Raw genomic sequence first — 57,105 nt, forward strand, 5'->3', positions numbered from 1 at the left:
GTTGAAGCTGTCCAGCAGCCTGCATAGCGACGCCCAAAGAATATTCATCAGTGACCCTAATATTCTTGTGATAAGGCGTATGGCAATCTTGCTTGGCGAGCAATTGGTTGATCTGCGGTCTTGCCCCGTGAACGAGAACAATCTTTACTCCAAGGCTGTGGAGTAGGGCTATATCACTAATAATGTTGCCGAAATTTTTGTCGGCAACGGCTTCGCCTCCCAGCATAATGACCATGGTTTTGCCACGGTGAGCATTTACGTAAGGGGTTGATTGTCTGAAACCTTTTACTAGCGCTGTACTTCTTAATTTCACAGAACAAGTCCATTTTGTTTATTTATTCGATAATTTAGCATTTAAATTCAAATGTAAACAACACCTTTTTGGAATAAAGCGCAAACTATTCTTATCTAGGCTTCAATATATAAACTGTCTCAGTGTAGAATGCGCATAGCATCCTTATGAGTAGTCACCGAATGCAACAAGCTCCAGCAACAAAGAACAAAATCGATGAGATAACCAAAGGTCTCTACAGCGAAGCTGATCAGCGCAATCAATCTAAGTTGAAGCGTAAGATCATTGAACGCTGTTTAATGGTTCTAGCCTTAGTGGGTTCGTTTGCGGTGGTTTCTTTGTTCGGCGATGTGCTTTCCCGAGTGCAAAATGCGGCGACGCCCGACAATCTGATATACGGCACTTGGATAGAGCAAGATGTTGCACATTATGCGACCGATGAGTTTGTTCTGAATGCTAATGGTGTGTCAGTTCGTGGGTCTGTTGTTTCGACGAGCTTTGACTTTGATGGAAACTACTTTGAATACAAGGCGGGTGATAAAACCTATCGCTTCCGCATGACCAATTCTGACAATACAGAAATGGTGCTCGATTCTGACAGTCACTACAATCCCATCTTCCGCCTTAAGGGCCATATCGATAACTCCGTCCGATAGGTTATCTTCTTGTAAACTCTTACAATCTAAGATTGTGTTATCTGACTGTTTTTGTCATCCTCGATGCATAGAATTTTTAGGATGACTCTTGTGATTAAAAAATGGCTTCCCCTTGTCGCTGCCTCTTTGTTATTTGGCTGTGCTCAACCCACTGATCTTGCTCAGCAACACCTTGATGACGAATTTCCTCGCACCTTGAATAAGGTCGATCAGGTTGAATCCAATAAACCAAGAGACTACACCGCATTTGCAGAACAAGCTGAGATGGTGGTTTCTAAATCCCCTTCGATGGCTAAAATCTATGAGCCGCTTTATCAACAACTCAATGAGTGGGCGATGCTGAGTGGAGATCCAAGCGAGCTAGCGAATTTTGGCGTTCAAACCGCTCAACTAGGTGGTGGTGATAAACAAGGCAATGTTTTGTTCACGGGCTACTTTTCTCCTGTGATGGAGCTGCGCCACGAAGCGAATGAAGAATACCGTTACCCTGTTTACGGGCTTCCTGAGTGTGGCAAAGAGTGTCCAACACGCGAAGAGATTTACAACGGCGCATTAGAAGGTCAAGGCCTTGAGTTAGGTTATTCAGCAAACCGCATCGACCCATTTATGATGGAAGTGCAGGGCAGTGGATTTGTGCACTTCGGTGATGATGACACGCTGCAGTATTTCGCCTACGCGGGTAAGAATAATAAAGCTTATGTGAGCATTGGCCGTGTTCTGATTGAACGAGGCTTAGTTCCACGCGAAAAAATGTCGCTAAAAGCAATCAAAGAGTGGGTATTGGCAAACGATCCTGAAGTAGTGAAAGAGCTGCTTGAGCAAAACCCTTCTTTCGTTTTCTTTGAAGCGAGAGACGACCTATCGGTAATGGGCAGCGCGGGCATTCCTCTATTACCGATGGCGGCGGTAGCGGGCGATCGCTCTATCTTACCTATGGGAACACCGATTCTTGCTGAGGTTCCACTACTGAATGCTGATGGTACTTGGAGCGGCGCTCATCAACTAAGACTGCTATTGGTTTTGGATACGGGCGGCGCGGTTAAGCAAAACCATTTGGACCTTTACCACGGCATGGGCCCTCGAGCGGGTACAGAAGCGGGCCATTACAAGCATTTTGGTCGTGTGTGGAAGCTCGGTTTAGATGGCAGCGCAACTGAAGCGCCTTGGGCTTTGCCTCCTGAAAAGGTTGAGTAAGCTACAATAAAATAGGGCATTGAAAGCGAATCGCTAATCCCCTAGACTTTTTATTCAAGAGTGCGTATAAAACGCACTCTTTTCTTTTTCTCAGAAATAAATTGGCGGCAACAATGCGTGAATTGACCACTCCAGCTTCAGAAAACTATGACCAACGATTTGGTGGCACCCGTCGCCTATATGGCAATAGTGAAGTCGACATACTTAGAGCAGCACACGTGTGTGTGATCGGTATTGGTGGTGTCGGTTCATGGGCGGTTGAAGCGCTTGCTCGTACTGGTTTAGGTGAGCTGACTTTGATCGATATGGATGATGTGTGTGTGACCAACATCAACCGTCAGATCCACGCAATGTCGGGTACCGTTGGTAAAAGCAAAATCGAAGTGATGGCAGAGCGCGTTAAGCTGATTAACCCTGAGTGTAAAGTTAACCTGATTGACGACTTCATCGGCCCAGACAATCAGGCTGAATACCTGTCGAAAGAGTTCGACTTTGTATTAGATGCGATTGACAGTATGAAAGCTAAGGCTTCACTGTTGGCATATTGTCGTAGCAACAAAATTAAGGTGATCACCACTGGTGGTGCGGGTGGTCAAATCGATCCGACTCAAATCAAAGTGGCTGATCTGACGAAGACGATTCAAGATCCGCTCGCGAAGAAGCTAAAAGATACCCTTCGTCGTCATCATAATTTCCCTAAGAATTCAGCACGTAAGTTTGGTATCGATTGTGTGTTCTCAACTGAACAGCTGAAATACCCTCAAGCTGACGGCAGTGTATGTGCTGCGAAAGCAACAGCGGAAGGTCCAAAACGCATGGACTGTGCGACGGGTTTTGGCGCTGCTACAGTGGTCACCGCGACTTTTGGTTTTGTGGCTGTTTCACGTATTGTTGAAAAGCTGATTCAAAAGCACTCTAAGTAGTTCTCTATTATTTGCTTGAGAACACTAAACCATTGTTACCTGTACATTTAGTCATAATCTATTGGATATTAAAATGATGTCATTCCCAAGCTCTCCATTCGGCACTGAAATTACCAGTGATGATATTGTCGCGAAGATGCAGACATTCAGCGGCTGGGAAGATCGTTATCGCCAAGTGATTCAATGGGGTAAGAAATTACCTAGCATGCCTGATGAGCTGAAGAGTGAGCAGGTTGTAGTTTCTGGTTGTGAAAGCCAAGTCTGGCTAGTTTCTCAGAACATCGACGGTGTTTGGTATTTTTGTGCTGATTCTGATGCTCGTATCGTGCGCGGTCTGATTGCATTAGTGATGGCTGCGTATGATGGAAAAACATCAGAGCAGGTTCAAGCGTTCGATATTGATGGTTACTTTGAACAAATCGGTTTAATTACCCACCTTAGCCCATCTCGCGGGAACGGATTAAAAGCGATCGTTGCTCAAATCCAAGAGCTAAGTGCTTAATATCTCTTAGATACACAGAAACGAAAAGGGTTGACGCTAAACGCCAACCCTAAATAATCTCGCTACAGCATATCAACAGCTTTTTCTATCGCAACGATAAGCTTATCAACGTCATCCATGTTGTTGTAAATACCAAATGAAATTCGAACCGTTCCTTTTACATTAAGCGCATCCATCAATGGGTGAGCACAATGATGCCCTGCACGTACCGCGATCCCTTGCTGATCCAACAGTGTCGCAATGTCTTGATGGTGAACACCATCCATCACAAAAGTAATCACACTTGCGTTGGGTTGATACCCTAAAACTTGAATGTCATCCAGTTTACTGAGCGCAAGGTAGGTCTCGTGTTGTAGCTGGTGGATATGATTTTCGACATCTTGCTGTGCAAAACCACGTAACCATTCTATTGCAGTGCTTAATGCTATCGCCCCTGCCACATTTGGCGTGCCCGCTTCGAATTTGCCAGGCAGTTCTGAAAAAGTAGTGCCAGAGAAAGAGACGCGCTCGACCATTTTGCCACCACCATGCCAAGGTGGCATCGCTTCTAACAATTCAAGCTTGCCGTAAAGCACACCGATGCCCGCAGGGGCATAGAGCTTGTGACCTGAGAAAACGTAGAAATCTGCACCTAAAGCAGCAACATCAACTGATTCATGAACGATGCCTTGCGCACCATCGACCACAACAATCGCATTCATCTTGTGTGCTTTTTCTATGACGGCTTCAATCGGCTGACGAGAACCCGTCACGTTGGTTATCTGAGCTAATGCAACAATCTTGGTTCGTTCATTTAAAAGCGTATCAAACGCGACTAGGTCAAATTCACAATCCGATGTCATCGGTACTTTAACGACTTTAGCCCCGGTTTGTTCTGCCACAATTTGCCAAGGGACAATGTTAGCGTGATGCTCCATTTCACTCACTAAAATCTCATCGCCAGGCTGAAGAGTACTTCTTGCGTAAGTTTGAGCAATTAAATTGAGCGCCTCGGTGGCACCACGAGTCCAGATGATCTCTTTTGAAGAGCTTGCACCGATAAACTGAGCGACCTTATCTCTGGCTGCTTCAAACTGACTGGTCGCGTTCGCTGTTAAACTATGGCTACCGCGGTGAACATTGGCATTTTGCTTGGAGTAATACTGGCTAATGGCATCAATAACTACCTGAGGTTTTTGTGTCGTTGCCGCGCTGTCTAAGTAAATCAATGGTTGTTGATTGATGGTTTGTGATAGCGCAGGGAACTGCTCTCGGATGTGATTGATATCAAGCATCTATTCTTACCTAAAATCTTGGAAATTGGTGCCAGCGTTATGCTTAGCGGTATTGTTATTTTATCGCGACTTGTTGACCGTTGCTGACTAATCTTGATGATTCCAGCTATTTTCTTGCTCTTTGACCTGATCGAACAGTTTTTGGTTAACGGGAACTTCTATCTGATGCTTAAGCGCTGTTTTTATTAGGTGTCCAGTGATGAAGTCGATCTCTGTCTTACGTTGGTAAAACATATCCTGCTTCATGGATGAGTTGTTTTGAGCCGTAGCGTGGATAACCTTGTTGACACTTGCTTCTAATCCGTCGAATGAACAAGCTATCTCTTCGGCCTGCATAACTTGTGTGAGCTCTTCAACGATAGAACTTAAAATACCCTCAAACCTTTGGTCTGCAAGTTCACCATTCTTGATTTGTTCCAACCCAGTAAGTGGGTTGATAGCACAATTTATGGCGAGTTTAGTCCAAAGCGCGGTTTTTATTTGTGGGTTCCAACTCACAGCGGGGAGAGCATGATCCAACACATCAACTAAAAACGTGCACTGCTGACCCGTTTGGTTAAAAGCACCTAACTGGGTTTGCCCTATTCCTGTGTGAGATACACTATTACGATCAGGTTTGAATGCTGCTTGGGTCGTGGTTGCCAATACTATCGGGTGAGTATCAATTTGAGTGGCGATGTTGTCGACCGCCCCCATTCCGTTATGCATGAATATGAGAATGGTGTCGGGATCGAGATGTTGAAGCAGTGGAGTGGTTGCTTCTGCTATTTGCCAAGCTTTGACCGTGAAAATAACCAAGTCACTCGCTGATAGCTTTTCGATATTGTTGTTACTGAAGGAAAGGGAAGCTTGTCCATCAAGTGATAAGTCAATTGAGTTATCAGTGGAACGACTCCACAAAGACACATTATGACCCGCTTTAAGCAGTTTTATCGTCCATAAAGAGCCGATAGCTCCAGGTCCAACAATAGTGATGTTCACAGCAATACCGAGATAAGAAAGTGATGCTGCAAGGATAGCGAGGCATTAAATGAAAGCAATAAAAAATGGCACCCGAGGGTGCCATTTTATCTAATGAAGTTTTAACTTGATTAGAAGTTGTACTGTAGACGGTAGATGATTAGATCTTGGTAGTCTTTACGTGCAAGCTTGTTCACTGTGTAACGGTAAAGAACACCAGTTGACCAGTTTTGGTGGAAGTTCCATAGTGCATTGATACTACCATTTAGACCGTAGTCGCCACCTTGAACTTCTGAGTACTCATCGTTACGAGCAAATTCATATTCGCCCCAAGTTGAGAACGTAAAGTTTTGACCTGCAATGTCAGTATTGTAGTAACCAACCCAACCAGCCATACCACCGTTAGAACCGCTGATATCACCAGAGTTAATTTGGTGTGCACCGATGAATGGTGTGAATGCCCAACCGTCACCGCTTAGACCAGTATAGCCAAGACCAAGAACACGGTTTTGCTCATGGAAACCAGCATCAGTATCTGTGTTGTAAACTTGTGCGTAAAGGCTAACTTTAGTATCCATTAGGTTGTAGTGGATAGTACCTTTAGTTGAAGCTCCGCGATCATCACCTGAACGATCAACACCTTCGTAGTCGTAGAAGCCGTAGATTTGACCCCAGTCAAATGCAGCACCGCCTTCGATACCAATAACAGCTTGGTTACGATCTGAGATGTCACCACCGAAGTTATCGTCATCGTTACCAAAGCCTTGGTCCCAAACTTGGTAATCAGCATACATGCTACCAAAGCCATATAAGTATTCTGCCTGAGCAGGGATTGCTGTTGCAGCTGCAACTACGCCAAGAGCTAAAAGTGATTTACGCATAATGGAACTCTCTATGTTAAAAATGAATAACCCGCTAATCCGTGCGTGTTTATGATGTCCGAATGCCGAGCATAATAGCGATTTTGTTCTCAAATAAAAGTGAGACAGAGTGAAAACTACAATTATTAATTTGAAGTTGATCACACTAATGATCTAAATGATGGAACTTTAAGGTGGTAATGCATCTTGATGCACCTTGGATTCTATTGATTTTGTGAAATCTGATTATTTTGTAGATAAATTGGTGAATTGATGCTCTAAGCAAACGATTATACTAAATAGAGTGATATGCATATCAAAATCAACAGTATTCGTTTCTAAGCGTTTTCTCTTAAAAAATGACAATTCAACCCGTCTTACAATCCAGTCTTTGATCTATCTTTGACCGAAAACGGTGGGTATTGCTGGCAGCACTCCGGCGCTAAGTGATGTGAAATTCAAAGATTATGCGAATGGCATTTATGTTGCGGCGGGGTCTTACTTTGTGACGATTACTGTAGCGGGTCAGCCTTTGGTTGTGGCGATTGATGATTCGATGGGAACAGGTTTTAATCTTATCGTGAGCGACACAACAGACTAGATCTGAAGACCGAACGTAAAAGAGGGAAGCTCAATGCTACCCTCTTATCATTTTTTTTGACTCTATTCTTGATTGTTTTTGGCTTTTTCTAATAAATCCGTGAAAAAGTGGCGTAACGAATAGAGCATGATCAAACTCGGTATCACCATGAGTGCAGTCAGTATAAAGAAGGTTGACCAGTCATTGAGGTAATCAACCAACTCACCACTGAAGGAAGCCAGCGTTGTTCGACCGAAATTGCCCAAGGATGCGAGTAATGCATATTGTGTCGCTGAGAATGCTTGCCCGGTTAATAGCGTTAAGAAAGAGACAAAAGCTACTGTTGAAAAGGCGGTTGTGAAGTTATCGACAATAATCGTTGCCAAGAACAAGGTTTCACTCGGGCCAGTGTGAGCGATCCACGCAAACATTAGATTACTGGCCGCCATTGCCACACCGCCGATCATCAGTCCGCGTACAATGCCGAATTTTACATTGAAGACGCTGCCTACCAAAGTGAAGAATATGGTTGCGCCCCAACCAATTAACTTCGAATAGTGGCCGATCTGTTCGTTACTGAAACCTATCTCTTTATAGAAGGTGATCGACATGCGACCTAGGAAGGCTTCACCTATCTTAAATAGGAATACGAACAGCAGTAGGGTGATGGCAACTTGAACTCCGTTTCGTTTGAAGAAGTCATAAAACGGTTCTAACACGGTAACACTGAACCAAGCCACGACTTTCGAACCGACAACCTTATTGTGGCGTTGCTGAGCCTGTTCTTGCAGGGCTTCGCGTTGTGTATTTGGCTCTCCGACAAAAAGAGTAAACAGCATTAGTACGACAACGACGCCTGCCATTCCGTAATACACGCCATTCCAACCGATTGAGTCTGCGTTAATAAAGGCAAGGTAGCCTGGTAGAGAATACCCCGTCCACCAACCAATTACGGCCATTGCAGAAGCTTGCGGCAGTTTTGATGCTTCGGATTTTGGGAAGGTATCAATACGAAATGCATCAATCGCGATGTCTTGCGTGGCTGAGGCAATGGCAATAGCGAGCGCCAACATTGAAGTAAACGCCAAGTTCTCTGCGGGATTGACGCCTGCGATGAATAAGGTACCGATTAAAACAATGGATTGGCAGAAAAAGATCCAACTGCGTCGCTGGCCGAGTATTGCGTGAAGCACCGGCAGTTTTACTCGGTCTACCAATGGTGCCCATAGAAAGTTAATCGCATACACGGCAAACACACTGCCAAAGTAGCCGATGGCAGCACGCGTTAAACCTGCATCTTTTAGCCAACCAGACATATTGGATCCAATAAGAACCCATGGGAAGCCACTCGAACAGCCGAGCATAAACACCCAAAGTAGGCGTTTATCTAGGTAGCTGCGGAAAGTCTGCATCCAAGAAAGAGAGGGAGTGCCTGATGACATAGGGCGTCCTTGTGTAGAAAAACGCCCTTAAGAAATAAGGGCGTTAGATTGGATTACTTAAGAAGGGTCACTTTAGTGATGACGATTGGGTCAACTGGTATGTCTGACATGCGGCCCATTCGCTTGGTTGGAATCGTTGCCATCTTTTGAACAACATCAAAACCTTCAGTTACTTTGCCGAATACAGCGTAGCCTGGGTTGCTACCTTTTGCGTTCAAGAAGTCATTATCAGAGAAGTTAATGAAGAACTGACGAGTTGCAGAATCTGGCGCATTAGTACGAGCCATCGCGATTGTTGCTGTATCGTTCTTCAAGCCATTGCTGCCTTCATTCTTGATAGGAGCGTAAGTTGCTTGTTGATTCATCTCTTGATCGAAGCCGCCACCTTGAGCCATAAAGCCAGGAATAACACGGTGGAAGATAGTGCCTTCGTAGCTGCCGTCAGCAACGTATTTTAGGAAGTTCTCCGCACTAACCGGTGCTTGTTCTTGGTTAAGCTCAATAGTGAAGTCGCCTAATGTTGTTTCCACGTTTACTTTAGGACCAGCCCAAACGCTCACGCTCACTAGCATTAATGCGATAGAAGATAAAATACGACCCATTAGAAACGTTCCTTCATGTAAGTTTGTAGCTCTTGGTCGTTAGCGATCTCAGTAAGAACCAAGTTGATCACGTCATTAAGAACCATAGAGATGTCGTCGTTAGATGCACTCAATGCACCAGTGCGTGTTGCAGTGCCGTTGAATGTTTTAACTAGTTTGCCTTCAGGCGTTTCAGCGGTAACTTCAAGCGTTACTTTACCGTCCATTTTGTTTTCCATAATGGTGTGCTCTACGGTAACGAGTGCTTCTTGAATCTCTAAAACAATCGAGTTTTCACTGTTTACGCTCGCACGAAAACCTTGAGACTCTAACTGCTGTGCAACAGCATTTTCTAGAGAAATACGCATGTTTTGCTTAGCGTGAATTGGCTGAATGTTTGAACGGCCACTATCAACCAATGCAACATATTGAGCGGCACGAACATCTTTACTGGTTAGTGTGTATGTTTTGCCTTGTACAAGGTTGCTTGAGCTTAGTGAAGCTTCTGGCATTACATTGATCTGTTCTTGCTGAGGGGCTGAACATGCTGTCAAAGCCATAATAGAAGCAGCCAAAATCAGTTTTTTCATTCCTTTATCCTTTCTAAATTCACACCAGAAGCTCGGTATCTTAAATTCTTGTGAAGTCGTTTCTGCTTATTTATTAAAATTCGCAGGTTCTCTTGTTGCTTGTAATATCTCAAATTTTTGGTTTAGTTCAAGCGTTTCAACGTTAGCTTCACCAAATAGTCTTGCTAGTTTGACATCGTATCCGAGGTGTCGGTTGCCAATAACAATTAATTTGCCTCCATTGCTTAGAACATGCTTTGCATCACAGAACATTTGCCACGCAATGTGATCCGTAATCGCTTGTTGCTGATGGAATGGAGGATTACACATCACTAAGTAGGTGCTGTTTTTCTTGAAGCCATCTAAACAGTTGTTGGCGATGAACTGGAAGTTGCCTTCTTCACCAAGGTTATCTTTGACGTTTTGGCGCGCCGATTCCACCGCCATAAAGCTTTCATCCACACAGGTGATACGGGCTTGTGGGTTCAATTGCCCTGCTTTTACACTCAATACACCGTTGCCACAACCAAGATCGATGATATGACGTAGCTCAGGATCTTGAGGGATGTGCTCTAGCATATAGCGAGCGCCTTGATCGAGTGCTTCCCCTGAGTAAACATTTGGTAAATTTTTCAGGCGGATATCTTCACCGTCTACATCCCATTCAACAAAAGGCTCTACCGTTTGAATTGGCTGGCAGTTTGGAGATGAGAAGACTAAGCGGTGTTTTTTCTTCGCTAGTGATGTTTTGGTTTCGCCTAGGTATTTTTCGAACAGGTTAAGCGTAGAGGTGTGAATCTCTTTTACCTTGTTGACGCCGATCACTTGGCAGCCTTCAGGCAATGCTTGGCGTAGCTGACTCAATTGCCAGATTAGGTGACGATTTGTTTTTGGCAGCTGCATGATCACAAGATCGATACCGTGTGGGATATCATCCATCGTGTTCAAGAAGTTCACTCGGTTACTTTGATTGCGCTGCAAGTTTTTCAGGGCACCACGGTGAGAGATAAATGAGTCGCTCATCATAGTGACATCATGATCTTTCGAGAACCAAGCGGATAGGGCACCGAAGCTGTCGTTCATGATCAGGATGTGTTTGCCAGGTTCGAGGTTCATCTCTTCAACATGACTGATCAGGTATTCGTCGCCCGCATCCCAAGCTTGAAGGGTTTCATTTGAACGTTTCGGGAAACGATGTAAGGTTAAAGTTCTATCGTGAAGGGTAAGTTCGGTTTTCATTGCTTGAGATACTTATGTAAGAAATAACAAAGATATTGTCTCAAATGCAGGCTAAACAAGATAGAAAAAACTCAACCAAACCGATGCCGTCTGCAATGAAATACTCAGACAGTCGACCTGTTAGGGTTTATAATCACCTCACAGTAATGCCAATACGTTATTAAGGAATCACAATGATCCAAGAAGTTATCGAAACAAAATTGCACAATGAGTTTTCACCAAGTCATTTAAGCGTGGTGAATGAGAGCTATATGCACAATGTTCCGGCTGGTTCTGAGAGTCATTTTAAAGTGATTGTTGTCAGTGATGTGTTTGAAGGTTTGCGTCTTATTGCTCGTCATCGAGCGGTAAATAAGGCACTTTCAGAAGAGTTAGCCAATAATATCCACGCACTGTCTATTCACACTTATACAAAAGATGAATGGATGAAGCAGCTAGATAGCGTGCCAGACAGTCCAATGTGTATGGGTGGCGGAAAGTAAGAAGGCCTATATACAGAGAAAAGCGCCATGGCGCTTTTTTTGTCGTCAAACGTATGTATTTTTCGTTCTTATATCACCCAAACTGATGTCAAATTGAACGAGCTCAAATACCTACAATGAGTAATGTTTTTATTAACAGTGTTTCAACATAACTAGTAAAATATTAGTTTGTGACAGAGTATTAATCTCTTGTTTAAAACACGATTCAAAAGCCATTTTATCTGTGCGGCTCGTCAAATTTATACATATTTGAGAGGCCATATGCTTCAAATCTCACCAAATAAAGGCTGTATTCAAGTTATTGGTCATGGCATCGAGTTGTCAAAAAATGCTAGAATATCGCACCTGATAAATCTCACATGATTCGTGTGGTGATTTTATTATGAAAATGTTGCGATTTTGGTATCTCAAATTTACCAAAACCGGACACTGTAATGTCGTGTCTAAGGGCGAGTTTAAAACGTCCTGAATTTACGCAATTAAAAGAATCTTTTTCCCGATAAAGTAGTGCAAGTGCGTATGATTACAATAAATAAGGGTTTGGATCTTCCTATCGCAGGAACTCCATCCCAGGTGATTAATGATGGTAAGTCCATCACTAAAGTCGCCTTGCTTGGCGAAGAGTACGTTGGTATGCGTCCTACGATGCATGCTCGCGTTGGTGATGAAGTGAAGAAAGGCCAAGTTCTTTTTGCAGATAAAAAGAACCCAGGTGTTGTATTTACTTCTCCAGCAAGCGGTAAAGTTATTGAAGTGAACCGTGGTGCTAAGCGTGTTCTTCAATCAGTAGTGATTGAAGTAGCAGGCAATGAGCAAATCACGTTCAATAGCTATGAAGCTAACCAACTAGTAGGCCTTGACCGTGAAACGGTTAAAGCTCAGTTAGTTGAGTCTGGCGCATGGACCGCTTTGCGAACTCGTCCGTTCAGCAAGGTTCCAGCAGTTGATTCTGAAACTCAGGCTATTTTCGTTACTGCTATGGATACTAATCCGCTAGCAGCTGAGCCAGAATTAATCATTAACGAGCAGTCTGATGCTTTCGTTGCTGGTTTAGATCTTCTTTCAACTCTGACTAACGGTAAAGTGTACGTTTGTAAAAAAGGTACTAGCTTACCTCGTTCAGCTCAGTCTAACGTTGAAGAACATGTTTTTGATGGCCCACACCCTGCAGGTCTTGCAGGCACGCATATGCATTACCTATATCCGGTAAATGCACAAAATGTAGCGTGGAGCATTAACTACCAAGATGTTATCGCATTCGGTAAGCTTTTCCTTACTGGTGAGATTTACTCTGAGCGTGTTGTTTCTCTGGCTGGTCCAGTGGTGAACAACCCACGTCTAGTTCGTACTCAAATTGGTGCTAGCCTTGAAGAGTTGACAGACAGCGAGTTAATGCCAGGCGAAGTTCGTGTGATTTCTGGTTCTGTACTTACGGGTACTGAAGCAACAGGTCCACATGCTTTCCTTGGTCGTTACCATCAGCAAGTTTCTGTTCTACGTGAAGGTCGTGATAAAGAGCTATTCGGCTGGGCTATGCCTGGTAAGAACAAGTTCTCTGTTACTCGTTCATTCCTTGGTCACCTGTTTAAAGGTCAGTTGTTCAACATGACAACGACAACAAACGGTAGTGACCGCTCAATGGTTCCAATTGGTAACTACGAGCGCGTAATGCCTCTAGATATGGAACCTACATTGCTGCTTCGTGATCTATGTGCAGGCGACATTGATAGTGCTCAAGCACTAGGTGCGTTAGAGCTAGACGAAGAAGATGTAGCATTGTGTACCTTTGTATGTCCAGGTAAGTACGAGTACGGTCAACTACTTCGTGAATGCCTAGATACGATTGAGAAGGAAGGGTAATTTTCATGGGCCTTAAAAAGTTTCTTGAAGACATCGAGCATCATTTTGAGCCAGGTGGTAAACACGAGAAGTGGTTTGCGCTTTACGAAGCAGCAGCGACAGTGTTCTACACGCCAGGTCTTATTACAAAGAAAAGCTCGCACGTTCGTGATAGCGTTGATTTAAAACGTATCATGATCATGGTTTGGTTCGCGGTATTCCCAGCAATGTTCTGGGGTATGTACAACGCGGGTGGCCAAGCTATCGCAGCACTTAACCATATGTATGCAGGTGCTGAACTAGCATCTGTTATCAGTGGTAACTGGCACTACTGGCTAACCGAAATGCTTGGAGCCTCCTTAGGAGCCGATGCAGGTGTTGGCAGCAAGATGCTACTTGGTGCGACTTACTTCCTACCTATCTACGCAACGGTATTCATCGTTGGTGGTTTCTGGGAAGTTCTGTTCTGTATGGTGCGTAAGCACGAAGTAAACGAAGGTTTCTTTGTTACTTCTATCTTATTCGCGCTTATCGTTCCGCCAACACTTCCTCTATGGCAAGCAGCACTAGGTATTACCTTCGGTGTTGTAGTCGCTAAAGAGATCTTCGGTGGTACGGGTCGTAACTTCCTGAACCCTGCACTTGCTGGCCGTGCGTTCCTATTCTTTGCATACCCTGCACAGATTTCAGGTGACGTAGTTTGGACTGCTGCAGATGGTTTCTCTGGTGCAACTGCTCTTAGCCAATGGGCTCAAGGCGGCGGTAGCGCACTAATGAACGTAACATCTGGTGAAGCAATCACTTGGATGGACGCATTCATTGGTAACATCCCAGGTTCTATCGGTGAAGTATCGACTCTAGCACTTATGATCGGTGCTGCGATGATCGTTTACATGCGTATCGCTTCATGGCGAATCATTGCTGGTGTAATGATCGGTATGATTGCTGTGTCTACGCTGTTTAACGTGATCGGTTCTGATACTAACGCAATGTTCAGCATGCCTTGGCACTGGCACCTAGTTCTAGGTGGCTTCGCATTCGGTATGTTCTTCATGGCGACTGACCCAGTATCAGCTTCATTTACCAACAAAGGTAAGTGGTGGTACGGCATCCTAATCGGCGCAATGTGTGTAATGATTCGTGTAGTTAACCCTGCATACCCAGAAGGCATGATGCTTGCGATTCTATTCGCAAACCTATTTGCTCCTCTGTTTGACCACGTTGTAATCGAGAAGAACATTAAGCGGAGACTAGCGCGCTATGGCAAGTAATAACGATAGCATTAAAAAGACGCTGTTTGTTGTTATCGCATTGAGCCTAGTGTGCTCAATCATCGTTTCAACAGCTGCAGTTGTTCTTAAACCTAAGCAACAAGCTAACGCGGTTCTAGATCAGCAAACTAAGATCCTTGAAGTTGCGGGCATTGAACTTGCGGGTAATATCCCTGAACTGTACGCAGAGAACATTGAACCTCGTCTAGTTGATTTCGCTACTGGCGATTTCGTTGACGGCGATGCTGCTGCATACGACCAACGTAAAGCGGCAAAAGATCCAGCTCAGTCAATCAAGCTTTCAGCTGAAGATGACATCGCTAAGATCCTTCGTCGTGCTAACACGGGTACTGTATACCTTGTGAAAGATGGCGCTGAAACTTCTAAAGTTATCATCCCTGTTCACGGTAACGGTCTATGGTCAATGATGTACGCATTCGTTGCGGTAGAAACTGATGGCAACACAGTTTCTGGTATCACTTACTACGAGCAAGGTGAAACTCCTGGACTTGGTGGTGAAGTTGAGAACCCATCTTGGCGCGCTCAATTCGTTGGTAAGAAATTATTCGACGAAAACCACAAACCTGCTATTCAGGTTGTTAAAGGTGGCGCTCCTCAAGGTTCTGAGCACGGTGTAGATGGCCTTTCTGGTGCAACACTGACTAGCGTTGGTGTTCAACATACATTTGACTTCTGGTTAGGTGATATGGGCTTTGGTCCGTTCCTAGCAAAAGTTCGTGACGGAGGTCTGAACTAATGTCTAGTGCAAAAGAAATTAAAAAGAGCATCTTAGCGCCGGTGTTGGACAACAACCCAATCGCGCTACAGGTTCTTGGTGTGTGTTCTGCTCTTGCGGTAACCACTAAGCTAGAAACAGCATTTGTTATGACTATCGCGGTAATGTTCGTTACTGCTCTGTCTAACTTCTTCGTTTCTTTGATCCGTAACCACATTCCTAACAGTGTGCGTATCATCGTTCAGATGGCAATTATCGCATCACTAGTAATCGTGGTAGACCAAGTGCTTAAAGCATACCTATACGATATCTCTAAGCAGCTATCTGTATTCGTAGGCCTAATCATTACTAACTGTATTGTAATGGGTCGTGCTGAAGCATTCGCAATGAAGTCTGCGCCAATCCCATCTCTAATCGATGGTCTTGGTAACGGTCTTGGTTACGGTTTCGTTCTTATCACTGTTGGTTTCTTCCGTGAGCTTCTAGGCTCTGGCAAACTATTTGGTATGGAAGTACTACCTCTAGTGAGCAACGGTGGTTGGTATCAGCCAAACGGCTTGATGCTTCTAGCACCTTCTGCATTCTTCCTAATTGGTTTCTTGATTTGGGCAATTCGTGTGTTCAAACCAGAACAAGTAGAAGCGAAGGGGTAAGGTAGTCATGGAACATTATATTAGTCTGCTAGTTAAATCGATTTTCATCGAAAACATGGCGCTTTCTTTCTTCCTAGGTATGTGTACATTCCTAGCGGTATCTAAGAAAGTTAAAACTTCTTTTGGTCTTGGTGTTGCGGTAGTTGTAGTACTTACAATCGCTGTTCCTGTAAACAACCTTGTTTACACACACATCCTGAAAGAAAACGCGCTTGTTGAAGGTGTCGATTTAAGTTTCCTTAACTTCATCGCATTCATCGGTGTTATCGCGGCACTTGTACAAATCCTAGAGATGGTTCTAGACCGTTTCTTCCCACCTTTGTACAACGCACTAGGTATCTTCCTTCCACTGATCACAGTTAACTGTGCAATCTTTGGTGGTGTATCTTTCATGGTAACTCGTGACTACAACTTTGCTGAATCTGTTGTTTACGGCTTCGGTTCTGGTGTGGGTTGGATGTTAGCTATCGTTGCTCTTGCGGGTATCCGTGAGAAGATGAAGTACTCTGACGTACCTCCAGGTCTTCGTGGCCTTGGTATCACGTTCATTACTGTTGGTCTGATGGCGTTAGGCTTTATGTCTTTCTCTGGTGTTCAACTGTAGGGTAAGCACCCAGTAATAAGGAATAACAAATGTTTAGTATTATTCTTGGCGTAGCGATGTTTACCATTATTGTACTGGCTCTAGTACTAGTGATTCTTTTCGCTAAGTCTAAGTTAGTACCATCAGGTGACATCACTATTTCAGTAAACGGCGACCCTGAAAAGGCGATCGTTACTCAACCTGGTAGCAAGCTACTTGGTGCCCTGGCTGGCGCTGGTATCTTCGTATCTTCTGCTTGTGGTGGCGGTGGCTCTTGTGGTCAGTGTCGTGTAAAAGTTAAGTCTGGTGGTGGCGACATCCTTCCAACTGAACTTGATCACATCACAAAAGGTGAAGCTCGCGAAGGCGAACGTCTTGCATGTCAAGTTGCTATGAAAACTGACATGGAGATTGAACTAGACGAAGATATCTTTGGTGTTAAAAAGTGGGAATGTACTGTTATCTCGAATAACAACGAAGCTACTTTCATCAAAGAACTTGCTCTAGCGATCCCTGAAGGTGAAGAAGTTCCGTTCCGCGCGGGTGGTTACATTCAGATTGAAGCTGAACCACATCACGTGAAATACGCAGATTACGATATTCCTGAGGAATACCGTGGTGACTGGGATAAGTTCAACTTGTTCCGTTATGAGTCTATCGTTAAAGAGCATTCGATCCGTGCTTACTCTATGGCTTCATACCCAGAAGAGAAAGGCATCATCAAGCTTAACGTGCGTATCGCAACTCCGCCGCCAAACAACCCTGACGTAGCTCCTGGTGTTATGTCTTCATACATCTGGTCTCTTAAAGAAGGCGACAAATGTACTATTTCTGGTCCATTTGGTGAGTTCTTTGCTAAAGACACAGACAATGAAATGGTATTCATCGGTGGTGGTGCAGGTATGGCGCCTATGCGTTCTCATATCTTCGACCAACTTAAGCGTCTTAAGTCTACTCGTAAGATGTCTTACTGGTATGGCGCACGTTCTAAGCGTGAGATGTTCTACATTGAAGATTTCGATGGCCTAGCGGCTGCAAACGAAAACTTCGTGTGGCACTGTGCACTGTCTGATCCTCAACCAGAGGACAACTGGGACGGTTACACTGGTTTCATCCACAATGTACTGTACGAAAACTACCTGAAGGATCACGAAGCTCCTGAAGATTGTGAGTACTACATGTGTGGTCCACCGATGATGAACGCTGCTGTTATCGGCATGCTGAAAGATCTTGGTGTAGAAGATGAAAACATCCTACTAGATGACTTCGGTGGTTAATCCACTTAAGTGATTGATATTATGGCTGACTCCTACGAGTCAGCCATTTGTTTTTCTAAGACAGCTTTTGACAACATACTGGCTTATATAAGAAAGAGTAAGGCATTCAAAATACCTATTTTTTACTCTTATTTTTCCTTATATAAATCCTCAACATTAGACAGGAGTAAGCAAGTGAGAATTTGGCTTGTTGCATTAACTTCTTTGATTTTTCTTGCGGGCTGTGAGCAGTCAAGAGAGCAAGTGCATTTGAGTGGCCCAACGATGGGCACGAGTTACAATATTAAATACATCAATGGTGATGAATTTCCTGAGTCTAATGAAGTTCATACAGAGATCGATCGTCTACTTGAAGAAGTAAACGACCAGATGTCGACTTACCGTGAAGATTCCGAATTAAGCCGTTTCAACCAGCATAAAGGTGCGGATGCGTTCGAAGTATCTGAGCAAACAGCGACGGTTGTGAAAGAAGCGATTCGTTTGAACGGTCTTACTGAAGGAGCTCTGGATGTAACGGTTGGTCCGTTAGTTAACTTATGGGGTTTTGGTCCTGAAGCTCGTCCTGAAGTTGTGCCATCAGATGAAGAGCTGGCGGCTCGCAAGGCTAAGATTGGTATCCATCATCTTAGTGTTGAAGGCAACATGTTGAAGAAAGACCTACCTAACCTGTATGTCGATCTATCCACGATTGCAAAAGGTTGGGGTGTTGACGTCGTCGCTGACTACCTTGATTCTATCGGTATTCACAACTACATGGTTGAAGTCGGTGGCGAAATTCGTCTGAAAGGTTTAAACCGTGAGAACGTGGGCTGGCGTATCGCGATTGAGAAACCAAGCGTTGATGAGCGTAATATCCAAGAGATCATCGAGCCGGGTGATATGGCTATCGCAACCTCTGGTGATTACCGTAACTATTTTGAACGTGATGGTGTTCGTTACTCACACATCATCAACCCTGAAACAGGAAAGCCTCTTCACCATAAAGTGGTTTCTGTGACTGTTTTAAACCCGTCTTCAATGACTGCAGACGGCTTATCTACGGGCCTTATGGTCTTAGGTGAGGAAAAAGGAATGGAAGTCGCAAACCAACATAACATCCCAGTGTTCATGGTGGTAAAAACAGCAGATGGCTTTAAAGAAATTGCTTCTGAAGCATTTAAGCCATACTTAGGTAAATAAGGTAAGCGAGATAATTATGAATACATTTCTGATTACATTTGGTGTTTTTCTTGCAGTAATCGCAGCGATGTCAATTGGCTACATTATCCAAAAGAAAGTTGTGAAAGGTAGCTGTGGCGGTTTGGGTGCTGTTGGTATTGATAAAGTATGTAACTGCCCTGAACCTTGTGACGCGCGTAAGAAGCGTGAAGCACGTGAAGCTTACCGTGAAGAGAAGCTGGCTGAGCGTCAACAAAAAGAAGCGGCTTGGAGTAAAGACCGTATCGCTTAATTGGTGACAGTCATAGGGGATAGAGTTATCTATGCCCTCAAATTGAAAAGCTCAAGATTATCGTCTTGAGCTTTTTTAGTTTTGAGGTCTAGCAATTAATCTTGGTATACCAAAAATGGAAACAGAGGCGAATGACTATTGTTCGATTTGCATGCTGTTACGCGCAAACACTAGTTGGTTTCTACCTTGCTCTTTTGCCGTATAAAGAAGCTCATCAGCGGCTTTGATCTGCTCATCTAGCTTCGCGTCTAAATCGGTTACGCCGATACTGATACTGACCTTGATTCTTTGAGAGTCATGCTCAACAACATGGCTTTCAATGGCTTCTCTCATGGACTCTAAGTTGTCAACAAAGCTCTCAAACGAACCACACGACTGAATACAAAATTCTTCGCCACCGAAGCGTACAGCAACATCATCTTTAAAATGGTCTTTGATGATCTTGCCGACTTCCACGAGGACTGCATCACCACCATCGTGACCGTAGGTGTCGTTCACTTTCTTGAAGAAGTCGATATCCATCATGGCTATACTGCGCTGCTCACAACCTTTACATGTTTGATTGAACAGGTAACGACGGTTCCATAAGCCAGTAAGAGCATCCTCGTTGGCATGTCGAAATAGCTCGTTGGCCGCTTCTTTCATATCAAGCAGTTGATGGATACGGCAAAAAAATTCTTCTTGGTTAAAAGGCTTGTAAAGGAAGTCGTTAGCCCCCGCTTTAAGGAATCGAGCTGTCATGGTGCGATCATCGCTGCCTGATAACCCTAGAATAGCCAACTGGTTTCTGTCGTGATCGCGTCGTATCTCACGGATCATCGCTATACCGTCTTTCTTCGGCATATCATGGTCTGTAACAACGAACGTAATATCGGGATCGTTATGAAGGAGCTTTAATGCTTGTTCGCCATCTTCGGCTTGGATAGTTTGGATATATTGGTGTTCTAGAAGTTGAGCTATGTAACGGCGAACGACCGCTGAATCATCGACAACCAATGCTTTGTGATGGCGATTATTCGAAATTCTTTGAACCAGGGGAAGTAGGTAGCTTACTGATGACATACTGTCTTTAAGTATGTAATCGATAACGCCTTTGGCTAGGACTTGCTCTCGCAGTTGATTGTCGAACATCCCGGTCAGGACAATGATTTTCTGTTGATAGCCTAAGACGAGATCAATGATCTCGCCGTCTTGGCCGTCAGGTAAACAGTAGTCGAGGACTGCACACAAGAAATCCGTTTCTTGCTCTAAGATCGCTTTGGCTTCTTCTACAGATTCCGCCAACGCAACTTCATAGCCATCGTTCTTAAATTGTTGGTAAAGATAGTTTCTGAATGCGCGACTATCCTCTACCACTAGTATTTTTTCACTCAAAAGCTATCCCTACTTATAGACTAAATACTCCTAACAATACTATCAGAATAGTGGGCGGCGAATGAAGTGAAACCTGTTGAGCTGGACTCCAGATCATTTTAAATCTGAGAATAATTGATTATACTGTTCATAGATACAGTTGTAAGGTTGAGTTATTTCCAAATGTGCAGTTCGGACCAAGAGAAAGTCAGAAAAATAATCCATGTCGATATGGATTGTTTTTACGCGGCTGTAGAAATGCGAGATAACCCAGCATATCGAAATCGCCCGTTGGCTGTTGGTGGGCATGAAAAGCAACGCGGTGTTTTGAGCACCTGTAATTATGAAGCCCGCAAGTTTGGTGTTCGCTCTGCAATGCCGACCGGAAAAGCCCTACAGCTTTGTCCTAATCTATTGGTTGTGCCGGGAAGGATGTCGGTCTATGTCGAGATATCTAAAAAGATCCGCGAAATATTCTCTCGATATACATCAATCATTGAACCTCTTTCTTTGGATGAAGCTTTCCTAGATGTTACCGATTCTAAGCAGTGTCACGGTTCAGCAACACTCATTGCCGAGTCGATTCGCCGTGATATTTGGAACGAACTGAACCTGACCGCTTCTGCTGGTATTGCACCGATTAAATTCTTGGCGAAAGTGGCCTCGGATCTGAATAAGCCCAATGGTCAGTTTGTGATCCCTCCACAGGACGTTCAAGCTGTGATTGATGAGCTGCCACTTGAAAAGATTCCCGGTGTTGGCAAGGTGAGCATTGAAAAGCTGCACCAAGCGGGTTTCTTTACTTGTAAGGATATCAAAGAGTCTGACTATCGAGACCTGCTACTCAAGTTTGGCCGTCAAGGTGCATCACTCTGGAAGCGCAGTCATGGCATTGATGATCGAGAAGTTATCATCGAGCGCGAGCGAAAATCGGTAGGTGTAGAGCGCACCTTTACCCAAAACATTTCAAGCTACGCAGAATGTTGGCAGGTAATCGAAGATAAGCTATTTCCTGAACTCGAGACTCGCTTAGAAAAGGCTAGCCCAAGCAAAGCGATCATCAAGCAGGGCATTAAGCTCAAGTTCGCCGACTTTCAACAAACCACGATTGAACACATCCATGCCTCTCTCGATCGTGAACACTTCAAAGAGCTGCTTAGTGAAATACTGAAAAGACAACAGGGGCGAGAAATACGCCTGCTTGGTTTAAGCGTAATGCTGCAACCTAAAGACCAAATGCGTCAGTTGAGCTTCTTTTAAAGATAATGAGTGAGATGAATACCGACTACGCTTCATAGCCTAGTCGGTTTTTTATAAGTAAGAATTACCTAGGAAGTTGTTTTACTCGCGCTAAGGTATCACTGAACGGTTGCTGCTCTAGCTTGCCGTAACCGACCATTTTACTGGCTTTGAGTTTGGTTGAAAGCGGGGTGGCGATTCCACATAAGAAGCGAGTAATTGCCTCGTCGGTAATCAGTTGTTGGCTAGCCGAAATAAACTCATGTATCCATGTCATCACCGTCTCATCATCGATAGGTTCAACATCAACGGTTGGTAAGATTGCCACTTCTCCTCGACATACAGAGCAGTGACCGCAGTTTGTTGGTGCTTTATCATCGGCAAAATAACTCGCAAGGCGTGAGCTTAGGCAAGTATCCGCCTCAAAGAAATTCAGCATTTGGTTAAGGCGGTTTATCTCGCTGTTTTCTTTTGCTTTAAACAACTCAGTTAGACGCTCTGACAGTTGCATCATATCTTCAGAAGTATTGTGGATCGCGTAGACATCGGTGATCTGCTTGCTTTCTAGTTCAATCCAACCTTGTTCATTGAAGTAGTCGATAGCCGCAATCACACGCTGACGATCGGCTTGGAAGTGTGTCCAAAGCGCATCGAAGTCGACTTGGCACCACACTCTTGCTTGAGGAGAGCATTGGAAAATCGCTTCGACAAATTGACGACGTTCACTTTGAAATTGCTCTGTGATCTGCTGTTTCGGACGAATGAACTTAAATTTGTAGTCTGCGAAGTAGCTGTACTTGGGCTCAATCACACCTTCAATTTCGAGATACACCAGTAGTGTTTTTAGCGGTAACTGACGAATGTTGGATTCACGTGATAGTTGATTAAGCATGATCTCCCATTGATTCGAGCCAGAAGCGCCAATGTTTTGATTTTCGTAGATCTCTTTTAATACCGCTTGGATCGATATGTTGTCTGGCGTATCACCAAAAACGAAGTTCTCGAGTGTGCTTAAACCGTGTTTGTTAGCCAGTAAAATACATTCAGACGCTTGCCCATCTCGACCAGCTCTGCCGATCTCTTGTGAGTAGTTTTCGATCGATTTTGGTAAGTCAAAGTGAATCACTCGGCGAATGTTGGACTTATCCACGCCCATACCAAACGCGATAGTTGCGACGATACAGCTCACGTCATCATTCATGAATTGGTGTTGAATAGCATCTCTATTTTCAGGCTTAAGACCCGCATGGTAAGCCACTGCATTAACGCCAGCATTGCGAAGCTGCTGAGCCACCATCTCTGCCGTTTGTTGAAGGGTGACATAAACAATAGTCGGAGCGAGAGAAGCTTGGTTAACCACATTGCACAAGGTTTCTAGCTTACTGGTTTGTTCACAAGGTTGAATCGACAGATCGAGATTTTGACGATAGAAACCCGTAACCACAACGCGCTCCTCATCAATTTCAAACTTTGACTTCATATCTTGGATAACCGCTGTAGTCGCAGTGGCTGTCAGTAGTAGAACCTGAGGAATATTGAGCTGTTTTTGGTATTGAGGAAGCTTCAGGTAGTCGGGTCTGAAGTTGTGTCCCCATTCTGAAATACAGTGCGCTTCATCGACCACAAGCAGTGAGATCGACACTTGGGAGATAAACTGACGAAAGCGTTCGTTCTTCAAGCGCTCGACGGAGATCATGAGGATCTTGGTGTCACCGTTACGCACTGACTGCATAACCTGTTGTGTGGTTTGTCTGTCTTGGCTTGATTCGATTGCAGCTGCGCTAATGCCTTTGCTGTGCAAGAAGCTGAGCTGGTCTTTCATTAAAGCTAACAGTGGCGATATCACTAAGGTTAAATGTGGCAATGCTAGCGCTGGCAATTGATAGCACAGCGACTTACCTGAGCCGGTTGGGAATATGGCCGCCGTCGAATGACCAGATAGAACATTATCAATGACTTGCTTTTGCCCATTACGCAGTGAGTCGAATCCGAATACTTGTTTTAACTTCTGCTCAATCATTTATGTTCTACCTGAGTTATTAAGTGTCGTATTGATGCTAAAGCGGGCGCCCATTCATGATAGCGTCGCTTGATGAATCAAATGTCTTGCACCTGATTGTACCTAATTCTATTCTGTAGCTCCTATAGAAAAGCACCCCAATAGTATGAATAAGTCTGAGCTTCGCCAAATAATCATAGAGCAACTTGAATCCCGATTACGTATCGCACAATCTGCTACTCAACGCGCTATTGATGCTGCGACAGATGAAGAGACAGTGCCTGAACATAAGTACGATACATTGGCATTAGAAGCTTCGTATCTCGCCCATGGTCAAGCGGTGAGGGTACAAGAGTGTGAAGACGATATTCAGTGTTATCGTAACTTAGTGTTGCGTGATAGTGAGAAGGTTACGGTGAGCAGTTACGTTGTGGTCATTGACGAGCATGATCAATATAAACACTTTTTTATGGGGCCGAGAGTCGGCGGACTTTCTGTCACGTGGAATGAGAATGAGATTGCCATCGTGACGGCAAATGCACCTTTTGGTCAGGCTCTAATGGGTAAAGAAGTTGGCGATGAGATTGAATTTAAAGTCGCTGATAAGCAGTTTTGCTACGAAGTTATCTCTATCGACTAACTAACTGACTAATAGATATAAAACGTTTCTCTGACAAAGAGGCATAATCCAAGGGTATAGTAATCTGTCAGATTGATGAGAGGATGTTATGAAAAGCTATGTATTTATGAAAAACAGTGTATTAATTGCATCGTTAACTGCGGCGATGGCAGTTGTGAGCCTGCCAACGTTTGCTGCTCAGTGTCGAGTTGATTTGAAGAATGAACTAAGAATCGATGATCAAAAAGTCGAAATCCATCAAGTGAATGGTGATACGGCCGTTTTTGATGATAACAACGACCTCTATATCCATGGTGAGAAGGTTGAGCTTGATGCCGACCAACAAGCGGCGATTGAGAAATACCGCGAAAATATGAGTGAGTACTTACCTCGAGCGAAACAAATGGCGAACGATAGCTTAGCGTTAGCCAATGACGTGATTGATGATATCGCGGCTAGCCTGGATTCACCTGAGTCATTTGATAATGTAAAAGAATCGATGAAAACCTACTTTGCAGAACTGGAAGCGCGTTATTACAAAGATGGCGAATTAGTGTTACCTGCAGAAAGCTTTGATTCGATGGCCAATGGCTGGTCTGAAGATTTCGAGAAGGCGAAAGAAATCTTTAACCAAGAATTTATCTCTAGCGCTTTTAATGCGATGTCAGAAAAAATGAAACAAGACGGTGGCCTAAACCTGACTGAACTGGCTGACAGTATGGCTGAATTAAAGCTGAAAGTTGAAGAGCGAATGAAAGAACACTCTCAACAAGTACAGGAGGAAGCGAATGAGTTCTGTGATTCACTTGATGAGATGGCAGAACAAGAGCAAGAACTGCATGAAATCATTCCGAACTTAAAAGATTACCAAGTCTTCACAATTTAATTCGAGTCTAGTGATGAATAGTAAGAGCACCGGTCGGTGCTCTTTTTGTTTGTATAAATGGAACCACACGGCGAGTATTTATCTCAATTCAATCCATTTCCTTCTTAAGCCTACTGCTTCGCTTTGTTGCTTATAATTGAACGATAAGACTGGTTTTTTGTTAATTTTGTTGTTCTAAATAGCGCATTGATTGTAAAAATCAGAGAATTGTTCATTTATTGGTTGTGCCTATCATTGCTTTTTATTACTGTACTTCTCAACTAGTTCACTGATTTTTAATGCGGGCGATATGGACCAACAATCTTCCTCTTCAAGAGAGCACTTTAGCTCTCGTTTAGGTTTTATTTTAGCAGCGGCTGGTGCAGCGGTTGGCTTGGGTAATATTTGGGGTTTCCCGACTCAAGTTGCTAGCAACGGTGGTGGCGCTTTCCTTTTAGTCTATTTGATCATGATCTTCGTGGTTGCTTTCCCTATGTTGGTGGTTGAGATGGCTATAGGCCGTCACGGCCAAGCAAACCCAGTTGATAGCATGCGATCTTTGACGACAAACCCTTTGGGTAAGAAAGTCGGTGAGTTTGTCGGTTGGGTTGGACTGAGTGTACCAAGCGCAGTGTTGGCGTTTTACAGTATTGTTGGTGGCTGGTTGATCTGTTTCCTAATTGGTGCGGTCGCGGATCTTATCGGCCTAGAAGCGATTGCTGATTGGTTTAAGGGCTTCAGTGTTGAGCGCAACGTATTTGGTACCGTCGCGTTCTATGTACTGACTATCTTGATTGTGCAGGGCGGTGTTAAGCAAGGCATCGAGAAGTGGTCGACTCGTTTGATGCCTGCGCTGTTTGTTTTATTTGGCTTATTGTTTGTTTACATCATGACGCAATCTGGCGCGATGGAAGGCCTAAAACATTACCTTATTCCAGACTTTGAGAAAGTGTGGGATAGAAAACTGATTCTGGCGGCAATGGGACAGGGGTTCTTCTCACTCACTATTGGCGGTTGCTCGATGTTGGTTTATGGCTCTTACTTAAGCAAGAAAGAGAACCTACCAAAAATGGCGATGAACGTAACTCTGGTGGATACTGCTGTCGCTTTTATTGCTGGATTAGTGGTGATGCCAGCAATGTTTGTTGCGATGCAAAAAGGCGTTCAAATCTACGCTGAAGACGGCTCACTATTAAGCTCTGACACTCTAGTATTCACGGTTTTGCCGTTGATGTTTGATAGTTTAGGTGTGCTTGGACAGATCTTTGCGATTGTGTTCTTTTTACTACTAACGATTGCTGCACTGACTTCTTCGATTTCGATGCTTGAAGGCCCGGTTGCGCTAGTGAGTGAGCGTTTCAATACTAGACGAACGCCAACAAGCTGGGTGATTGGTGGTGCTATCGCGCTGTTTAGTGTGGTGATTGTTTACAACTTTGCTGCGATGTTTGGCATGGTAGCGATGATTGCAACTCAGTATCTTCAACCAGTCGCTGCACTGATGTTCTGTGTGTTTGGTGGTTGGGTATGGAGCCGAGCTTCAAAAGTGAAAGAGCTTGAACAAGGCAGTCCTGATTTTCAACTTGGTTGGTTTGGTAAGGTTTGGCCAATGTATGTGAAGTTTGTGTGCCCAATTTTGGTAGCAACGGTTATCTGGGCATCTTTCGGTTAATGCAGAACCCTATCTGGGCTTTTTGAAATTACCTCCTCTGAACTTGAAATATTAAGCACAAAGCCACTCATAAAGAGTGGCTTTGTTGTTTTTATATAAAGCTTAGTGGCACGAAATATAAAGCTATAGTGGCACGAACAAGATAGAAAAAAGGCGCTGAACATAATATTCAGCGCCTTTGCATTGTTCGTTAAGCAATCGTGATTACTTAATTTCCATACCTTGAGCTTGCAAGTCCGCATGGTAAGAAGAACGTACAAACGGGCCACACGCTGCGTGAGTAAAGCCTAGCTCTAGAGCAATCTCTTTCAGCTCATCGAACTCAGAAGGCGGCACGTAGCGTTCTACTGGTAAGTGGTGACGGCTTGGTGCTAGGTATTGACCTAGTGTCAGCATAGTCACACCATGTTCGCGAAGGTCTTTCAGTACTTGAACGATCTCTTCTTTTGTCTCGCCAAGACCCATCATCACACCTGATTTTGTTGGGATATCAGGGTGCTGCTCTTTGAATTTCTTCAGTAGATCAAGAGACCACTTGTAGTTCGCACCTGGACGCGCTTTACGGTATAGACGTGGCGCTGTCTCTAGGTTGTGGTTGAAAACATCTGGCGGGTTGTCTTTCATTAGGTCAAGCGCAACGTCCATACGACCGCGGAAGTCTGGAACCAGTGTTTCGATACGAATATTTGGGTTTAGTTCGCGAATCTCACGGTTACAGTCAGCAAAGTGCTGAGCACCGCCGTCACGCAAGTCATCACGGTCAACTGAAGTGATTACAACGTACTTCAGTTTCATGTCTTTAATCGTCTTAGCCAGTTTCTTCGGCTCTTCAGCTTCAGGAGCAACAGGACGACCATGGGCAACATCACAGAACGGGCAGCGACGAGTACAGATAGCGCCAAGAATCATAAACGTTGCCGTACCGTGGTTGAAACACTCGGCTAGGTTAGGGCAAGACGCTTCTTCACAAACTGAGTGCAGGTTGTTTTTACGCATTGCTGATTTGATTTCTTGAATACGATGACTGTCTGAAGGAAGTTTAATCTTCATCCATTCAGGCTTACGTAGAACTTCTTTCTGTTCAGCAGGCATATTCTTTACGGGAATTAATGCCATTTTGTCAGCGTCACGATATTTAACGCCTTTTTCCATTTGGATTGGTTTGCTCATGATTTTATGCTTCTGCTGTAATGTTACTGGTGGCTTGAATGTCTACTTGGTCATAGCCGAGTAGCTCTACGAGCTCTTGTATTAACTGTTGCTCAACGTTTTCTAGTTCACTTGGTCCGCCGAGTTGGCTTACCTGCGCCATTTCCATACCTTGGTAACCACATGGGTTAATACGTAGGAATGGAGACAGGTCCATATCGACGTTGAGTGCTAGCCCGTGGAACGAGCAGCCACGTCGAATACGTAATCCGAGTGAACAGATTTTCTTGCCATCGACATAAACACCAGGAGCGTCAGGTCGGGCAGCTGAATCTATATTGTAAGCTTTCAGAGTATTGATTACGAGGTTCTCGATATGAGTCACCAAATCACGCACTCCGAATTTCTTGCGGCGGATGTTAATCAGAAAGTAAGCCACTAATTGGCCTGGGCCGTGATAAGTCACTTGGCCACCGCGATCGCTTTGTATTACAGGGATATCACCGGCATTTAATACATGCTCAGCTTTACCTGCTTGTCCTTGAGTGAAGACAGGGTTGTGTTCAACCAACCAAACTTGGTCTACGTCTTCTTCCGTGCGTTCGTCTGTGAACTTATGCATGGCTTTCCATACAGGTTCGTAATCCTGACGGCCTAATTTTTTTACGATTAGCTTATTTTGCAAAGCTGCACTCCCTCAAGGATTAATAAAGTGAACGCATTATAAACGCGAAACATGATTCTAACTACAGACGGACTGCAAGGTTTTTCAACTTTCTTTGTATTTATTGAAAATTAAGTTGAATGAATTTGAGCTAGATAGGGTGCTTTAAACAAAAACAGCGGCAATAAGCCGCTGTTTTTCATGTGTAATCGGAGATTACAGAACCATACGAACGATTTCGATCTCGCCCAGTTCTTTATAAAGAGTTTCTACTTGCTCAATTGAAGTCGCAGTAATATTGATAGAAACAGAGTGGTAGTTACCTTTCGCACTTGGTTTTAGCGTTGGGCTGTAGTCACCAGGAGCATGACGCTGGATCACTTCTAGTACTAGCTCAGTCAGTTCTGGCTTAGCGTGGCCCATTACTTTGTAAGTGAATGAACAAGGGAACTCTAAGAGGTCTTTTAGTTTTGCATCAGAATTGATGTTCATGATTAGCTCCAAAAGGCTAGACTCTCGCAAATTGGCGAAATGTCGATAAAAAGCGTGTTCGGTCAACAGACACGAGTAATAATGCGGAATATTACGTGTAAATATCGCCGAACTCAAGATCAACAAAAGCCGCACATGGCGGCTTTTGGTTCGCTAATGAGTAAATCATGAACTTACTCATTAGGTTAACTATACAACAAGCTTAGGTTTTACCTAGAACAAACCTTTGGCTGGTTTAGAATAAACCCTTGAACAGAAGAACTAGGTAGTCCCATAGGCGGCTGAATAGGCTGCCTTGGTCTACATCTTCAAGTGCTAGTAGTGGGTATTCAGCAACGTCTTCACCGTCGACTTGGTAGAATAGTTTACCAACCACATCGCCTTTGCTGATTGGCGCTTCTAGCTCTTTCTCAAGAACGAAGCTTGCCTTCAGGTTCTTAGCTTGACCACGAGGTAGCGTAACGAAAGTATCTTCGTCGACACCCAGTGCAACGGTGTCTTTACTGCCCATCCAGATCTTCTCTTCTACGAAGGTTTCACCCGCTGTGTGTGGTGCCACTGTTTCGAAGAAGCGGAAGCCGTAGCTAAGCAGCTTTTTACTTTCTGTCTTACGAGCATTAGCATTCTTGGTACCCATAACTACAGCAACTAGGCGCATTTTGCCTTCGGTCGCTGAGCTTACTAGGCTGTAACCTGCATTGCTTGTGTGGCCCGTTTTGATGCCATCAACGTTCATGCTCTTATCCCATAACAGACCGTTACGGTTGTACTGGGTGATGCCGTTGTAAGTGAATTTCTTCTGTGAGTAGATACGGTACTCGTCTGGTACGTCGCGAATCAGCGCCTGACCAAGTAGCGCCATATCGTAAGGCGTTGAGTATAGGTTCGGGTTGTCTAGACCGTGCACGTTAGCGAAGTGCGTGTCTTTCATGCCGATAGAGCTTGCCCATGCGTTCATTAGGTCAACGAATGCATCTTCAGATCCGGCGATGTGTTCAGCCATCGCAACACAAGCATCGTTACCTGACTGAACAATGATACCGCGGTTCAGTTCTTCAACTTTAACCGTTGTACCTACTTCAACGAACATCTTAGATGAATCTGGGAAGTTTTTAGCCCAAGCATTTTCACTGATTACAACATCGTCGTTTAAGTTGATGTTGCCACGTTCTAGCTCTTGGCCAATTACGTAGCTCGTCATCATCTTGGTTAAACTTGCTGGAGAAAGCTGAGTATTCATCTCTTTCTCTGCTAGTACTTTGCCTGAATGGTAATCCATCAGAACAAAACCTTTAGCGGCGATTTGAGGTGCATCAGGAACAACAATAGGAGCGGCGAATGACGATGTAGCTATCGTTGCAGAAAGAGCAACAGAAGTAGCAAAAATCGATTTAACAAGTTTATTAGATTTAATCATTTTGAATGCAATTATTTGGTGAACTATTCATATATTAACAGAATCACTCTGTCACACCAGAGCGCTGATTACCAGAAGTAACTGTTAGATTAATTAGCGAGTTAGGGTGTGTTTTTTTATATAAGCTGACGGGTAACCCATTAGCTTAACTTGTTCTAATTTTTCTTGAGTCAGAGCATAGTCATGAAATGGCCCAATCATCAGACGGTAGTTGTCATCATTTGGCTGCAAGAACGTTGCTACTTCTAGCTTTTCGGCTAGATCTTTAGCTAACTTCTCGGTTCTATCTTCATGCGGAGATGTTGCGACTTGAATGATAAATTGCGGTAAAGCGGCCTTTTTATTTGCGTCGGTTGGCATAGCCACAGTAATGACTTCAATCTCAACATTTGCCGTGCCGGTTCTCAGTACATCGAGCTTATAAGCTGCCGCATAACTAAGGTCAATGATTCGGCCTTCATGGAATGGGCCACGGTCATTGATACGAACAATAGTGGTTTTGTTATTGTCGGTATTCGTCACTTTTACATAGCTTGGAATTGGCAATGTTTTGTGAGCTGCTGACATCGAATACATGTCGTAGATCTCGCCGTTAGACGTTAAGTGACCATGAAATTTCTTACCGTACCAAGAGGCCTTGCCTTTCTCAGTAAACCCTTCGGTCTTTTTTACGATCTTGTAGTCTTCGCCACGCAGAGTGTAATCCGTATTACCACCTAAACTATAAGGTTCATACTGAGGGTGAGCATCTTCTAAATGCTCTACCGAAATCGGTGCGTCTGGTGCAATATCTGAATCAATATCGTAGCGGCCTGTTGGCTGCTTTGAAGAACAACCATTGATTAAAATCGCTAGCCCCAAGATAGAGACTATTTTTTTGATTGGCAGCTCTTCAACCAAGGATGCTTTTTTTTGAAACGTTGTAATAGACATCGATTAGGTCGCCTTTGAGAATGCTTTTCTGTGTGTATGTATCGACATTAAAATACCAAAACCAGCCATAAGGGTAACCATTGAAGTACCGCCATAACTGACTAGAGGAAGAGGAACACCAACTACAGGTAGGATGCCACTTACCATGCCAATGTTTACAAAAATATAAACGAAGAAGCTCAGTACAATACTTCCGCCCATCATTCGACCGAATGCGGTTTGAGCTTGGCTCGCAAGCACTAAGCCACGTCCAATAATAAACAGGTAGATCGCAAGCAAGAACAAGATACCGATCATGCCCCATTCTTCGGCGATGACCGCAAAAATGAAGTCAGTATGACGCTCTGGGATGAACTCTAGTTGAGATTGAGTGCCTTGCAACCAACCTTTTCCTGATATACCACCCGAACCTATCGCAATCTTACTTTGAATGATGTGGTAACCCGCACCTAATGGATCTGATTCAGGATCAAAAAGGGTTCTAACACGCACTTTTTGATATTCACGCATCAAGAAGAACCATAGGATTGGGATAAATGCCCCTAATGCGATTGCGGCGCTAGCAATGATTTTCCAACTGATACCAGCCAGGAATATCACGAAGATACCAGATGCGGCGATAAGGATAGATGTACCTAGGTCAGGCTGCTTTGCGATTAGAATCGTCGGTACAAACACCATCACTAGCGAGATCGCTAATGTTTGGAATGTTGGTGGAAGTGAGCGCTTACCGATAAATCGTGCCAGCATCAAAGGCACCGCGAGCTTTAATAGCTCTGACGGTTGGAATCGAACAAAGCCGAAGTTTAACCAACGCTGGGCGCCTTTAGAGGCTTCACCAAAGAACAACACGCCCAATAGCAAGATGACACCACCTACAAATAGCAGTGGTGCCAAGGTTTCATAAGTACGAGGTGAGATTTGCGCTAGGAAGATCATCACACCTAAAGACAGAGCCATGCGCATCGCCTGGCGGTCCATCATCGCAAGGCTTTGTCCGCTTGCGCTGTACATGATCAGCAGGGCAAAGCCCATTAAAACCAGAATGCCAAGCAAAAGCGGCAGGTCGATATGCAGCCTTTCGAATAGGGCTCTATTTCGTCCAGTTGAAGGATCAAGTTTCATTATTTAATTGGCTCACTTTGATAATCTTCTGCAAGGATAATATGGTCTAAAATCCTTCTTACTACTGGGCCGCCGTTAGAAGAACCGCCACCTGCGTTCTCTAGAACGATAGTCACGACGGCTTCAGGATCTTCAAAAGGCGCGTAACCCGTAAAGAGGGCGTGATCGCGTAAGTGCTCTGCGATTTCATCCGCGTTGTACTCTTCATCTTCTTTTAAGCCGAATACCTGTGCGGTACCCGATTTACCAGCGGTTTGGTAAGACATCTTCTGGAATGAACGTCTTGCCGTACCTTTCTTACCGTGGTTAGCCAGCCTCATACCTTCCTGAGCGATATCCCAATACTTCTTCTTAACCCCGGTTAGCGGTGGGTAAGTTTCAATGTCCGACATGATTTGTTCATCGAATGGACGACCGTTATCAATGGTTGAACGAAGTAGGTGAGGTGCGGTTACTTCACCTTCATTGACCAAAACTGATGTGGCTTTTGCAATCTGCATGGGTGTTGCAGTCCAGTAGCCTTGGCCAATACCAACTGGGATGGTGTCACCTTGGTACCAAGGCACACGGTGTCTTGCCATCTTCCAATCACGAGTTGGCATATTGGCTTTGCTTTCTTCATAAATATCGATGCCAGTATAATCACCAAAGCCGAACATCATCATCCATTTGGATATGCGATCAATGCCGAGATCATAAGCAATTTGGTAAAAGAAAGTATCCACTGACTCTTCAATCGCTTTCTCTATATCAACGACCCCGTGTCCCCAACGCAACCAGTCACGGAATGGTCTTGTTTTTGAATTAGGGATCTTCCAATAACCTGGGTCATTACGCGTTGTATTAGGTGTAATCACACCTTCTTGCAGAGCCGCAACAGCAATGAATGGCTTGATCGTCGATGCTGGTGGGTAAATACCTAGCGTTGCACGGTTAACCAAAGGGCGGTCTTTGTCTTGAAGCAGGGCGTTATAACCTTTAGACGAAATACCATGTACGAATGCATTTGGGTCGTAGCTTGGGCTAGATACCATGGCTAACACGCCATTGTCTTTCGGGTCGAGAACGATAGCTGAGCCACGGCGGCCATCCAGTAACTTATGTACGTATAGTTGTAGCTTGATATCCAAGTTGAGCACGATATCTTTACCCGGAACCGACGGTACAAATTTTAGAGTACGGATCACTCGTCCACGGCTGTTAACTTCGACTTCTTGATAGCCAGCGGTACCGTGAAGCATGTCTTCGTAGTAGCGCTCAATACCAAGTTTACCGATGTCGCGAGTGGCTTGGTAATTGGCGTCTTTCTCTTCGCGAACCAGGCGCTGCATATCACGGTCATTGATGCGCGATACGTAGCCAATCACGTGAGTTAACACATCACCATAAGGGTAGAAACGTTTTAGCGTACCTGTAACTTCAACGCCTGGGAACTTATGTTGATTTACAGAGAAGATCGCAACTTGTTCTTCGGTAAGCTGATTCAGAATAGGTACTGACTTGAAGCGTCGTGAATTGCGACGATCACGATCAAATAGTTCAATGCGCTCTGGCGGGATCTCGATTAATTCTTGTAGACGGACGAGCGTGTCATCCATATCTTTGATTTTTTCTGGCGTGATTTCTAGGTTGAAAACCGGGCGATTTTCGGCAAGAAGTACACCATTACGATCGTAAATCAAACCACGGTTAGGGGCGATTGGAACGACCTTGATACGGTTATCGTTAGAGCGGGTTTTATAGTCTTGATATTGATTGACCTGAATGTTGTACAGATTAACAACCAACATCGATATCATGACTATGATCCCCGCAAACGCAACAAAAGCACGATTAGTAAATAGTCGTGCTTCTGCTTTGTAATCACGGATTTGGCTACGTTTACGTAACATTAACGCTTATTCTCGATGATAAGGGTGGTTAGCAGTGATGCTCCAAGCTCGATACAAGCTTTCAGCCATGATAACGCGTACTAATGGGTGAGGGAGAGTAAGCGCAGACAGAGACCAACTTTGGTCTGCAGCCGCTTTACATGCAGGTGCTAATCCTTCAGGCCCGCCGATAAGGATAGAAACGTCGCGTCCATCCAACTTCCAACTTTCCAATTGCTCTGCCAGTTGTGATGTGTCCCACTTTTTACCTGGGATATCAAGCGTGACAATGCGGTTGCCTTTTGGAACCGCTGCCAACATCGCTTCGCCTTCTTTTTGAAGAATGCGTGCAATATCCGCATTTTTACCGCGCTTTCCCGCAGTAATTTCAATGAGCTCTAATGGCATATCATGAGGGAAGCGGCGTTTATATTCTTTAAAGCCTTCTTCAACCCACTTTGGCATTTTTGTGCCAACTGCGATTAACTGGATCTTCAAAGCTTAGCCCCAAAGTTTTTCTAGTTGGTACAGTTCACGGTGTTCTTCTTGCATAACGTGAAGCATGCTTGTGCCCATATCTAGAACAACCCATTCACCTTCTTGCTGGCCGTCCATGCCTAGTGGCTGCATACCTGCTTTACGTACTTCATCAGCAACATGCTGTGCAATAGAAGCAACATGGCGCTTAGAGGTACCTGTACAAACAATCATGTAATCAGTAACGCTTGATTTGCCTTCTACATCGATAGTCACAATCGATTCTGCTTTCATGTCGTCGGCTTTGTCTGCAAGAAAATCTTTTAGTTCTTCACGTAACACGGGGTGTTCCTTTAATCTGAATTTAGCTTTTTAGGGGCTGTCGACCCTAGAATATACCACGCTTTTATGCGTGAAATGGTATTGAAGCTGAAGGGATACAAAACTCTACGCTTAACTGATGAATTAGTGGCCAAGGCGACTGCTCATATTGAGTTTTTGTCATCAATTCAGCTTGAGTGAGCAACGCGAACAAAGAGTGTAATTGAGAAATCGAAACTCTTGTTAGCGCGGCGTTATAAAGAGGCTTTTTAGATTGCCAGATACGGTGTTTTTCGAATACCTGACCAATCGGCATCTGTTTCATTTGTTGCTGCATTTGTAATAGCAGAGCAAGCTCTCGTTGTATGCTACGTAATAAAATGACGGGTTCGACACCTTCAGCTTCTAGCTGACGCAGGATTCGTTGTGCTCGATTTCCTTTCCCTGCCAATAGGGCATCACTCCAATGGAATGGAGTGAAGTGGTTGTGGCGGCTCAGCGATTCTTCTAAGCGCACTAAGGTTAGCTTTCCATCTGGATATTGAAGTGCCAGTTTTTCGAGGCTTTGGGTGAGTGCAAACAAGTTACCCTCATGCCATTGCGCCAGCATCTGAATAGCTTCAGGATCTGGCGACAACCCGACTTGACGGCAGCGTGCTTGAACAAATTGAGGTAGCCTGCTGACATCAGGCGTCAGGCAACTTACCCAATGCCCTTGGCTAGAGAGTGCCTTGAACCATTTAGCGTTTTCTTGAGCTTTTGTCAGTTTGGTGCCAACAAGAATTAGCAAGATATCGTTGTGGATATGCTCAGAGATAGCCAACAGTTCTTTGGCTATTGCGGCATTGACGCCTGACTCTGGCAACTCAAGCTCAATGATTTGACGGCTAGAAAACAGGCTTAGCGCTTGAGTACAGTCATAGACTTGGTTCCAGTTCATACTGTTATCAATCGCAAAGCGGTGACGTTCCTCGAAACCTTGTTGTTTAGCCGCTTTTTGAATCGCTTCTCTGCTTTCTTGTAATAGCAGTGGCTCATTACCAAAGATCAGGTAAACGTTGCTCAGTTGTTTAGCAAGCTGTTCTGGTAAGCGGTCAGCAAAAATACGCATCAAATAAACCTATTATTGAGCAGATTCGCTGAGCTCTGGTTGTTGTTCTGTGCTTGGTTCGATTTCAACGTCGTCAATCTCAACATTCTTGATGTTGTATTGCTTTTCGAGTTCTTTCACTTGAACGTGCTCTAGTGCATCTAGGTCCATGCTATCAGCTGCAATGTTCGCTTTTAGACGAGCCATCTGACGAAGGATTTGGCTTGTTGCCAACTTACGCATCTCATCTTCGATCATGTCTCGTTCAACCGACTTCGCAAGTGCAGTTAGCGGGTTATCTAGGTAACTACGGGTTACGCTGGTTGAGAACGTCTTTGAGCCTAGATCCGGGACAGTTACGCGGTATGAAGCGCGGAATGTCAGTTCTTTCTCTGCTGCACGAGTGTTTTGGTATAGAGACAGAGTTCGCTCACCTACGCTCTCACTAATAATATGCAGGTTAGGTGTATTCTCAGCCGGTGGCACAATTTCTACATCATTCATGCGCAGTTGACCTTTCATCATACGTGTAAACGTACTGTATTGGTCGTAACTGGTTACGGAGATCTTGTTGAGTTCTTCTGGTACGGAGTAATCACCACGTAGGTGGAAACCACAGGCACTTAATAGGCTGACGGTTAAAACAACAACAGTAACTTTCAATGAAGATAGTGAAATCAGGCGCATTATTTGATGGCTCTCATGAAGGTAGAATACTTATTTAAAGGCTTTAGTTCGTTTGAGTGGTTAGGCTCAAGTCTAAAGCGCTTAAATAAGTAGACAGGGCAATTAGCTACCCTGTCTACAGACTGCTTTTGATGAATTAAGTTCGTTAATTCTTTAGCAATTGCATTGTGCTAACGAAATTAGTTAGCAACGATGTTTAGAAGCTTACCTGGTACGAAGATAACTTTACGGATAGTTAAGCCATCTAGGAACTTCTTAGCGTTCTCATCGTTTAGACCAAGCTCACGAACTTGCTCTTCTGTTGCATCAGCAGCAACGGTTAGTTTCGCACGTAGCTTACCGTTGATCATAACAACGATAGTTTTCTCGTCTTCAACTAGCGCTTTCTCATCGAAAGTTGGCCATGTTGCTGAGTCTATGTTTGATTCACCAAGTGCAATCCACATTTCGTAAGAGATGTGTGGAGTCATTGGGTAAAGCATGCGTACTACCGCTTTTAGCGCTTCGTCAAGGATTGCACGGTCTTGTGCAGATTCTTGAGGTGCTTTCGCCAGCTTGTTCATCAGTTCCATGATTGCAGCGATTGCCGTGTTGAACGTTTGGCGACGGCCAATATCGTCCGTTACTTTCGCGATAGTTTTATGGATATCACGACGAAGTGCTTTTTGGTCGCCAGATAGCGCAGAAGCATCAACAGATTCAGCAGCACCCTTAGAAGAGTGAGCGTGAACCAATTTCCAAACACGTTTAAGGAAGCGGTTAGCCCCTTCAACGCCAGACTCTTGCCACTCAAGCGTCATGTCTGCAGGTGATGCAAACATCATGAATAGACGTACTGTATCAGCGCCGTACTTGTCTACCATCTCTTGTGGGTCGATACCGTTGTTCTTAGACTTAGACATTTTGATCATGCCTGAGTGTTCAACTTCACGACCTTGATCGTCGACTGCTTTTTCGATGCGACCTTTACCGTCACGTTCAACCGTTACGTCAGTCGGTGCAATCCACTCTTTGGTGCCTTTTTCGTTTTCGTGATAGAACGCGTCAGCCAGAACCATGCCTTGACATAGTAGTTGCTTGAACGGTTCATCAGACGTCACGTAGCCAGCATCACGTAGAAGCTTATGGAAGAAACGAGAGTAAAGCAGGTGCATACAAGCGTGCTCGATACCACCAACGTATTGGTCAACTGGTAGCCAGTAGTTTGCTTTCTCTGGATCTAGAATGTCGTCTGCTTGCGGTGAACAGTAACGTGCGTAGTACCAAGAAGACTCCATAAACGTATCGAACGTGTCAGTCTCACGTAGAGCGGGTTCGCCGTTGAATGTTGTTTCAGCCCAAGACTTGTCAGCCTTGATTGGGCTCGTTACGCCATCCATTACTACATCTTCAGGAAGAATGACTGGCAGTTGGTCTGCTGGTACTGGGTGAACTTCACCGTCTTCAGTGGTTACCATTGGGATTGGAGCGCCCCAGTAACGTTGACGAGATACACCCCAGTCACGTAGACGGAAGTTTACTGTCTTCTTACCTTTGCCTTCAGCTTCAAGCTTCGCAGCAATTGCATCGAATGCTTCTGGGAACGCAAGACCATCGAATTCACCAGAATCAAACAGTACACCTTTTTCAGTGTAAGCCGCTTCAGACACGTCTAGTTCAGAACCATCTTCAGGTTTGATTACTGGGATGATATCGATGCCGTACTTAGTTGCGAACTCGTAGTCACGTTGATCGTGAGCAGGAACCGCCATTACCGCACCTGTGCCGTAATCCATAAGTACGAAGTTTGCTACGTATACAGGAACAACACGACCGTTAAGAGGGTGGATAGCCGTTAGGCCAGTATCCATACCTTTCTTTTCCATCGTTGCGAGTTCAGCTTCAGCAACTTTAGTGTTACGACACTCTTCAACGAATGCAGCAAGCTCTGGGTTGTTCTTCGATGCTTTCTCTGCAAGAGGGTGACCTGCAGCGATACCAACGTAAGAAACACCCATTAGTGTATCTGGACGTGTTGTGTACACTTCTAATGGTGCTTCTTCGCCGTTAACAGCGAAAGATAGCTCAACACCTTCAGAGCGGCCGATCCAGTTGCGCTGCATGGTCTTAACCATTTCAGGCCAACCTTCAAGGTTGTCTAGATCGTCTAGTAGCTCTTGAGCGTACTCAGTGATTTTAATAAACCACTGTGGAATTTTCTTTTGCTCTACTGGAGTGTCACAACGCCAGCAACAACCGTCTTCTACTTGCTCATTTGCCAGTACTGTTTGGTCGTTTGGACACCAGTTCACTGAAGATGTCTTCTTGTAAACCAGGCCTTTTTCGTAAAGCTTAGTGAAGAACTCTTGTTCCCAACGGTAGTACTCTGGAGTACACGTTGCGAATTCACGGTTCCAGTCGTAACCAAAGCCTAGAAGCTTAAGCTGGTTCTTCATGTACTCAATGTTTTCGTAAGTCCATGGTGCAGGTGCTGTATTGTTTTTAACAGCGGCGTTTTCTGCAGGTAGGCCGAATGCATCCCAACCAATTGGCTGCATTACGTTTTTGCCTTGTAGACGTTGGAAACGAGATACCACATCACCGATGGTGTAGTTACGCACGTGACCCATGTGCAGTCGGCCACTTGGGTAAGGGAACATAGAAAGACAGTAGAATTTTTCTTTGTTTGGGTCTTCACTTACAACGAAAGTCTCGCTGTTATCCCAGTGTTGTTGAACCTTTTGTTCAATCTCTTGCGGGTTATATTGTTCTTGCATCGATGGTATCCGGTTATCTTGGAATTTGTGAGTTCGGTTAGAACAGAATCTTACAGATCGTCATAGAATACCTAAAGGAGCTGAGTACAACAATAGTTATACCCTTCATACTTGCAGTTGCCGCTTAGTAGATTGTGTAATTTTCACTGAATTTCGCAGGGCAACTATACTTAAGAGTATGAATTGCATTTGTTTGTAAGCGGGAGTGCATTGCAGCGCATCCGTTTGCTCACTAAAAGGTTGGTTATCTTAAGGAGGTTGTTATGCCGAAGAAAAAAGCGCTCTATGAAGAAGTCGTCGAAGAGGTGATTGAAACGCTGAAGCATAGCCCTGAAGAGCTCAACAACAAAATCGAAACGTCGGGCAAGTTTGCGAAAGCAGCTAATGATATGACTAAAGATGAGCTTTCATTGATCTCTGCCTACGTGAAGTCGGACTTAAAAGAGTTTTCCGAAAGCTATGAAGAGAGTAAAAGCGGTCCATTCTATTTGATGATTGCGGACTCTATTTGGCAAGGGCTGTTGGATATTACTGATCGTACTAAGGTGGAATGGGTTGAACTGTTCCAAGACTTAGAACACCAAGGCTTGTATCAAGCGGGTGAAGTCATTGGCTTGGGAACCTTAGTATGTGACGAGTGTGGTCACCAAACCGAATATAACCACCCAACCAATATCATTCCATGCATTAAATGTGGTTCTAAAGGGTTTAGTCGTAAAGCCCTTAAACCGTAAGCTTCTGAACCATAGCGTATCAACGCAAAACCACAGCAATGAAAAAGGGTTGACCCGATCAGTCAACCCTCAAATCACTTTTCGTCGAATCTAGCTTTTTGGCTTTCTAATTACCCAACCAATCACCAAGCTGAGCATCGCCCAGATATACAGTGGCCAAGTACCTACTGTGTGATAAGGCGTTTGACCATCCGTTGAAATGAGTTCAGCTTTTAACACTGCCGTTTCAAACTGAGGCACTTGCTTGATTATATTGCCTTTGTAATCAGTAACTGCCGTCACACCGTTGTTGGTCGAGCGAATAACCGGCTTACCAAGCTCCAGAGCACGCATCTGTGCAATTTCCATATGTTGCAGAGGGCCAATCGAACGACCAAACCACGCATCGTTAGAGAGCGTTAAAATAAAGTCAGTCTCGTCGGTTACGTTCTGTCTAACTTGATCATTAAAGATGATCTCATAACACAGTGCCGGCGCTAAGTGACGACCATTTGCCACTATGTTTGGTTGAACAAAGTCGCCACGGCTAAATGATGACATTGGCAAGTTAAAGAAAGGTGCTAATGGACGCAAGATATCTTCAAACGGCACAAACTCACCAAATGGTAACAGGTGGTGTTTATGGTAGCGTTCGTCTGGATCGTAGCTGTACTCACCGTATGGATTCACACCGAGAGAAAGAACACTGTTGTAGTATTTCTTATCTTCAGACTGATTCAGCACACCGGTAATGATCGAACTGTTGTTCATCTTCGCTGCGCTATCCAAGTTACGTAGGAAAGATGGGATCTCAACTTCGAATGCTGGAATAGCCGCTTCAGGCCAGATGATGATATCCGCTCCCCAGTTTTCTCTGCTTAGGTCGGTGTACTTCATCATGGTCGGCCAGCGATGACTCGGCAGCCATTTACTGTCTTGATCGACGTTGCCTTGGATTAAGACGACTGACGTGGTTTTTTCAGGGTTCGGCGTGACCCAGTCGATGTTGCGAATACCAAAGCCTGCACTAAATACGACGGCGGGAATGAGAGCGATGCTCCAAGCTCGGTTAACAATCGCACAAGTGAATGCAGAGGCTGAAACAATGATCGCTAAAGTTACTAGATCTACGCCGCCAATCGGTGCAAATGAACCTAATGGCGAATCGATTTGGCTGTAGCCTAACCAAAGCCAAGGGAAGCCCGTCATTACCCATCCACGCAGCCAATCGCTGACTAACCACAATGCAGGAGCTGCGAGGAAAAAGCGGCTTAGGTTATTGGCAGGGAAGAATTTATTCAAACCCCAGGTAAATAGCCCTGAATAAACGGCTAGGTAGCCAACAAGCAATGCCATCAAAAATAGGTTGGCTGCCAGTGGCATGCCGCCAAAACCATCAATGCTGACGTATACCCAGCTGATACCTGTGGTGAATTGACCTAAACCCCATGCGTAGCCAATCCAAAGCGCACTTTTAGGAGAGCGGTTGTGGATCAGTAACAGCAACAAAGCTGGGCTGAGAATAGCAAGAGGCCATATAGAGTATGGAGCGAATGAAAGGGTGGTTATAGCGCCAACAAAAACGGCCGCAAGCGGCCGTAATAGGCGATGAATAAAGGTATTAGTCATCTAATTTCTGTCATCTCTTTAGAGAGAAGTTGTTATTCTTCGATAGTCGGAAGAGGCTGTTCGTCAGGAATGGTTACCTGTAGCTGAATCACACGACGGTTATCTGCTGATGTTATTTTGAAATGGTAGTTTTCGATTTCTACAATTTCGCCACGAACCGGCAGGTGGCCGAGTGCTGTCATAACCATGCCGCCTACCGTATCCACTTCGTCGTCACTAAAGGCAGTGTTAAACGTATCGTTGAACTCTTCAATAGTGGTTAAAGCTTTTACAGAGAAGGTATGCTTACTCAGCTTACGAATATCTAGCTCTTCTTCATCGTCGAACTCGTCTTCAATTTCACCAACGATTTCTTCGAGGATATCTTCAATGGTTACCAGGCCAGAAACTCCACCAAACTCATCGACAACGATAGACATGTGGTAACGCTCTTCTTGGAACTCCTTAAGCAGGCGATCAACTCGCTTACTTTCAGGAACAACCACGACAGGGCGAATCACTTGTTCGATATCAAATGGAGCACTTTCTGAACCCAAATACTTAAGTAGGTCCTTCGCTAATAGAATGCCTTCAACATGGTCTTTATCTTCACTGATCACTGGGTAGCGAGAGTGTTGAGCATCAGTAATGAGCGCAATCAATGTATCTAGATCATCTGTGCGTTCAACTGTAACCATTTGAGAGCGAGGCAGCATGATATCGCGTACTCGCATCTCTGAAATTTCCATAACACCCTCGAGCATGTCGCGTGTGTCGTGGTCAATTAGGTCATTAATTTCTGAGTCGCGGATTACATCTACGAGCTCTTGGCGATCTTTTACTTCACCTTGAAATAGTTGGCCTAGGCGTTCAAAGAAGGACTTTCTACTCGGACCTTCAGATTTTTTACTTCCCTCAGAAGTGGGGGGGTTACCTTCGTTCATGATTTCTCAAAAAATAACGCTATCAGAAGTGTGATAGCACACGTTACAACTCAGATTCCTGTGAAAATCACAGGTTCGATGAGTTATTGTTTCTCTGCAACCTACTTTACTAGAATCAATTTACTTTTCTAGAATGTAAGGGTCTTCAAACCCCATAGATTGCATGATTTCTGTCTCGAGTGACTCCATCTCTTCAGCTTCATCATCTTCGATATGATCATAACCTAGCAGATGCAGACTGCCATGTACAACCATATGAGCCCAGTGTGCTAGCAGAGGCTTACTTTGCTCTTCTGCTTCTTTTTCGACAACTTGGCGGCAGATAATGAGGTCGCCCAGTAGATCTAACTCGATCCCTGGAGGAGCCTCGAATGGAAAAGACAACACGTTAGTTGGCTTATCTTTGCCACGATATTCATGATTGAGCTGGTGGCTTTCTTGTGTATCAACGATACGAACCGTCAACTCAGCGTTCTCTTGAAACTGAGGAATTGTCTTGTCCAACCAAAGCTGAATATCTTGCTCAGTTGGAAGACCTTGCTCATTTTCGACCGCTAATTGCAGGTCTAGTTCAATAGACATCTATTTATCACCTTGTTCTGCAATTACAGAGCTATTTTGTGTTGCTAATTGTGTCGTAACTACCTGCTGAGCCTCAAGAAGTTTGGCTTCACGCTCTTCACGTTTACGCTTTTCAAACTCTTTGCGCTCTTTCTGGTCTTTTGCTTCCCACTTCTCGTATGCGTTGACGATACGAGCAACTACAGGGTGACGAACGACGTCTTCAGACATGAAGAAGTTAAAGCTAATGTCGTCGACTTCATTGAGCACTTCAGTCGCATGGCGTAAGCCTGATTTTGCACCACGAGGTAAATCGATTTGCGTAATATCACCTGTGATCACAGCGCGTGAGTTAAAACCGATACGGGTTAAGAACATCTTCATCTGTTCTACCGTGGTGTTTTGGCTCTCATCAAGAATGATAAACGCATCATTCAATGTACGACCACGCATGTAAGCCAGTGGCGCAACTTCAATTACGTTACGTTCAATCAGCTTCTCAACTCGCTCAAAGCCAAGCATCTCAAACAGCGCATCGTAAAGTGGACGTAAATATGGGTCTACTTTTTGGCTTAAATCACCCGGTAGGAAACCAAGCTTCTCACCGGCTTCAACAGCAGGACGAGTCAGTAGGATTCGGCGAACCTCTTGGCGTTCAAGTGCATCAACTGCTGCAGCAACGGCTAAGTAGGTTTTACCTGTACCTGCTGGCCCAATACCAAAGGTGATGTCATGAGTCACCATGTTCATTAGGTACTGTGCTTGGTTTGGCGTTCGAGGTTTGATGACGCCTTTTTTAGTCTTAATGGTCACTTCTTTGCCGTAGTCAATTTCAGACTCGACGTGTTGCTCCAAAATGCCTGACTCGGTGATCGCCAGATGTATTTGCTCTGGTTCGATATCGATTATGTTGCCTTTAACTGGAGCCGTTTCAACATAGAGGTGTTTGATGATGTCTAAAGCTGCGGCTGTAGTGTGAGGCTTACCGACAATGGTGAAAAAGTTGCTACGGTAATTAATCTCAACGCCCAGACGACGCTCAAGATGCTTGATGTTGTCGTCAAATGGTCCGCATAAACTTGCCAAGCGCTTGTTGTCTGCTGGTTCTAGATTTATCTCTAAGGTAACGATTTTATTGCTCAAATTAGCCTCTCATTTTGTGCCACTCACTCTTAAATAAAACAAAGAGCAAAAAGCCCGATTTAGACCGGGCTTCTGATGGTGATATCCCTATTTCTAAGATGGTCACTTAGTTAGGTAATTTCAAGCTTTGTGTTTGCGCTTTGTGCTCAAACAGTTGTATTGCCTATGGCGTAAATGTCGCTACACCTAGCTCGTCTTCACGTTTTGTTTTTTCCATCATTTCTGCTGGAGTCATAACAACGCGTAGACCCATGTCTTTTTCTGTGCGAACTAGCTCACCACGTAGTGAGTTGGTGTAAACCTCAGTGATCTTCACATCTACGAATTGACCGATTAGGTCTGCAGAACCTTCGAAGTTCACAACACGGCTGTTTTCTGTACGGCCGCGAAGTTCCATTAGGTTCTTTCTTGATGGGCCTTCAACAAGGATACGTTGCTCTGTGCCTAACATTAGACGAGAGAAACGCATAGCTTGTGTGTTTACCGTTTGCTGCAGTTCGTACAGACGATCTTTCTTCTCTTGTGCTGGTACATCACATGGGTAATCTGCCGCTGGCGTACCTGGACGTGGAGAGAAAACAAAGCTGAAGCTCATATCGAAATCAACGTCTTTAATTAGCTTCATTGTATCTTCGAAGTCTTGCTTAGACTCACCAGGGAAACCAACAATAAAGTCAGAGCTGATTTGAATGTCAGGGCGAGCTTTACGCAGTTTACGGATAATAGATTTGTACTCGATAGCCGTATGTGGGCGCTTCATCATCGTAAGAATACGGTCACTACCACTTTGTACTGGTAGGTGAAGGAAGCTCACTAGCTCTGGTGTGTCTTTGTAAACTTCAATGATGTCGTCACCAAACTCAAGCGGGTGGCTTGTTGTGAAACGAATACGGTCGATACCGTCGATAGAAGCAACAAGACGAAGCAGTTCTGCGAATGAACAGATATCGCCTTCGTGTGTTGGACCGCGGTATGCGTTTACGTTTTGACCTAGCAGGTTAACTTCACGTACGCCTTGCTCTGCAAGTTGAGCAACTTCGAAAAGTACATCATCCATTGGACGGCTAACTTCTTCGCCACGTGTGTATGGTACAACGCAGTAAGTACAGTATTTAGAACAACCTTCCATGATAGAAACGAACGCCGTCGCGCCTTCAGCTTTTGGCTCTGGCAGGTTATCGAACTTTTCGATCTCTGGGAAAGAGATATCCATTACTGGCTTTTCGTTAGACAGTGATGATTTAATCATCTCTGGCAAACGGTGTAATGTTTGTGGGCCAAAGATAACGTCTACGTAAGGTGCACGTTGACGAATGTGATCACCTTCTTGAGTCGCTACACAGCCACCCACACCGATCACCACACCTTCTTTTTTATCTTTAAGCGTTTTCCAACGACCAAGCTGGTGGAATACTTTTTCTTGCGCTTTTTCGCGGATAGAACAAGTATTCAATAGTAGTACGTCTGCTTCCTCAGGTACTTCAGTTAGCTCATAGCCATTTGCAGCGTTAAGCAGGTCGGCCATTTTTGATGAATCATATTCATTCATCTGACAGCCCCAAGTTTTAATTAGCAGTTTCTTACTCATTATATGTTCGCTCGATCGTTAGTTTAATTTAAGGGAGCAAATCGCCCATTATTCATCCGCTAGCCCCGTTTGTCATAATTCGGTATTCAATTTTATGACAGGCTCTAGCGGCAAGCGGCGTATTGTACTGGTTTCAAAACCGACTGACTAGTAGTCTGAACAAATCTCTTATGTAGTGGTTTTTATTATCGTTAACGCCATATGCCATAAGGGATAACCCTTTTTTCGAATAAGGTTTTTGGTTACAAGTTAGTTATGAAAAAGTACAATCAAAAACAGTCAAAGAATCAAACTGATAAGTACGAAATATGAACAGTTACGATATTGTAGTAGTCGGTGGCGGCATGGTTGGCGCAGCAACAGCAATCGGTTTTGCAAAGCAAGGTCTGAGTGTTGCGGTGATCGAAGGTTTTGCCCCACAAGCTTTTGATGAATCGCAAGCGATGGACATTCGTGTGTCAGCGATTTCTCAAGCATCGGTCGATTTGCTTGAAAATCTTGGTGCATGGCAAAGTATTGCAGCAATGCGAGTGTGTTCTTATAAACGTTTAGAGACGTGGGAGCACCCAGAGTGTCGTACTCGATTTGATGCTGCCTCACTAGACCTTCCTCGTTTGGGCTATATCGTTGAGAACAGACTCATTCAATTAGGTTTATGGTCTCAATTTGATGCCTACGACAATCTCGAACTGTTATGCCCAGAAAAGCTCGATGTGATTGAGTTTGGTGAAATCAATATCGTAAAGCTTCAATCAGGGGCTGAGTTGTCTGCGAAGTGGGTGGTTGGTGCTGATGGTGCGAATTCAGCCGTTCGCCAACAAGCTGGAATTGGCATCACGGCTTGGGATTATCGACAACACTGTATGCTTATCAATGTAGAAACAGAACAACCTCAGCAAGATATTACTTGGCAGCAATTTCTACCAAGTGGCCCTCGTTCATTTTTGCCTTTGTGTTCTCTAACCTCTGACGGTCAAGAAGTCGGGCTGGGCTCGTTAGTTTGGTATGATTCTCCACTGCGTATTAAGCAACTGTCAGCAATGGCCCCTGAAAAACTACGTAACGAAGTACTTACTCACTTTCCTAAAGAGTTAGGTGATATCAAAGTCTTGAATTCGGGTTCTTTTCCTCTGACACGACGTCATGCTCAATCATACTCGAAGAATAACTGTATTTTGGTCGGAGACTCTGCGCATACCATCAACCCTTTGGCTGGGCAGGGTGTTAACTTAGGCTTCAAAGATGTATCAGTACTGCTGGATGTCACCAAAGAAAAGGGTGAATTGAACCAGTCTGTAGCAAGACGCTATGAAGTGATAAGAAGAGGCGACAATCTAATGATGCAAAGTGGCATGGATTTCTTCTACAAGACATTCAGCAACGACATTGGCCCACTGAAATTTGTACGTAATGCTGCTCTAAAACTAGCTGAAAATTCAGGCCCGATTAAAGCTCAAGTATTGAAATACGCTTTGGGTCTCTAATTGAGCGTTTAAGACTGCTTATGAAAAGAAGGAGAGCGAATGCTCTCCTTTTTTGTATCAGATGACTACTATCGCTGTTGCGTCACACAAACCGGTGCATCGATCTCTAAAGAGTACCCTGTATAAACCAAAGACCCATCTTCATTATCTCGCTTGAATGAGGTGATGTTGTTGGAGTGCTGGTTGGCGGCGATAAGCCATTTCCCATCGTTCGTTATATGGAAGTCTCTTGGGAATTTGCCTTCAGTGTCGTAGCTATCAATGAAAGTCAGCCTTTGAGTCTCAGAGTCGATTTTGAAGCTACTGATTCTTGATTGGTGTCGACATGACACATAAAGGAATTGCTCATCAGGCGATAGCTTAATCGCAGCTGCGGCTTCTCCCTTCTCCATATTAGGCAATGCATCAATCTCTTCCACTACATTCCAAATGCCTAAAACCTTTTCCAAAGTCAGCAACGTTTCAGAGAGTTCACAGACCACATAGGCTCTGTCTTCAGCTTTGTTAAAGATTAAATGGCGAGGTCCATTGCCGGCGGGCACCTTAATAGACTGCATTGGCTCATCAAGGAACTCTTCTTGCTCTTCATCAAAGCAATAGAAGTTGATGCGATCGGTGCCGAGATCGACAGTCACAAACTGTGGTGAGTTTTGTAAGAACAGGCATTGATGGGCGTGTGGGCTAGTTTGTCTCTCTTTGTTTGGCCCGGAACCAACCATCTGGATTGTTTTGAGTCGTTTATCGATGCTGCCGTTGATACTTAAGCTAAAAATATCGAATGTGCCTGATGAGTATTGCGACGTGATAGCAAACTTATTGTGTGGATCTATCGCGACGTGACAAGGGTGATCTCCCGAGATGAGGCTTGTATTGTGTGTTAGCTGTGAATCAACATTAGGTATATGAATGAGCTGGGGCTGTTTTTGCTGGTCCACTTCCGATGCAGTATAGATCCCAGTCTTTGTTACAGCAATAAAAGAGGGGTTAGTACATTTGATGATCAGCTCTAGAGGTAATAGTTTTCCTGTTTCTAGATCTAACTGAGTTTGATAAACACCTTGGCTTTTACTTGGTGTATCTGTGTAGCAACCGATCGTTAAGGGGAGGGGTTTCATAGGCTAGTCATACTCAATTAGAAAATGGAGCTGACATTGTCTTATAAAATCGTATTAAAAGTGAGGTTATAGAAGAGAATACTTGGTGACTTGGCTAGCAGATTTGCATATTCCAGATAAAACAAAACCCAGCTAAAAAGCTGGGTTCTATTTAATGATGGTGCGGTCGGAGAGACTTGAACTCTCACACCTCTCGGCGCCAGAACCTAAATCTGGTGCGTCTACCAATTCCGCCACGACCGCAGCAAATCTTTATAGTCATATCGAATATTGGTGCTTCAATAAGACGTTGTATAAGTGGTGGCTACTGCGGGATTTGAACCTGCGACCCCATCATTATGAGTGATGTGCTCTAACCAACTGAGCTAAGTAGCCATAATAAATCTAATAGATTCACTATTTGTTCTCTAATGAAAGAGAAATAATGGTGCGGTCGGAGAGACTTGAACTCTCACACCTCTCGGCGCCAGAACCTAAATCTGGTGCGTCTACCAATTCCGCCACGACCGCAGCAAAGCTTTTACTCTAGCGAAGAGTATAGTTAAGAAGACTTATGGTTTGTCTAAGTAACGTTGTAATGGCTGGGCTACCTGGATTCGAACCAGGGAATGCTGGCATCAAAAGCCAGTGCCTTACCGCTTGGCGATAGCCCAACAATGAATGGTCATCTAATGAAAGAAACACATTCTAAATAATGGTGCGGTCGGAGAGACTTGAACTCTCACACCTCTCGGCGCCAGAACCTAAATCTGGTGCGTCTACCAATTCCGCCACGACCGCAGCAAAGCTTTCCTCTCAACTAAGCAAAGAGCTTAGCAAAGAGTATATAGTTAAGAAGACTTATGGTTTGTCTAAGTAACGTTGTAATGGCTGGGCTACCTGGATTCGAACCAGGGAATGCTGGCATCAAAAGCCAGTGCCTTACCGCTTGGCGATAGCCCAACAATGAATGGTCATCTAATGAAAGAAACACATTCTAAATAATGGTGCGGTCGGAGAGACTTGAACTCTCACACCTCTCGGCGCCAGAACCTAAATCTGGTGCGTCTACCAATTCCGCCACGACCGCAGCAAATCTTTGTAGTCATACTGAATATTGGTGATTCAATATAACGTTGTAATAGTGGCTGGGCTACCTGGATTCGAACCAGGGAATGCCGGCATCAAAAGCCGGTGCCTTACCGCTTGGCGATAGCCCAACAATGAATGGTCATCTAATGAAAGAAACACATTCTAAATAATGGTGCGGTCGGAGAGACTTGAACTCTCACACCTCTCGGCGCCAGAACCTAAATCTGGTGCGTCTACCAATTCCGCCACGACCGCAGCAAATCTTTGTAGTCATACTGAATATTGGTGATTCAATATAACGTTGTAATAGTGGCTGGGCTACCTGGATTCGAACCAGGGAATGCCGGCATCAAAAGCCGGTGCCTTACCGCTTGGCGATAGCCCAACAATGAATGGTCATCTAATGAAAGAAACACATTCTAAATAATGGTGCGGTCGGAGAGACTTGAACTCTCACACCTCTCGGCGCCAGAACCTAAATCTGGTGCGTCTACCAATTCCGCCACGACCGCAGCAAATCTTTATAGTCATACTGAATATTGGTGATTCAATAAAACGTTGTATAAATGGTGGCTACTGCGGGATTTGAACCTGCGACCCCATCATTATGAGTGATGTGCTCTAACCAACTGAGCTAAGTAGCCAATAATAAATCTAATCGATTCACTATTTGTTCTCTAATGAAAGAGAAATAATGGTGCGGTCGGAGAGACTTGAACTCTCACACCTCTCGGCGCCAGAACCTAAATCTGGTGCGTCTACCAATTCCGCCACGACCGCAGCAAATCTTTATAGTCATACTGAATATTGGTGATTCAATATAACGTTGTAATAGTGGCTGGGCTACCTGGATTCGAACCAGGGAATGCCGGCATCAAAAGCCGGTGCCTTACCGCTTGGCGATAGCCCAACAATGAATGGTCATCTAATGAAAGAAACACATTCTAAATAATGGTGCGGTCGGAGAGACTTGAACTCTCACACCTCTCGGCGCCAGAACCTAAATCTGGTGCGTCTACCAATTCCGCCACGACCGCAGCAAATCTTTATAGTCATACTGAATATTGGTGATTCAATACAACGTTGTCTTTTCTTTCTCGAAGAAAGAGTGGTGGCTACTGCGGGATTTGAACCTGCGACCCCATCATTATGAGTGATGTGCTCTAACCAACTGAGCTAAGTAGCCATCTGAGAGCGAGACAATATAATATAATCTTGCTTTCAATGCCATTATCTTTTTAAAGATAATTACACTTTAAATTGTGGCTGGGCTACCTGGATTCGAACCAGGGAATGCCGGCATCAAAAGCCGGTGCCTTACCGCTTGGCGATAGCCCAACAATGATATCTTAAAGACATCTCAATATGGTGCGGTCGGAGAGACTTGAACTCTCACACCTCTCGGCGCCAGAACCTAAATCTGGTGCGTCTACCAATTCCGCCACGACCGCGTTATTTCCTAAAAACTCTTTGTTACTAAAGACAAACTTTAATATCAAATAGAGTGCTTAGGAAATGGTGGCTACTGCGGGATTTGAACCTGCGACCCCATCATTATGAGTGATGTGCTCTAACCAACTGAGCTAAGTAGCCATTTCCATATTGTTGCTCATTTCGAAACGTTGCCGCTTCGCTGTGAACGGGGCGCATTATGCGGAGTTGAGTGAAACCCGTCAACTTTTTTTTTGAATAAATCGCGAATAAACATCTGTTCGGTTTCTTTTTAGGCAAAGAGGCGTATTTGTCGACAAAAAACAGGTCTAAAAGGCGATATATATAGGAAGTTAACTTTCTGGTGAGGGACAATTTAGAAAGGGGAAAAACAAAAAGGCCAGTGAATTCACTGGCCTTTTTTCTAGATGTTTAATCAGAATTATACATTGAAGCGGAAGTGAACAACGTCACCATCTTTAACGATGTATTCTTTACCTTCAAGGCGCCATTTACCTGCGTCTTTCGCACCGCTCTCACCGTTAAATTCGATGAAGTGATCGAATCCAACAACTTCAGCACGGATGAAACCTTTCTCGAAGTCTGTATGGATCTTACCCGCTGCTTGTGGCGCAGTTGCACCTACAGGGATTGTCCAAGCACGAACTTCTTTAACACCAGCTGTGAAGTAAGTCTGAAGAGTCAGTAGTTCGTAACCAGAGCGGATCACTCGGTTAAGACCTGGTTCTTCGATACCCATATCCGCAAGGAACTCTTCGCGATCTTCGTCATCAAGCTCAGAAAGCTCTGATTCGATTGCTGCACAAACAGCAACAACAACGTTGTTTTCGTTTTCTGCGTATTCACGAACAGCGTCTAGGTATGGGTTATTTTCAAAACCATCTTCTGCAACGTTTGCGATGTACATTGTTGGCTTAAGCGTTAGGAAGTTTAGGTAGCCGATTGCTGCCGCTTCTTCTTTGCCAAGTTCAACAGTACGTGCCATACCACCTTCAGTTAGAACTGGAAGTAGCTTTTCTAGTACAGTGATTTCGAATTTAGCGTCTTTGTCGCCGCCTTTCGCTTTCTTCGCGTTACGTTGAATTGCACGCTCACAGCTGTCTAAGTCAGCCAGTGCAAGTTCTAGGTTGATCACTTCGATATCTTCAATTGGAGATACTTTGCCAGCAACGTGAACAATGTTTTCATTTTCAAAGCAGCGTACAACGTGACCGATAGCGTCAGTTTCACGGATGTTAGCTAGGAATTTGTTACCAAGACCTTCACCTTTAGATGCGCCAGCAACTAGGCCCGCGATATCTACGAATTCCATTGTCGTTGGAAGGATCTTCTGTGGATTAACAATTTTTGCTAATGCATCTAAGCGTAGATCTGGAACCGGAACGATACCTGTGTTTGGTTCGATCGTACAAAATGGAAAGTTTGCTGCTTCGATGCCTGCTTTAGTCAGTGCGTTAAACAGAGTTGACTTACCAACGTTTGGTAGACCAACGATGCCACATTTAAAACCCATGATATAAACCTTATTCTGCTTTGAACGTATGTAAGCGATTTTGTGCTTTTGGTAGGCCATCTTTTAATAAGATGTCTAGGCTGCGAACCGATTCGTCAACGACGGCCTCGATACACTCTTGCTCTTTTTGAGGAGCTTTGCCTAATACATAACCTGCAACTTTATCTTTGTGTCCTGGATGGCCGATGCCTAATCTAAGACGATAGAATTCTTTATTGTTACCCTGCTTGCTGATGATGTCTTTCAGACCATTATGTCCGCCATGACCACCACCTTTTTTAAACTTTCCAATACCAGGAGGCAGATCTAACTCATCGTGAGCGACCATGATCTCTTCTGGTTTAATTTGGTAGAACTTTGCTAAGGCTGCAACTGCTTTGCCTGACAAGTTCATAAAAGTCGTTGGGATCAGCAAACGAAGATCTTCACCGTGAACCATGATACGACCCGTTAGGCCAAAGAACTTTGGTTCGTTCTTTAGTGTCACGTTATGTACACGCGCTAATTCTTCAACTACCCAAGCGCCCGCGTTGTGGCGAGTTTTGGCGTATTCTGGACCTGGATTAGCCAGTCCAACGAGAAGTTTTATTTGTTGGCTCAAGGTATGGATCTCTCTTGGGATTTCAAAAAGCGCCGTATGATATCACAGTTTATGAAAAAGGTGCGAGCTAGCTGATAGCTGCGCGATTATTCCTGTTTGTGATAACTAGCAGTGCAATATTACTCAGACATAAAAAAAGCACTTCATTGACTGAAGTGCTTAATATCTTTCTCTCGCGTGTTTCTAAAACCAAGCTTTTGTAAAAAAAGCTATTGGGCTTTGATTAGTTGAACATCGCTGAGATTGATTCTTCGTTGCTGATACGACGAATCGCTTCAGCAAGCATGCGAGAAAGGCTAAGTGTTGTCACTTTACCCGTCGCAGCCATCTCTGGAGATAGAGAGATAGAATCCGTTACGATAACTTGGTCTAGAACAGAGTTCTTGATGTTGTTCGCAGCAGTACCAGAGAAAACAGCGTGAGTTGCGTAAGCGAATACACGCTTAGCACCGCGCTCTTTAAGCGCTTCAGCTGCTTTACATAGTGTGCCACCCGTATCGATCATGTCATCAACGATAACACAGTCACGACCTTCAACATCACCGATTAGGTTCATTACTTCAGAAACGTTAGCACGTGGACGACGCTTATCAACGATAGCGATGTCAACATCACCTAGCGCTTTAGCCGTTGCACGAGCACGTACAACACCACCAAGGTCTGGAGAAACCACTACTGGGTTTTCTAGGCCACGGTTAGCCATGTCTTCTAGAAGAACTGGAGTGCCGAAGATGTTATCAACAGGTACATCGAAGAAGCCTTGGATTTGCTCTGCGTGTAGGTCGATAGTAAGAACGCGGTCAACGCCAACGTTAGAAAGGAAGTCTGCAACAACTTTTGCAGTAATTGGCACACGAGCAGAACGTACACGACGATCTTGACGGGCATAACCGAAGTAAGGGATTACAGCAGTAATACGGCCAGCAGAAGCACGGCGCATTGCGTCAATCATTACCACCAATTCCATAAGGTTGTCATTGGTTGGTGCACAAGTTGATTGAATCAGGAATACATCGCTACCACGAACGTTTTCATTGATTTGAACAGCGACTTCGCCATCAGAAAAACGGTCTACAGTAGCATCGCCAAGAGAGATGTATAGACGATCAGCAATACGTTGGGCTAGTTCAGGTGTTGCGTTACCAGCAAATAGCTTCATATCAGGCACGGTGGAAACCTCGGGTTGCGTCCAGTTTTAAATAGATTGTGGGTGGGCTGATTGGTATTCAGCCAGAGTTTCTTTTAAAGGAGAAATGTTTCTTCCTTTCGCTACGAAAGCGGAAACTGTGTCAGGCAGTTGTTCTCGCACCAATTCGGCTTCTTTTTTGCTGTTAAATTCAGCAAAAACGCACGAACCTGTACCAGTCAATCTCGACGGCGCGTATTGTAGCAGCCATGAAAGTTGCTTATCAACCTCTGGGTACAGCATTCGCACAATTTTTTCGCAATCGTTTACGTATTCTTGCTCTAGAAGCGTTGCTAGCGCTCGCTTTGGCGTATTTCGAGTTAATTCTGAATGTTTGAATATGTCTGCAGTTGCTATGCTCACTTGAGGTTTGGCGACTAGATACCATTTTTCATCCGGATTAGCTGGTGACAATTGTTCTCCAACCCCTTCAGCAAAGGCGGCGTGGCCTCGAACGAAGACAGGAACGTCAGCACCAAGCTTTAAACCGATCTTGGCGAGTTGATCGTCTGACAGGTTGAGTTGCCATAAATAATTCAGAGCGACCAACACGGTTGCTGCATTTGAAGAGCCTCCGCCAATACCGCCACCCATAGGCAGTACTTTCTTGAGTTCAATATCGGCACCGAAACAGGTTGAGGTATATTGCTGTAGCGCAGTAGCGGCTTTCCAGATCAGGTTGTCTTCTGTTGCAACGCCTGGTATTTCCGGTGTGATTGTTATCGAGCTAGTTTCTGAGTTTGCGGTAACCGTCAGTTCATCACCAAAATCGACAAACTGAAATAAAGTTTGAAGTTCGTGATAGCCATTGTCACGTCGACCAGTGATATAGAGAAATAAATTCAGTTTAGCCGGAGAAGGCCAATGGGTTGGCGTTGTTATCATTTTTTCAGTGTCCACTTCGAAACTACAATGTTGATTTTGTTATCGTCTTGCTTGAATGACAATCGAGTAGGGAGGGGGATTATCTCTACCTTAGTGTTGTCTTCATCTGAGAGGTGTTTACTCTGCATCTCAGTATTTCGATAATTAGCGAAGTTCAGTGTCCATAGCTGGCTGCTGACTTGTTTGGTTAGAGACTCAAGCGTGTTAGTTGTATTTAACTGGTAGCTGTCAGCTTGGTCTGGAATGCCAAGGAACCATTGAGGCAGGTGATCAATAGGTATCTGCAAACCTGTCAGTTGCTCAACCAATACAGAGGCACTTGCGTGAGTAAATACTTGGTCGTCATAGGTCACCACTTTGGCCCCCGACGGATCTATAGTCAGGTTCAATGCGGTTTGACCGAGGAATGTCGTGAGCCTTAATTGACTGTGATTTGGTGAATGCTTCCAAATGAAGTTTAGGCTTTGGCGCTGCTCTGGAGAAATGTAGGCGAGCTTGCCCGAGGCTTGGTAGTTTTCTATCTGTAGAAGTCGGTTTTGGTGACTTTGCCACTCAACACTGGTCGGTTGTTCAGGTATAGACGAGCAACCCACCATAATTATGGTCATAAAAATAAGAGACGTGATTCTACGAAGTTTGCTCATATTTGCTCACAACTTGTTCAAATTTATCTAAAAAACGCTTCAACTATAGCATTGAATTCACGAACTCAGGAAAACAAATCCCGCTTGCTCTTTAAATAGAGCCATGCATCAAGTAAAATTCGCCCCTTGTTTCCATTCCCTGATCGAGAACTTCTGATACATGTCTTTGCTTGCCGTAGGTATCAATCACAATACAGCGTCGGTTGAATTGCGAGAAAAAGTCGCTTTTGGTCCAGATAAATTATCTGAGGCACTCAAGCAACTTAACGCAAATGCACACGTGAATGGAAGTGTCATACTTTCTACCTGTAATCGAACTGAAGTGTATTGCGACGTTAAAGGCGTGGCTAAAAACAAACTCATCGATTGGTTGTCGGTTTTCCATCAAGTTAGCCCAGAAGAGCTAAAGCCAAGCCTTTATATCCATGAAGAGCAGGCGGCGATTAAACACTTAATGCGCGTTGCTTGTGGTTTGGACTCTTTAGTCTTGGGTGAACCGCAGATC

General features: G+C 44.4%; 53 protein-coding genes, 19 tRNA genes and 1 pseudogene (2 of these 73 cut by a window edge). 21 read left to right on the forward strand and 52 right to left on the reverse strand.

All coding sequences use genetic code 11. The features are described 5' to 3' along the window. Positions 1–313 carry the 5' portion of an amino-acid N-acetyltransferase gene (gene argA, locus BCU07_RS01890; RefSeq protein ID WP_102428263.1) on the reverse strand. The gene continues 1,025 nt to the left of window position 1, outside the view, so 313 of the gene's 1,338 nt are visible here — the first part of the coding sequence; it begins with the start codon at positions 311–313; the stop codon falls past the left edge of the window. Between the two features lie 161 nt (positions 314–474). Between argA and BCU07_RS01895 the strand changes: the two genes are divergently transcribed. From BCU07_RS01895 to csdE, 4 genes are all read left to right on the forward strand, one after another. Further along, entirely contained in the window at positions 475–948 is a 474-nt protein-coding gene (locus tag BCU07_RS01895; protein ID WP_017064193.1) for a DUF2850 domain-containing protein, read from the forward strand. Positions 949–1,029: 81 nt separating this feature from the next. After that, a complete protein-coding gene (mltA, locus tag BCU07_RS01900) occupies positions 1,030–2,142 on the forward strand; it encodes a murein transglycosylase A (protein WP_017059898.1) in 1,113 nt (370 codons plus the stop codon). Between the two features lie 113 nt (positions 2,143–2,255). Continuing rightward, complete coding sequence (gene tcdA, locus BCU07_RS01905) at positions 2,256–3,065, forward strand: tRNA cyclic N6-threonylcarbamoyladenosine(37) synthase TcdA (protein ID WP_102428262.1); 810 nt, start codon at positions 2,256–2,258, stop codon at positions 3,063–3,065. A 73-nt stretch (positions 3,066–3,138) separates the two neighbouring features. Further along, the gene (gene csdE, locus BCU07_RS01910) at positions 3,139–3,567 is read left to right on the forward strand and encodes a cysteine desulfurase sulfur acceptor subunit CsdE (RefSeq protein WP_017087709.1); all 429 of its coding nucleotides are present in this window, start codon (positions 3,139–3,141) and stop codon (positions 3,565–3,567) included. A gap of 62 nt (positions 3,568–3,629) precedes the next feature. Here csdE and csdA read toward each other — a convergent pair whose 3' ends face one another. From csdA to BCU07_RS01925, 3 genes are all read right to left on the reverse strand, one after another. Further along, positions 3,630–4,841, reverse strand: coding sequence for a cysteine desulfurase CsdA (csdA, locus tag BCU07_RS01915; RefSeq protein ID WP_102428261.1), 1,212 nt, complete (start codon positions 4,839–4,841; stop codon positions 3,630–3,632). An 87-nt stretch (positions 4,842–4,928) separates the two neighbouring features. Then, a complete protein-coding gene (panE, locus tag BCU07_RS01920) occupies positions 4,929–5,822 on the reverse strand; it encodes a 2-dehydropantoate 2-reductase (RefSeq protein WP_102428260.1) in 894 nt (297 codons plus the stop codon). Between the two features lie 110 nt (positions 5,823–5,932). Then, positions 5,933–6,682: an outer membrane protein OmpK gene (locus tag BCU07_RS01925; protein WP_102428259.1), complete on the reverse strand. Its 750-nt coding sequence runs from the start codon at positions 6,680–6,682 to the stop codon at positions 5,933–5,935. A gap of 360 nt (positions 6,683–7,042) precedes the next feature. Here BCU07_RS01925 and BCU07_RS01930 point away from each other — a divergent pair. Further along, positions 7,043–7,262 (forward strand): annotated as a pseudogene (locus BCU07_RS01930) (2-dehydropantoate 2-reductase); the annotation flags it as partial. 62 nt (positions 7,263–7,324) lie between these two features. Here the strand turns inward: BCU07_RS01930 and BCU07_RS01935 are convergent. From BCU07_RS01935 to BCU07_RS01950, 4 genes are all read right to left on the reverse strand, one after another. Further along, positions 7,325–8,683, reverse strand: coding sequence for an AmpG family muropeptide MFS transporter (locus tag BCU07_RS01935; RefSeq protein WP_102428258.1), 1,359 nt, complete (start codon positions 8,681–8,683; stop codon positions 7,325–7,327). A gap of 53 nt (positions 8,684–8,736) precedes the next feature. Further along, positions 8,737–9,285, reverse strand: a complete 549-nt coding sequence (locus tag BCU07_RS01940; protein WP_017059906.1) for a peptidylprolyl isomerase — start codon at positions 9,283–9,285, stop codon at positions 8,737–8,739. Then, positions 9,285–9,854, reverse strand: a complete 570-nt coding sequence (locus tag BCU07_RS01945) for a YajG family lipoprotein (protein WP_017059907.1) — start codon at positions 9,852–9,854, stop codon at positions 9,285–9,287. Before BCU07_RS01945 ends, BCU07_RS01940 begins: the two co-directional genes overlap by 1 nt. Before the next feature lie 66 nt (positions 9,855–9,920). After that, a complete protein-coding gene (locus BCU07_RS01950) occupies positions 9,921–11,072 on the reverse strand; it encodes a methyltransferase (protein WP_017068516.1) in 1,152 nt (383 codons plus the stop codon). Positions 11,073–11,245: 173 nt separating this feature from the next. Between BCU07_RS01950 and bolA the strand changes: the two genes are divergently transcribed. From bolA to nqrM, 9 genes are all read left to right on the forward strand, one after another. Beyond that, positions 11,246–11,554, forward strand: a complete 309-nt coding sequence (gene bolA, locus BCU07_RS01955) for a transcriptional regulator BolA (protein ID WP_010439043.1) — start codon at positions 11,246–11,248, stop codon at positions 11,552–11,554. A gap of 519 nt (positions 11,555–12,073) precedes the next feature. Beyond that, a complete protein-coding gene (locus tag BCU07_RS01960; protein WP_032547482.1) occupies positions 12,074–13,414 on the forward strand; it encodes a Na(+)-translocating NADH-quinone reductase subunit A in 1,341 nt (446 codons plus the stop codon). A 5-nt stretch (positions 13,415–13,419) separates the two neighbouring features. Beyond that, complete coding sequence (locus BCU07_RS01965; RefSeq protein ID WP_017067139.1) at positions 13,420–14,664, forward strand: NADH:ubiquinone reductase (Na(+)-transporting) subunit B; 1,245 nt, start codon at positions 13,420–13,422, stop codon at positions 14,662–14,664. Continuing rightward, positions 14,654–15,421: a Na(+)-translocating NADH-quinone reductase subunit C gene (locus BCU07_RS01970; RefSeq protein WP_017059911.1), complete on the forward strand. Its 768-nt coding sequence runs from the start codon at positions 14,654–14,656 to the stop codon at positions 15,419–15,421. The genes BCU07_RS01965 and BCU07_RS01970 overlap by 11 nt, the downstream gene beginning before the upstream one ends. Continuing rightward, positions 15,421–16,053, forward strand: coding sequence for an NADH:ubiquinone reductase (Na(+)-transporting) subunit D (locus BCU07_RS01975; protein ID WP_008223083.1), 633 nt, complete (start codon positions 15,421–15,423; stop codon positions 16,051–16,053). The genes BCU07_RS01970 and BCU07_RS01975 overlap by 1 nt, the downstream gene beginning before the upstream one ends. Positions 16,054–16,060: 7 nt before the next feature. Next, the gene (gene nqrE / locus BCU07_RS01980) at positions 16,061–16,657 is read left to right on the forward strand and encodes an NADH:ubiquinone reductase (Na(+)-transporting) subunit E (protein WP_009848375.1); all 597 of its coding nucleotides are present in this window, start codon (positions 16,061–16,063) and stop codon (positions 16,655–16,657) included. 29 nt (positions 16,658–16,686) lie between these two features. Next, positions 16,687–17,913, forward strand: coding sequence for an NADH:ubiquinone reductase (Na(+)-transporting) subunit F (nqrF, locus tag BCU07_RS01985; RefSeq protein WP_017059912.1), 1,227 nt, complete (start codon positions 16,687–16,689; stop codon positions 17,911–17,913). A gap of 174 nt (positions 17,914–18,087) precedes the next feature. Beyond that, a complete protein-coding gene (locus BCU07_RS01990; protein ID WP_017059913.1) occupies positions 18,088–19,092 on the forward strand; it encodes an FAD:protein FMN transferase in 1,005 nt (334 codons plus the stop codon). A 16-nt stretch (positions 19,093–19,108) separates the two neighbouring features. Then, positions 19,109–19,363 (forward strand): (Na+)-NQR maturation NqrM, encoded by a 255-nt coding sequence (gene nqrM / locus BCU07_RS01995; protein WP_009848378.1) that lies wholly within the window; start codon positions 19,109–19,111, stop codon positions 19,361–19,363. A 135-nt stretch (positions 19,364–19,498) separates the two neighbouring features. Here nqrM and BCU07_RS02000 read toward each other — a convergent pair whose 3' ends face one another. Further along, positions 19,499–20,737 carry a response regulator gene (locus tag BCU07_RS02000; protein WP_102333772.1) on the reverse strand — a complete coding sequence of 413 codons (1,239 nt, stop codon included), beginning with the start codon at positions 20,735–20,737 and terminating at the stop codon, positions 19,499–19,501. 162 nt (positions 20,738–20,899) lie between these two features. Between BCU07_RS02000 and dinB the strand changes: the two genes are divergently transcribed. After that, positions 20,900–21,976 (forward strand): DNA polymerase IV, encoded by a 1,077-nt coding sequence (gene dinB, locus BCU07_RS02005; protein ID WP_102428257.1) that lies wholly within the window; start codon positions 20,900–20,902, stop codon positions 21,974–21,976. A gap of 64 nt (positions 21,977–22,040) precedes the next feature. Here the strand turns inward: dinB and BCU07_RS02010 are convergent, their stop codons facing one another. Continuing rightward, the gene (locus BCU07_RS02010; RefSeq protein WP_102428256.1) at positions 22,041–23,975 is read right to left on the reverse strand and encodes an ATP-dependent DNA helicase RecQ; all 1,935 of its coding nucleotides are present in this window, start codon (positions 23,973–23,975) and stop codon (positions 22,041–22,043) included. Between the two features lie 145 nt (positions 23,976–24,120). Here BCU07_RS02010 and BCU07_RS02015 point away from each other — a divergent pair, with 145 nt between their 5' ends. The 3 genes from BCU07_RS02015 (at position 24,121) to BCU07_RS02025 (ending at position 27,110) form a co-directional block, all read left to right on the forward strand. Further along, a complete protein-coding gene (locus BCU07_RS02015; RefSeq protein WP_017059917.1) occupies positions 24,121–24,594 on the forward strand; it encodes a GreA/GreB family elongation factor in 474 nt (157 codons plus the stop codon). Between the two features lie 88 nt (positions 24,595–24,682). Beyond that, positions 24,683–25,459, forward strand: coding sequence for a YggN family protein (locus BCU07_RS02020; RefSeq protein WP_017064179.1), 777 nt, complete (start codon positions 24,683–24,685; stop codon positions 25,457–25,459). A gap of 289 nt (positions 25,460–25,748) precedes the next feature. After that, positions 25,749–27,110 (forward strand): sodium-dependent transporter, encoded by a 1,362-nt coding sequence (locus BCU07_RS02025; protein ID WP_017059919.1) that lies wholly within the window; start codon positions 25,749–25,751, stop codon positions 27,108–27,110. Positions 27,111–27,314: 204 nt separating this feature from the next. Here the strand turns inward: BCU07_RS02025 and lipA are convergent, their stop codons facing one another. The 12 genes from lipA to leuS form a co-directional block, all read right to left on the reverse strand. Next, positions 27,315–28,280 (reverse strand): lipoyl synthase, encoded by a 966-nt coding sequence (lipA, locus tag BCU07_RS02030; protein ID WP_017059920.1) that lies wholly within the window; start codon positions 28,278–28,280, stop codon positions 27,315–27,317. A 4-nt stretch (positions 28,281–28,284) separates the two neighbouring features. Then, positions 28,285–28,944, reverse strand: coding sequence for a lipoyl(octanoyl) transferase LipB (lipB, locus tag BCU07_RS02035; protein ID WP_004737632.1), 660 nt, complete (start codon positions 28,942–28,944; stop codon positions 28,285–28,287). 195 nt (positions 28,945–29,139) lie between these two features. Further along, positions 29,140–29,418, reverse strand: a complete 279-nt coding sequence (gene ybeD, locus BCU07_RS02040; RefSeq protein ID WP_026084358.1) for a DUF493 family protein YbeD — start codon at positions 29,416–29,418, stop codon at positions 29,140–29,142. A gap of 232 nt (positions 29,419–29,650) precedes the next feature. Further along, positions 29,651–30,832 carry a serine hydrolase gene (locus tag BCU07_RS02045; RefSeq protein WP_017067140.1) on the reverse strand — a complete coding sequence of 394 codons (1,182 nt, stop codon included), beginning with the start codon at positions 30,830–30,832 and terminating at the stop codon, positions 29,651–29,653. Positions 30,833–30,925: 93 nt separating this feature from the next. Next, entirely contained in the window at positions 30,926–31,765 is an 840-nt protein-coding gene (locus BCU07_RS02050; protein WP_048615264.1) for a septal ring lytic transglycosylase RlpA family protein, read from the reverse strand. Positions 31,766–31,768: 3 nt separating this feature from the next. Further along, positions 31,769–32,890, reverse strand: a complete 1,122-nt coding sequence (gene rodA / locus BCU07_RS02055; RefSeq protein ID WP_017062334.1) for a rod shape-determining protein RodA — start codon at positions 32,888–32,890, stop codon at positions 31,769–31,771. Beyond that, positions 32,890–34,782 carry a penicillin-binding protein 2 gene (gene mrdA, locus BCU07_RS02060; RefSeq protein WP_017062333.1) on the reverse strand — a complete coding sequence of 631 codons (1,893 nt, stop codon included), beginning with the start codon at positions 34,780–34,782 and terminating at the stop codon, positions 32,890–32,892. The genes rodA and mrdA overlap by 1 nt, the downstream gene beginning before the upstream one ends. Before the next feature lie 6 nt (positions 34,783–34,788). After that, positions 34,789–35,259 carry a 23S rRNA (pseudouridine(1915)-N(3))-methyltransferase RlmH gene (rlmH, locus tag BCU07_RS02065; protein ID WP_065584443.1) on the reverse strand — a complete coding sequence of 157 codons (471 nt, stop codon included), beginning with the start codon at positions 35,257–35,259 and terminating at the stop codon, positions 34,789–34,791. 3 nt (positions 35,260–35,262) lie between these two features. Continuing rightward, positions 35,263–35,580 (reverse strand): ribosome silencing factor, encoded by a 318-nt coding sequence (gene rsfS / locus BCU07_RS02070; protein ID WP_004735247.1) that lies wholly within the window; start codon positions 35,578–35,580, stop codon positions 35,263–35,265. Positions 35,581–35,644: 64 nt separating this feature from the next. Next, positions 35,645–36,670, reverse strand: a complete 1,026-nt coding sequence (gene holA / locus BCU07_RS02075; protein WP_102428255.1) for a DNA polymerase III subunit delta — start codon at positions 36,668–36,670, stop codon at positions 35,645–35,647. A 12-nt stretch (positions 36,671–36,682) separates the two neighbouring features. Continuing rightward, complete coding sequence (gene lptE, locus BCU07_RS02080; protein ID WP_017067144.1) at positions 36,683–37,336, reverse strand: LPS assembly lipoprotein LptE; 654 nt, start codon at positions 37,334–37,336, stop codon at positions 36,683–36,685. A gap of 179 nt (positions 37,337–37,515) precedes the next feature. After that, positions 37,516–40,092 (reverse strand): leucine--tRNA ligase, encoded by a 2,577-nt coding sequence (gene leuS / locus BCU07_RS02085; protein ID WP_102428254.1) that lies wholly within the window; start codon positions 40,090–40,092, stop codon positions 37,516–37,518. Positions 40,093–40,355: 263 nt separating this feature from the next. On the opposite strand from leuS, the gene BCU07_RS02090 reads away from it, so the two are divergent. Next, the gene (locus BCU07_RS02090; protein ID WP_017062329.1) at positions 40,356–40,826 is read left to right on the forward strand and encodes a zinc ribbon-containing protein; all 471 of its coding nucleotides are present in this window, start codon (positions 40,356–40,358) and stop codon (positions 40,824–40,826) included. Between the two features lie 90 nt (positions 40,827–40,916). Here BCU07_RS02090 and lnt read toward each other — a convergent pair whose 3' ends face one another. The 5 genes from lnt to miaB all read right to left on the reverse strand — a co-directional run bounded on the left by lnt (position 40,917) and on the right by miaB (position 46,649). Further along, positions 40,917–42,434 (reverse strand): apolipoprotein N-acyltransferase, encoded by a 1,518-nt coding sequence (gene lnt / locus BCU07_RS02095; protein WP_102428253.1) that lies wholly within the window; start codon positions 42,432–42,434, stop codon positions 40,917–40,919. A 32-nt stretch (positions 42,435–42,466) separates the two neighbouring features. Next, on the reverse strand, positions 42,467–43,357 hold the full coding sequence (corC, locus tag BCU07_RS02100; RefSeq protein ID WP_012603382.1) for a CNNM family magnesium/cobalt transport protein CorC: 891 nt from the start codon (positions 43,355–43,357) through the stop codon (positions 42,467–42,469). Positions 43,358–43,477: 120 nt separating this feature from the next. Further along, positions 43,478–43,939 carry an rRNA maturation RNase YbeY gene (gene ybeY, locus BCU07_RS02105; RefSeq protein ID WP_012603383.1) on the reverse strand — a complete coding sequence of 154 codons (462 nt, stop codon included), beginning with the start codon at positions 43,937–43,939 and terminating at the stop codon, positions 43,478–43,480. Next, a complete protein-coding gene (locus BCU07_RS02110) occupies positions 43,940–45,061 on the reverse strand; it encodes a PhoH family protein (protein WP_017064169.1) in 1,122 nt (373 codons plus the stop codon). A gap of 163 nt (positions 45,062–45,224) precedes the next feature. Further along, entirely contained in the window at positions 45,225–46,649 is a 1,425-nt protein-coding gene (gene miaB / locus BCU07_RS02115; RefSeq protein WP_017062326.1) for a tRNA (N6-isopentenyl adenosine(37)-C2)-methylthiotransferase MiaB, read from the reverse strand. 308 nt (positions 46,650–46,957) lie between these two features. On the opposite strand from miaB, the gene BCU07_RS02120 reads away from it, so the two are divergent. Beyond that, positions 46,958–48,133 (forward strand): 2-octaprenyl-3-methyl-6-methoxy-1,4-benzoquinol hydroxylase, encoded by a 1,176-nt coding sequence (locus tag BCU07_RS02120; protein ID WP_102333782.1) that lies wholly within the window; start codon positions 46,958–46,960, stop codon positions 48,131–48,133. A 68-nt stretch (positions 48,134–48,201) separates the two neighbouring features. Here the strand turns inward: BCU07_RS02120 and BCU07_RS02125 are convergent, their stop codons facing one another. The 25 genes from BCU07_RS02125 to lolB form a co-directional block, all read right to left on the reverse strand. After that, on the reverse strand, positions 48,202–49,248 hold the full coding sequence (locus tag BCU07_RS02125; RefSeq protein ID WP_102428252.1) for a lactonase family protein: 1,047 nt from the start codon (positions 49,246–49,248) through the stop codon (positions 48,202–48,204). A 158-nt stretch (positions 49,249–49,406) separates the two neighbouring features. Continuing rightward, a tRNA-Leu gene (locus tag BCU07_RS02130) sits at positions 49,407–49,491 on the reverse strand. 55 nt (positions 49,492–49,546) lie between these two features. After that, positions 49,547–49,623 (reverse strand) — tRNA-Met (locus BCU07_RS02135). A 50-nt stretch (positions 49,624–49,673) separates the two neighbouring features. Then, positions 49,674–49,758, reverse strand: a tRNA-Leu gene (locus BCU07_RS02140). Between the two features lie 68 nt (positions 49,759–49,826). Next, positions 49,827–49,901, reverse strand: a tRNA-Gln gene (locus tag BCU07_RS02145). A 42-nt stretch (positions 49,902–49,943) separates the two neighbouring features. Next, positions 49,944–50,028 (reverse strand) — tRNA-Leu (locus BCU07_RS02150). Between the two features lie 87 nt (positions 50,029–50,115). Further along, a tRNA-Gln gene (locus BCU07_RS02155) sits at positions 50,116–50,190 on the reverse strand. A gap of 42 nt (positions 50,191–50,232) precedes the next feature. Then, positions 50,233–50,317 (reverse strand) — tRNA-Leu (locus BCU07_RS02160). A 55-nt stretch (positions 50,318–50,372) separates the two neighbouring features. Further along, positions 50,373–50,447 (reverse strand) — tRNA-Gln (locus BCU07_RS02165). A gap of 42 nt (positions 50,448–50,489) precedes the next feature. After that, positions 50,490–50,574, reverse strand: a tRNA-Leu gene (locus tag BCU07_RS02170). Positions 50,575–50,629: 55 nt separating this feature from the next. Beyond that, positions 50,630–50,704: transfer RNA gene (locus tag BCU07_RS02175), tRNA-Gln, on the reverse strand. A gap of 42 nt (positions 50,705–50,746) precedes the next feature. Then, positions 50,747–50,831: transfer RNA gene (locus BCU07_RS02180), tRNA-Leu, on the reverse strand. 55 nt (positions 50,832–50,886) lie between these two features. Next, positions 50,887–50,963, reverse strand: a tRNA-Met gene (locus BCU07_RS02185). Positions 50,964–51,014: 51 nt separating this feature from the next. After that, positions 51,015–51,099, reverse strand: a tRNA-Leu gene (locus BCU07_RS02190). Between the two features lie 55 nt (positions 51,100–51,154). Further along, a tRNA-Gln gene (locus BCU07_RS02195) sits at positions 51,155–51,229 on the reverse strand. A gap of 42 nt (positions 51,230–51,271) precedes the next feature. Next, positions 51,272–51,356 (reverse strand) — tRNA-Leu (locus tag BCU07_RS02200). A gap of 72 nt (positions 51,357–51,428) precedes the next feature. Continuing rightward, a tRNA-Met gene (locus BCU07_RS02205) sits at positions 51,429–51,505 on the reverse strand. A gap of 77 nt (positions 51,506–51,582) precedes the next feature. Then, a tRNA-Gln gene (locus BCU07_RS02210) sits at positions 51,583–51,657 on the reverse strand. Positions 51,658–51,685: 28 nt separating this feature from the next. Beyond that, a tRNA-Leu gene (locus BCU07_RS02215) sits at positions 51,686–51,770 on the reverse strand. A 65-nt stretch (positions 51,771–51,835) separates the two neighbouring features. Next, positions 51,836–51,912, reverse strand: a tRNA-Met gene (locus BCU07_RS02220). 280 nt (positions 51,913–52,192) lie between these two features. Further along, positions 52,193–53,284: a redox-regulated ATPase YchF gene (ychF, locus tag BCU07_RS02225; RefSeq protein ID WP_010439159.1), complete on the reverse strand. Its 1,092-nt coding sequence runs from the start codon at positions 53,282–53,284 to the stop codon at positions 52,193–52,195. A gap of 10 nt (positions 53,285–53,294) precedes the next feature. After that, positions 53,295–53,885, reverse strand: coding sequence for an aminoacyl-tRNA hydrolase (gene pth, locus BCU07_RS02230; protein ID WP_004739815.1), 591 nt, complete (start codon positions 53,883–53,885; stop codon positions 53,295–53,297). A gap of 223 nt (positions 53,886–54,108) precedes the next feature. After that, positions 54,109–55,053 carry a ribose-phosphate pyrophosphokinase gene (locus tag BCU07_RS02235; RefSeq protein ID WP_004739814.1) on the reverse strand — a complete coding sequence of 315 codons (945 nt, stop codon included), beginning with the start codon at positions 55,051–55,053 and terminating at the stop codon, positions 54,109–54,111. Positions 55,054–55,080: 27 nt separating this feature from the next. Continuing rightward, positions 55,081–55,956 (reverse strand): 4-(cytidine 5'-diphospho)-2-C-methyl-D-erythritol kinase, encoded by an 876-nt coding sequence (gene ispE, locus BCU07_RS02240; protein WP_198599059.1) that lies wholly within the window; start codon positions 55,954–55,956, stop codon positions 55,081–55,083. Further along, on the reverse strand, positions 55,953–56,600 hold the full coding sequence (gene lolB, locus BCU07_RS02245) for a lipoprotein insertase outer membrane protein LolB (RefSeq protein ID WP_102428677.1): 648 nt from the start codon (positions 56,598–56,600) through the stop codon (positions 55,953–55,955). The genes ispE and lolB overlap by 4 nt, the downstream gene beginning before the upstream one ends. 160 nt (positions 56,601–56,760) lie before the next feature. Here lolB and hemA point away from each other — a divergent pair, with 160 nt between their 5' ends. Beyond that, positions 56,761–57,105 carry the 5' end (the start) of a glutamyl-tRNA reductase gene (gene hemA / locus BCU07_RS02250; RefSeq protein ID WP_017062312.1) on the forward strand. 915 nt of this gene lie beyond the right edge of the window, so 345 of the gene's 1,260 nt are visible here — the first part of the coding sequence; its start codon is at positions 56,761–56,763; its stop codon lies off the right edge, out of view.

Source organism: Vibrio sp. 10N.261.54.E10 (assembly GCF_002877735.2).
Lineage (GTDB): Bacteria > Pseudomonadota > Gammaproteobacteria > Enterobacterales > Vibrionaceae > Vibrio > Vibrio crassostreae_C.

Bases quoted from the DNA above. Each gene is read 5' to 3' on its own strand.
- BCU07_RS01960 (WP_032547482.1), top strand. From the start codon at position 12,074: ATGATTACAATAAATAAGGGTTTGGATCTTCCTATCGCAGGAACTCCA.
- mltA (WP_017059898.1), top strand. From the start codon at position 1,030: ATGACTCTTGTGATTAAAAAATGGCTTCCCCTTGTCGCTGCCTCTTTG.
- BCU07_RS01950 (WP_017068516.1), bottom strand. From the start codon at position 11,072: ATGAAAACCGAACTTACCCTTCACGATAGAACTTTAACCTTACATCGT.
- csdA (WP_102428261.1), bottom strand. From the start codon at position 4,841: ATGCTTGATATCAATCACATCCGAGAGCAGTTCCCTGCGCTATCACAA.
- lolB (WP_102428677.1), bottom strand. From the start codon at position 56,600: ATGAGCAAACTTCGTAGAATCACGTCTCTTATTTTTATGACCATAATT.
- nqrF (WP_017059912.1), top strand. From the start codon at position 16,687: ATGTTTAGTATTATTCTTGGCGTAGCGATGTTTACCATTATTGTACTG.
- BCU07_RS01940 (WP_017059906.1), bottom strand. From the start codon at position 9,285: ATGGGTCGTATTTTATCTTCTATCGCATTAATGCTAGTGAGCGTGAGC.
- leuS (WP_102428254.1), bottom strand. From the start codon at position 40,092: ATGCAAGAACAATATAACCCGCAAGAGATTGAACAAAAGGTTCAACAA.
- corC (WP_012603382.1), bottom strand. From the start codon at position 43,357: ATGAACGAAGGTAACCCCCCCACTTCTGAGGGAAGTAAAAAATCTGAA.
- BCU07_RS02010 (WP_102428256.1), bottom strand. From the start codon at position 23,975: ATGATTGAGCAGAAGTTAAAACAAGTATTCGGATTCGACTCACTGCGT.
- nqrM (WP_009848378.1), top strand. From the start codon at position 19,109: ATGAATACATTTCTGATTACATTTGGTGTTTTTCTTGCAGTAATCGCA.
- BCU07_RS01970 (WP_017059911.1), top strand. From the start codon at position 14,654: ATGGCAAGTAATAACGATAGCATTAAAAAGACGCTGTTTGTTGTTATC.
- BCU07_RS01895 (WP_017064193.1), top strand. From the start codon at position 475: ATGCAACAAGCTCCAGCAACAAAGAACAAAATCGATGAGATAACCAAA.
- csdE (WP_017087709.1), top strand. From the start codon at position 3,139: ATGATGTCATTCCCAAGCTCTCCATTCGGCACTGAAATTACCAGTGAT.
- BCU07_RS02125 (WP_102428252.1), bottom strand. From the start codon at position 49,248: ATGAAACCCCTCCCCTTAACGATCGGTTGCTACACAGATACACCAAGT.
- bolA (WP_010439043.1), top strand. From the start codon at position 11,246: ATGATCCAAGAAGTTATCGAAACAAAATTGCACAATGAGTTTTCACCA.
- lnt (WP_102428253.1), bottom strand. From the start codon at position 42,434: ATGACTAATACCTTTATTCATCGCCTATTACGGCCGCTTGCGGCCGTT.
- BCU07_RS01975 (WP_008223083.1), top strand. From the start codon at position 15,421: ATGTCTAGTGCAAAAGAAATTAAAAAGAGCATCTTAGCGCCGGTGTTG.
- tcdA (WP_102428262.1), top strand. From the start codon at position 2,256: ATGCGTGAATTGACCACTCCAGCTTCAGAAAACTATGACCAACGATTT.
- ychF (WP_010439159.1), bottom strand. From the start codon at position 53,284: ATGGGTTTTAAATGTGGCATCGTTGGTCTACCAAACGTTGGTAAGTCA.
- BCU07_RS02015 (WP_017059917.1), top strand. From the start codon at position 24,121: ATGAATAAGTCTGAGCTTCGCCAAATAATCATAGAGCAACTTGAATCC.
- BCU07_RS01945 (WP_017059907.1), bottom strand. From the start codon at position 9,854: ATGAAAAAACTGATTTTGGCTGCTTCTATTATGGCTTTGACAGCATGT.
- lptE (WP_017067144.1), bottom strand. From the start codon at position 37,336: ATGCGCCTGATTTCACTATCTTCATTGAAAGTTACTGTTGTTGTTTTA.
- BCU07_RS02090 (WP_017062329.1), top strand. From the start codon at position 40,356: ATGCCGAAGAAAAAAGCGCTCTATGAAGAAGTCGTCGAAGAGGTGATT.
- BCU07_RS01935 (WP_102428258.1), bottom strand. From the start codon at position 8,683: ATGTCATCAGGCACTCCCTCTCTTTCTTGGATGCAGACTTTCCGCAGC.
- mrdA (WP_017062333.1), bottom strand. From the start codon at position 34,782: ATGTTACGTAAACGTAGCCAAATCCGTGATTACAAAGCAGAAGCACGA.
- holA (WP_102428255.1), bottom strand. From the start codon at position 36,670: ATGCGTATTTTTGCTGACCGCTTACCAGAACAGCTTGCTAAACAACTG.
- BCU07_RS02025 (WP_017059919.1), top strand. From the start codon at position 25,749: ATGGACCAACAATCTTCCTCTTCAAGAGAGCACTTTAGCTCTCGTTTA.
- ybeY (WP_012603383.1), bottom strand. From the start codon at position 43,939: ATGTCTATTGAACTAGACCTGCAATTAGCGGTCGAAAATGAGCAAGGT.
- dinB (WP_102428257.1), top strand. From the start codon at position 20,900: ATGTGCAGTTCGGACCAAGAGAAAGTCAGAAAAATAATCCATGTCGAT.
- lipA (WP_017059920.1), bottom strand. From the start codon at position 28,280: ATGAGCAAACCAATCCAAATGGAAAAAGGCGTTAAATATCGTGACGCT.
- ispE (WP_198599059.1), bottom strand. From the start codon at position 55,956: ATGATAACAACGCCAACCCATTGGCCTTCTCCGGCTAAACTGAATTTA.
- miaB (WP_017062326.1), bottom strand. From the start codon at position 46,649: ATGAGTAAGAAACTGCTAATTAAAACTTGGGGCTGTCAGATGAATGAA.
- BCU07_RS02045 (WP_017067140.1), bottom strand. From the start codon at position 30,832: ATGATTAAATCTAATAAACTTGTTAAATCGATTTTTGCTACTTCTGTT.
- BCU07_RS01925 (WP_102428259.1), bottom strand. From the start codon at position 6,682: ATGCGTAAATCACTTTTAGCTCTTGGCGTAGTTGCAGCTGCAACAGCA.
- rodA (WP_017062334.1), bottom strand. From the start codon at position 32,890: ATGAAACTTGATCCTTCAACTGGACGAAATAGAGCCCTATTCGAAAGG.
- BCU07_RS02120 (WP_102333782.1), top strand. From the start codon at position 46,958: ATGAACAGTTACGATATTGTAGTAGTCGGTGGCGGCATGGTTGGCGCA.
- BCU07_RS01965 (WP_017067139.1), top strand. From the start codon at position 13,420: ATGGGCCTTAAAAAGTTTCTTGAAGACATCGAGCATCATTTTGAGCCA.
- BCU07_RS02050 (WP_048615264.1), bottom strand. From the start codon at position 31,765: ATGTCTATTACAACGTTTCAAAAAAAAGCATCCTTGGTTGAAGAGCTG.
- nqrE (WP_009848375.1), top strand. From the start codon at position 16,061: ATGGAACATTATATTAGTCTGCTAGTTAAATCGATTTTCATCGAAAAC.
- BCU07_RS02020 (WP_017064179.1), top strand. From the start codon at position 24,683: ATGAAAAGCTATGTATTTATGAAAAACAGTGTATTAATTGCATCGTTA.